Annotated in this window: 45 protein-coding genes and 3 pseudogenes; 33 read left to right on the top strand and 15 right to left on the bottom strand. The window is 73.9% G+C overall.

Annotation, left to right across the window (positions count from 1 at the left end):
- Window positions 1-47 precede the first annotated feature (47 nt).
- Window positions 48-1325 (bottom strand): extracellular solute-binding protein, encoded by a 1278-nt coding sequence (locus ABTY20_RS00240; protein WP_351994747.1) that lies wholly within the window; start codon window positions 1323-1325, stop codon window positions 48-50.
- A 371-nt stretch (window positions 1326-1696) separates the two neighbouring features.
- Between ABTY20_RS00240 and ABTY20_RS00235 the strand changes: the two genes are divergently transcribed.
- From ABTY20_RS00235 to ABTY20_RS00210, 6 genes and pseudogenes are all read left to right on the top strand, one after another.
- The gene (locus tag ABTY20_RS00235) at window positions 1697-2461 is read left to right on the top strand and encodes a GntR family transcriptional regulator (RefSeq protein ID WP_351994746.1); all 765 of its coding nucleotides are present in this window, start codon (window positions 1697-1699) and stop codon (window positions 2459-2461) included.
- Window positions 2462-2778: 317 nt separating this feature from the next.
- Entirely contained in the window at window positions 2779-3804 is a 1026-nt protein-coding gene (locus tag ABTY20_RS00230) for a phytanoyl-CoA dioxygenase family protein (RefSeq protein WP_351994745.1), read from the top strand.
- Window positions 3805-3818: 14 nt separating this feature from the next.
- Complete coding sequence (locus tag ABTY20_RS00225; protein WP_351994744.1) at window positions 3819-5117, top strand: DUF6271 family protein; 1299 nt, start codon at window positions 3819-3821, stop codon at window positions 5115-5117.
- Window positions 5075-6277, top strand: a pseudogene (locus tag ABTY20_RS00220) (type III PLP-dependent enzyme); the annotation flags it as partial. The gene ABTY20_RS00225 and the pseudogene ABTY20_RS00220, both read left to right, overlap by 43 nt.
- A complete protein-coding gene (locus ABTY20_RS00215) occupies window positions 6272-6811 on the top strand; it encodes a GNAT family N-acetyltransferase (protein ID WP_351994910.1) in 540 nt (179 codons plus the stop codon). The pseudogene ABTY20_RS00220 and the gene ABTY20_RS00215, both read left to right, overlap by 6 nt.
- A 5-nt stretch (window positions 6812-6816) precedes the next feature.
- Window positions 6817-8007, top strand: a complete 1191-nt coding sequence (locus ABTY20_RS00210; RefSeq protein ID WP_351994743.1) for an MFS transporter — start codon at window positions 6817-6819, stop codon at window positions 8005-8007.
- 111 nt (window positions 8008-8118) lie between these two features.
- On the opposite strand, the gene ABTY20_RS00205 is transcribed toward ABTY20_RS00210, so the two are convergent.
- Window positions 8119-9195: an NADH:flavin oxidoreductase/NADH oxidase gene (locus ABTY20_RS00205; RefSeq protein ID WP_351994742.1), complete on the bottom strand. Its 1077-nt coding sequence runs from the start codon at window positions 9193-9195 to the stop codon at window positions 8119-8121.
- A gap of 195 nt (window positions 9196-9390) precedes the next feature.
- Here ABTY20_RS00205 and ABTY20_RS00200 point away from each other — a divergent pair, with 195 nt between their 5' ends.
- Window positions 9391-9756 (top strand): ArsR/SmtB family transcription factor, encoded by a 366-nt coding sequence (locus ABTY20_RS00200; protein WP_351994741.1) that lies wholly within the window; start codon window positions 9391-9393, stop codon window positions 9754-9756.
- A gap of 57 nt (window positions 9757-9813) precedes the next feature.
- On the opposite strand, the gene ABTY20_RS00195 is transcribed toward ABTY20_RS00200, so the two are convergent.
- Complete coding sequence (locus ABTY20_RS00195) at window positions 9814-10479, bottom strand: MerR family transcriptional regulator (RefSeq protein ID WP_351994740.1); 666 nt, start codon at window positions 10477-10479, stop codon at window positions 9814-9816.
- Between the two features lie 112 nt (window positions 10480-10591).
- Here ABTY20_RS00195 and ABTY20_RS00190 point away from each other — a divergent pair, with 112 nt between their 5' ends.
- Entirely contained in the window at window positions 10592-12025 is a 1434-nt protein-coding gene (locus ABTY20_RS00190; RefSeq protein ID WP_351994739.1) for an MFS transporter, read from the top strand.
- A 220-nt stretch (window positions 12026-12245) separates the two neighbouring features.
- Here ABTY20_RS00190 and ABTY20_RS00185 read toward each other — a convergent pair whose 3' ends face one another.
- Window positions 12246-12791 carry a GNAT family N-acetyltransferase gene (locus ABTY20_RS00185; RefSeq protein WP_351994738.1) on the bottom strand — a complete coding sequence of 182 codons (546 nt, stop codon included), beginning with the start codon at window positions 12789-12791 and terminating at the stop codon, window positions 12246-12248.
- Window positions 12792-12924: 133 nt separating this feature from the next.
- On the opposite strand from ABTY20_RS00185, the gene ABTY20_RS00180 reads away from it, so the two are divergent.
- From ABTY20_RS00180 to ABTY20_RS00135, 10 genes are read left to right on the top strand one after another with little or no spacing between them, the layout of a single operon-like run.
- Entirely contained in the window at window positions 12925-14181 is a 1257-nt protein-coding gene (locus ABTY20_RS00180; protein WP_351994737.1) for an ATP-grasp domain-containing protein, read from the top strand.
- Window positions 14178-15029, top strand: coding sequence for a Rossmann-like domain-containing protein (locus tag ABTY20_RS00175; protein ID WP_351994736.1), 852 nt, complete (start codon window positions 14178-14180; stop codon window positions 15027-15029). The genes ABTY20_RS00180 and ABTY20_RS00175 overlap by 4 nt, the downstream gene beginning before the upstream one ends.
- The gene (locus ABTY20_RS00170) at window positions 15026-16108 is read left to right on the top strand and encodes a PLP-dependent cysteine synthase family protein (protein WP_351994735.1); all 1083 of its coding nucleotides are present in this window, start codon (window positions 15026-15028) and stop codon (window positions 16106-16108) included. The genes ABTY20_RS00175 and ABTY20_RS00170 overlap by 4 nt, the downstream gene beginning before the upstream one ends.
- Window positions 16105-17154 (top strand): mandelate racemase/muconate lactonizing enzyme family protein, encoded by a 1050-nt coding sequence (locus tag ABTY20_RS00165; RefSeq protein ID WP_351994734.1) that lies wholly within the window; start codon window positions 16105-16107, stop codon window positions 17152-17154. Before ABTY20_RS00170 ends, ABTY20_RS00165 begins: the two co-directional genes overlap by 4 nt.
- Window positions 17151-18434 (top strand): MFS transporter, encoded by a 1284-nt coding sequence (locus ABTY20_RS00160; RefSeq protein WP_351994733.1) that lies wholly within the window; start codon window positions 17151-17153, stop codon window positions 18432-18434. Before ABTY20_RS00165 ends, ABTY20_RS00160 begins: the two co-directional genes overlap by 4 nt.
- A complete protein-coding gene (locus tag ABTY20_RS00155) occupies window positions 18431-19225 on the top strand; it encodes a class I SAM-dependent methyltransferase (RefSeq protein ID WP_351994732.1) in 795 nt (264 codons plus the stop codon). Before ABTY20_RS00160 ends, ABTY20_RS00155 begins: the two co-directional genes overlap by 4 nt.
- Before the next feature lie 10 nt (window positions 19226-19235).
- Window positions 19236-20834 (top strand): ABC transporter substrate-binding protein, encoded by a 1599-nt coding sequence (locus tag ABTY20_RS00150; protein ID WP_351994731.1) that lies wholly within the window; start codon window positions 19236-19238, stop codon window positions 20832-20834.
- A complete protein-coding gene (locus ABTY20_RS00145; RefSeq protein ID WP_351994730.1) occupies window positions 20831-21784 on the top strand; it encodes an ABC transporter permease in 954 nt (317 codons plus the stop codon). Before ABTY20_RS00150 ends, ABTY20_RS00145 begins: the two co-directional genes overlap by 4 nt.
- Window positions 21781-22611, top strand: coding sequence for an ABC transporter permease (locus ABTY20_RS00140; RefSeq protein ID WP_351994729.1), 831 nt, complete (start codon window positions 21781-21783; stop codon window positions 22609-22611). The genes ABTY20_RS00145 and ABTY20_RS00140 overlap by 4 nt, the downstream gene beginning before the upstream one ends.
- A gap of 38 nt (window positions 22612-22649) precedes the next feature.
- Window positions 22650-24380 carry an ABC transporter ATP-binding protein gene (locus ABTY20_RS00135; protein ID WP_351994909.1) on the top strand — a complete coding sequence of 577 codons (1731 nt, stop codon included), beginning with the start codon at window positions 22650-22652 and terminating at the stop codon, window positions 24378-24380.
- A 14-nt stretch (window positions 24381-24394) separates the two neighbouring features.
- On the opposite strand, the pseudogene ABTY20_RS00130 reads toward ABTY20_RS00135, so the two are convergent.
- Together ABTY20_RS00130 and ABTY20_RS00125 are read right to left on the bottom strand one after the other, a co-directional pair.
- Window positions 24395-24538 (bottom strand): annotated as a pseudogene (locus tag ABTY20_RS00130) (AbfB domain-containing protein); the annotation flags it as partial.
- An 801-nt stretch (window positions 24539-25339) separates the two neighbouring features.
- The gene (locus ABTY20_RS00125; RefSeq protein WP_351994728.1) at window positions 25340-25735 is read right to left on the bottom strand and encodes a cupin domain-containing protein; all 396 of its coding nucleotides are present in this window, start codon (window positions 25733-25735) and stop codon (window positions 25340-25342) included.
- Between the two features lie 52 nt (window positions 25736-25787).
- Here ABTY20_RS00125 and ABTY20_RS00120 point away from each other — a divergent pair, with 52 nt between their 5' ends.
- Window positions 25788-26780: a GlxA family transcriptional regulator gene (locus ABTY20_RS00120; RefSeq protein ID WP_351994727.1), complete on the top strand. Its 993-nt coding sequence runs from the start codon at window positions 25788-25790 to the stop codon at window positions 26778-26780.
- A gap of 35 nt (window positions 26781-26815) precedes the next feature.
- On the opposite strand, the pseudogene ABTY20_RS00115 reads toward ABTY20_RS00120, so the two are convergent.
- From ABTY20_RS00115 to ABTY20_RS00085, 7 genes and pseudogenes are all read right to left on the bottom strand, one after another.
- Window positions 26816-26953, bottom strand: a pseudogene (locus ABTY20_RS00115) (site-specific integrase); the annotation flags it as partial.
- 26 nt (window positions 26954-26979) lie between these two features.
- Window positions 26980-27867 carry an urease accessory protein UreD gene (locus ABTY20_RS00110; RefSeq protein WP_351994726.1) on the bottom strand — a complete coding sequence of 296 codons (888 nt, stop codon included), beginning with the start codon at window positions 27865-27867 and terminating at the stop codon, window positions 26980-26982.
- Entirely contained in the window at window positions 27864-28559 is a 696-nt protein-coding gene (gene ureG, locus ABTY20_RS00105; protein ID WP_351994725.1) for an urease accessory protein UreG, read from the bottom strand. The genes ABTY20_RS00110 and ureG overlap by 4 nt, the downstream gene beginning before the upstream one ends.
- Window positions 28560-28590: 31 nt before the next feature.
- The gene (locus ABTY20_RS00100) at window positions 28591-29265 is read right to left on the bottom strand and encodes an urease accessory protein UreF (RefSeq protein WP_351994724.1); all 675 of its coding nucleotides are present in this window, start codon (window positions 29263-29265) and stop codon (window positions 28591-28593) included.
- A gap of 67 nt (window positions 29266-29332) precedes the next feature.
- Entirely contained in the window at window positions 29333-31180 is a 1848-nt protein-coding gene (locus tag ABTY20_RS00095) for an urease subunit alpha (protein WP_351994723.1), read from the bottom strand.
- Entirely contained in the window at window positions 31164-31826 is a 663-nt protein-coding gene (locus ABTY20_RS00090; protein ID WP_351994722.1) for an urease subunit gamma, read from the bottom strand. The genes ABTY20_RS00095 and ABTY20_RS00090 overlap by 17 nt, the downstream gene beginning before the upstream one ends.
- Window positions 31827-32493: 667 nt before the next feature.
- Window positions 32494-33849, bottom strand: a complete 1356-nt coding sequence (locus ABTY20_RS00085) for a Cys-Gln thioester bond-forming surface protein (protein WP_351994908.1) — start codon at window positions 33847-33849, stop codon at window positions 32494-32496.
- Between the two features lie 766 nt (window positions 33850-34615).
- Between ABTY20_RS00085 and ABTY20_RS00080 the strand changes: the two genes are divergently transcribed.
- Window positions 34616-36397 carry a lysyl oxidase family protein gene (locus ABTY20_RS00080; protein ID WP_351994721.1) on the top strand — a complete coding sequence of 594 codons (1782 nt, stop codon included), beginning with the start codon at window positions 34616-34618 and terminating at the stop codon, window positions 36395-36397.
- Between the two features lie 162 nt (window positions 36398-36559).
- Here ABTY20_RS00080 and ABTY20_RS00075 read toward each other — a convergent pair whose 3' ends face one another.
- Window positions 36560-39283 carry an ATP-binding protein gene (locus ABTY20_RS00075; protein ID WP_351994720.1) on the bottom strand — a complete coding sequence of 908 codons (2724 nt, stop codon included), beginning with the start codon at window positions 39281-39283 and terminating at the stop codon, window positions 36560-36562.
- A gap of 123 nt (window positions 39284-39406) precedes the next feature.
- Between ABTY20_RS00075 and ABTY20_RS00070 the strand changes: the two genes are divergently transcribed.
- The 5 genes from ABTY20_RS00070 to ABTY20_RS00050 are packed head-to-tail and all read left to right on the top strand — an operon-like array spanning window position 39407 to window position 42417.
- Complete coding sequence (locus tag ABTY20_RS00070) at window positions 39407-39793, top strand: nuclear transport factor 2 family protein (protein WP_351994719.1); 387 nt, start codon at window positions 39407-39409, stop codon at window positions 39791-39793.
- Complete coding sequence (locus tag ABTY20_RS00065; RefSeq protein ID WP_351994718.1) at window positions 39790-40443, top strand: CatB-related O-acetyltransferase; 654 nt, start codon at window positions 39790-39792, stop codon at window positions 40441-40443. Before ABTY20_RS00070 ends, ABTY20_RS00065 begins: the two co-directional genes overlap by 4 nt.
- Entirely contained in the window at window positions 40440-41357 is a 918-nt protein-coding gene (locus ABTY20_RS00060; protein WP_351994717.1) for a Vgb family protein, read from the top strand. Before ABTY20_RS00065 ends, ABTY20_RS00060 begins: the two co-directional genes overlap by 4 nt.
- Window positions 41348-41728, top strand: a complete 381-nt coding sequence (locus tag ABTY20_RS00055; protein ID WP_351994716.1) for a VOC family protein — start codon at window positions 41348-41350, stop codon at window positions 41726-41728. Before ABTY20_RS00060 ends, ABTY20_RS00055 begins: the two co-directional genes overlap by 10 nt.
- A gap of 23 nt (window positions 41729-41751) precedes the next feature.
- Window positions 41752-42417 (top strand): DUF5701 family protein, encoded by a 666-nt coding sequence (locus ABTY20_RS00050; protein ID WP_351994715.1) that lies wholly within the window; start codon window positions 41752-41754, stop codon window positions 42415-42417.
- 274 nt (window positions 42418-42691) lie between these two features.
- Here the strand turns inward: ABTY20_RS00050 and ABTY20_RS00045 are convergent, their stop codons facing one another.
- A complete protein-coding gene (locus tag ABTY20_RS00045) occupies window positions 42692-43903 on the bottom strand; it encodes an MFS transporter (RefSeq protein ID WP_351994714.1) in 1212 nt (403 codons plus the stop codon).
- A 499-nt stretch (window positions 43904-44402) separates the two neighbouring features.
- On the opposite strand from ABTY20_RS00045, the gene ABTY20_RS00040 reads away from it, so the two are divergent.
- From ABTY20_RS00040 to ABTY20_RS00005, 8 genes are all read left to right on the top strand, one after another.
- On the top strand, window positions 44403-45881 hold the full coding sequence (locus ABTY20_RS00040; RefSeq protein ID WP_351994713.1) for a sugar transferase: 1479 nt from the start codon (window positions 44403-44405) through the stop codon (window positions 45879-45881).
- 73 nt (window positions 45882-45954) lie between these two features.
- Window positions 45955-47280 (top strand): nucleotide sugar dehydrogenase, encoded by a 1326-nt coding sequence (locus tag ABTY20_RS00035; RefSeq protein ID WP_351994712.1) that lies wholly within the window; start codon window positions 45955-45957, stop codon window positions 47278-47280.
- Complete coding sequence (locus tag ABTY20_RS00030; protein WP_351994711.1) at window positions 47270-48529, top strand: glycosyltransferase family 4 protein; 1260 nt, start codon at window positions 47270-47272, stop codon at window positions 48527-48529. Before ABTY20_RS00035 ends, ABTY20_RS00030 begins: the two co-directional genes overlap by 11 nt.
- Window positions 48526-49890 (top strand): YveK family protein, encoded by a 1365-nt coding sequence (locus ABTY20_RS00025; RefSeq protein WP_351994710.1) that lies wholly within the window; start codon window positions 48526-48528, stop codon window positions 49888-49890. The genes ABTY20_RS00030 and ABTY20_RS00025 overlap by 4 nt, the downstream gene beginning before the upstream one ends.
- Window positions 49887-51443: a Wzz/FepE/Etk N-terminal domain-containing protein gene (locus ABTY20_RS00020; RefSeq protein WP_351994709.1), complete on the top strand. Its 1557-nt coding sequence runs from the start codon at window positions 49887-49889 to the stop codon at window positions 51441-51443. The genes ABTY20_RS00025 and ABTY20_RS00020 overlap by 4 nt, the downstream gene beginning before the upstream one ends.
- A gap of 3 nt (window positions 51444-51446) precedes the next feature.
- A complete protein-coding gene (gene asnB, locus ABTY20_RS00015; RefSeq protein ID WP_351994708.1) occupies window positions 51447-53378 on the top strand; it encodes an asparagine synthase (glutamine-hydrolyzing) in 1932 nt (643 codons plus the stop codon).
- 17 nt (window positions 53379-53395) lie between these two features.
- Window positions 53396-55582: a bi-domain-containing oxidoreductase gene (locus ABTY20_RS00010; RefSeq protein ID WP_351994707.1), complete on the top strand. Its 2187-nt coding sequence runs from the start codon at window positions 53396-53398 to the stop codon at window positions 55580-55582.
- The gene (locus ABTY20_RS00005; protein WP_351994706.1) at window positions 55579-57522 is read left to right on the top strand and encodes a heparinase II/III domain-containing protein; all 1944 of its coding nucleotides are present in this window, start codon (window positions 55579-55581) and stop codon (window positions 57520-57522) included. The genes ABTY20_RS00010 and ABTY20_RS00005 overlap by 4 nt, the downstream gene beginning before the upstream one ends.
- Window positions 57523-57671 lie beyond the last annotated feature (149 nt).

Genomic DNA, 57671 nt, shown 5'->3' with positions numbered 1-57671 from the left:
GACCGTCCCCTCGGCCGGTCCCCGCTCCGGTCGGAGCGCGTGCGCTACTACTGCTGCTGCGCCAGGCGCTTGTTGAACTCGCCCTCGACCTGCTTGGCGGCGTCGGCCGGGGACTTGCCGTTCAGCACGGCGGTCAGGTACGTCTTGATCGGGTTGGGGTCGTTCTCGACGGCGGCCCACTCGGGGATCAGCGGCGTGGTGCCGCCGACGGCGGCGGCCGGCGCGGCGGCCTCGGCGGGGGCGTTGCCCTTGAGGTTGCTCTGCAGCGACTCCTTGTTGGGGATGACGCCGTTGGCCTTGGCGAGCGCGCCCTCGAACTCGTCGGAGAGGGCGATCTTCAGGAACTCCTTGGCGAGTTCCTGCCTCTTGCTGCCCGCGGCGACGGCGAGGTTGGAGCCGCCGAGGAAGACGCCCTCGGGCTTGTCGGCCGTGGGACCGGGGATGGTGAAGTAGCCGATCTCCTTCTCGATGTCCGGGTTGGCCTTGATCGCGATGCCGGCTTCCCAGCCCATGCCGATGAACGCGCCGGTCCTGCCCTTGGCGAAGACCTCGCCCTGCTGCGGGGTGGCCTCGTCCTTGTCCTTGGGGGCCTTGGACAGCGCCTGGAACTTCTTGTACGTCTCCGTGGCGGCGGCGACCTTCGGGTCGTCGAGGTTGGAGACGTACGTGTCGCCGTCCTTCTTGACCAGTTCGCCGCCCTCGCCGATCACCAGGCCGACGAAGTGGTACCAGTTCTGGCCGGGCAGGTAGATCGGCTCGGCGTCGGTCTTCTCACCGATCGTCTTGAGCGCGTCGTAGAACTCGTCGCGGGTCTTGGGGGTGTCCTTCAGCCCCGCGTCCGCCCAGACCTTCTTGTTGTAGAGGACGACGCGGTTGGCGAAGAACCAGGGCGCCGCGTACTGCTTGCCCTCGAAGACGGAGGACTCGTTGAGGGACTCGGTCCACTCGCCGCCGATCTCCGCCTTGAGGTCGGCGAGGTCGGCGAGGCCGCCGGTCTTGGCGTAGGCCGGGGTCTGGGTGTTGCCGACCTCGAAGACGTCCGGCGGGTTCTCCTCGGACAGGGCGGTGGTCAGCTTCTGCTGGATGCCGTTCCACTGCTGGACCTCGAACTTGACCTTCGCCTTGGTCTTCTTCTCGAACTCGGCGGCGAGGTCCTTCTGCCACTGGTCCGGCGAGGAGCCGTCCATCACCCACACGGTGAGCGTCTCACCGGCGTAACCGTCCGCGCCGGTCTTCTTGCCGCCGTCACCGTCGTCGCCGCCGCACGCAGCGACGGAGAACAGCATGCCCGCGACCCCGATCGCGGCTATCAGCTTGCGCTTCACGCGCCACCCCTCCTCAGGAATGCCTTGCACACCCACGCCCTCGGCGGTGACCCTCACAACGGCGCAACAGCTCGGCGGGCTGGGGCCCGGCTTCCTCTAAATGGTTTAGACCAGCAAGGGGAGCTTGGCCTAGACCTATGGCCCTGTCAAGGGTCGTGAACTCACGCCTCGGTAACGGGTCCAACGCCCCTGGCAGGGCACAGAACTCCACCCAAAGGGGGACGGGTCGAGGCTTGGACTAGACCAAAGCGAGAACGCACCGTTATAACGGGATCGCCGAGCGTGCGGCGCCGAACCCGGCCGTCCGCCGACGTGCACCGCGGCCGGCACCTGCCGACCGCGCGCCGGACACCGCAGCCGGAAGGGCAGTCATGAGCACGGACGTCAGCAGCGCCCAGGCCGACACGGGAGCGCCGGGCCGCATCGGGCGCGTACCGAAGTACTACCGCATCAAGCAGCGGTTACTGCAGATGACCGACGAACGCGCCCCGGGCGCCCCGATGCCGGCCGAGCGCCTGCTCGCCGTCGAGTTCCGCACCTCCCGCACCACGGTCCGCAAGGCCCTGCAGGAGCTGGTCGGCGAGGGCCGGCTCGACCGCATCCAGGGCAAGGGCACCTTCGTCGCCCGCCCGAAGGTCTACCGGACGCTCCAACTGACCTCGTACACCGAGGACATGCGGGCACAGGGACTCCACCCCACCTCGCAGGTGCTGGACATCGGGTACATCACCGCCGGCGCGGAGCTGGCGGCCCTGCTGGAGGTGGAGCCGGAGGACAGGGTGCTGCGCATCGAGCGGCTGCGCCTGGCCGGCGGGGAGCCCATGGCGATCGAGGCGACCCACCTGCCCGACCGGCGCTTCCCGCGGCTGCGCCGCAACCTGAGCCGTTACACCTCCCTCTACACCACCCTCGCCGAGGTGTACGGCGTACGGCCGGCGGAGGCCGACGAGACCATCGAGACCTGCCCGGCGACACCCCGGGAGGCGGGGCTGCTCGCCACGGACGTGGGCCTGCCGATGCTGCTGCTGTCCCGCCACTCGCGGGACGAGGCGGGAACGCCGGTCGAGTGGGTCCGCTCGGTCTACCGGGGCTCGCGCTACAAGTTCACGGCGACACTGACGCGTCCGGGGCCCTGACCGGGGGGTTCACACTCAACAAGGCTCTGCGGAAACGAAGTTGAGGTGGAGCGCCGAAAGGGCGCTCCTTGACACGCCCCATTGGTCCAGTCCACTATCCCAATGGTCTGAACCAATTGACGGCGCGCCCGGCGCCCTGGGCGACATCGATGTCACACGGGTGGCCCCGGCACGCGCACCGCGGCCTGCCGACGCCCCGCGGACACCGCCGCCGCGGGGTTCCTCCCCGGGGCGAGCCGGGCCGCCGTGGCACCGGCTCTCCGCCGCCCCCTCCTCCGCCCGCACGCCGTGAGTGATCCCGATCTCCGGAGTACCGCATGACGACGCACCACCGTTTCTTACACCGCGCCGCCTCCGAGCGCCCCTACTTCAGCGCCGACGGCGAGACCTACCTCGCCGGGACGCAGCTGCGGCACCTGACCAAGGACCTGCCGCTGCGGGTGCTCTCCGAGGAGCAGTTCGCGTCCTGGCAGGACCACGGCTACGTCGTGGTGCCGGAGGCGATCTCCCCCGACGCGGCCAAGCTGCTGCTGGAGTTCGCCTGGGAGTTCCAGGGCCTGGACCCGCAGCGCCCCGAGACCTGGTACGAGGAGCGCGCCTTCCGCTCGGAGCTGGACCGGGACCTGTTCGTCTACGGCTTCGTCGAGGCGTACCAGCACCAGCTGCTCTGGGACAGCCGGCAGACCCGGCGGGTGTACGACGCCTTCGTGGACGTGTGGGACTGCGAGGAGCTGTGGGTCACCCTGGACCGGCTCAACCTCAACCCGCCCAATGTGAGGAACCGTTCGCGTTCCCTCATCGACCCCACCGACGAGGGGTTCGACATCGAGCTGCACTGGGACGTGGACACCACGGCGAGCGTGCCGCCGCAGCGGGTGCAGGGCATCGTCGCGCTCACCGACACGGAACCCGACCACGGCGGCTTCCAGTGCTCCCCGGAGCTCTTCCGCCGGTTCGACGAGTGGAGGGTCGGGCAGCCCGCCGGCCGGGACCCGATCCGCCCGGGTGCCGACCGCACCGGGTTCCCGGTCGTCCGGCCCTCGCTCAACGCCGGTGACCTGCTGATCTTCAACGGGATGCTGGCGCACGGCGTGGCGCCCAACACCTCGGCCGACGGCGTGCGCGCGGTGCAGTACCTGTCGATGATGCCCGCCCTCGAGGAGCACGAGGAGCTGCGCCGCTCCCGGGTGGAGTCCTGGCGCACGCTCGGCACCCCGGAGTGGAACGCCACCCTGCTCGGCGACGCCGTGAAGCACGAGTCGCTGCGCTACGGCCCCGCCGAACTGGACGGTCTGGGCCGGAAGTTGCTGGGGCTGGACGCCTGGCACGGGCGGACCCGATGAGCGGGGGAGCCCACGTGCGCCGGATATGCCTGAGCCTGCCCACCGACCGGGAGTGCTCCGCGACCATCACCGCCGTCGGCGGGGAGGCCGCGTACGCCGCCCGGCACTTCGACGTCGAGGTGCACCTGCTGATCCTCGACTCCGCCGACGAGCGGACCCGCGAGGCCCACGCCCGGACGGTCGCCGCGCTCCCCGGGGCCGCGGGCGTCGTCGTGCACCACCTCGACGAGGCGGCCCAGCGGGACTTCCTGCGCGGCGCCGTCGACCGGGCCGCGCTCCCGGAGCCGGAGCGGGTCCTCGACCTCATGCTCCCGGACGCGCTCTCCTACGGCGCCTGCACCAACCGGGCGTTCCTCGTCGCGGCGGCGCTGGACTGCCGTTCGCTGCACCGGCGCGACTCCGACTGCGCCTACCAGGTCCTCGACGGCGAGCCCGTGTACCCCGTCCACCACGAGCTGACCTCCCTGGGCAGGCGCGCCGCCGAGGCCGCCGGCGGGGTGACGGAGGCGGCGCTCGACCCCGCGCTCGCCCACCGGCCCGTGTCGATGGTGGGCGCCTCCTTCATCGGGGAGCTCTCCGTCGACATCGGCGGTGTCCGGGAGCTCGACAAGGACGTGTACGAGGAGGTCGTCGCCCTGTGGGCACCCGGCCACTGGTCCGCCGAGCGGAAGCGGGAGCTGGTCGAGGAGTCCTTCAAGGGCGCCGGGACGCTGCCCTTCACCGGCGACCGCTCGACGCTGACGCTGGTCGACCCGATGCACGTCGACATGTCCAACATCGCCTTCGACCGGGACGTGTACGAGCGGCTGCCGCTGCCGCCCGCCACCGCGACCATCGGCAGCGACTACTTCCTCATCCACGCCGTGCACGACGCCGCGCTGCCCGGCGTCCTGCACAACCGGCACGTCGAGAACTTCTACACCGGGGAGCGCCGCACCCACGCCGGCTTCCTGGCGTACCAGAGGCGGTTCGTGAAGTTCCTGCTGTCGATGCTGTACCTGCACTACGTCTACGAGCGGATGGCCGACGCGGGCTCCGCGCTGCTGGACGAGGGCGGACGGCTGGACCCCGCGCCGTTCGCCGCGTTCCTCGCCGAGAGCGTGCGGCTGGACCGTGCGGAGAACGAGCGGCGGCTGGACACGGTCGCGGCGGCGTACGGCCGGCTGGGCGGGAAGTACGCCGAGTTCGCGCGCGGCATGACGGCGGACCGGGAGCGGCTGCTGGACGAGGCCGCGCTGGACACCGAGGACTTCGTGCTGCTGATCGGCGCCTGGGAGTCCCTCGTGCACGCGAGCCGGGGCGCGCTCCGGTGACCGCGGCCCTGCGCGCCGCCCTCGCGGCCGCCACCGAGGACGCGCTCGTCTACGACCTGGACGGGATCGCCGCCCGGTACGACGCGCTGACCGCGGAACTGCCGGGCGTGGACGTGCGGTTCGCGATGAAGGCGTGTCCCGTGGAGGAGGTCCTGGCCCGGCTGGCCGGCCGGGGCGCCGGTTTCGACGCGGCGAGCCCCGGGGAGATCACCCGGGCGCTGGCGACGGGCGTGCCCGCGCACCGGGTCCACTACGGCAACACCGTCAAGTCCGACCGGGACATCGCGCGGGCGTACCGGCTCGGTGTCCGGGACTTCGCCACGGACAGCGTGGAGGACGTGACGGCGCTGGCCGGACACGCCCCCGGCGCACGGGTGTTCTGCCGGCTGGCGACCAGCGGCGAGGGCGCCCTGTGGGGGCTGAGCCGGAAGTTCGGGTGCTCGGCTGACGACGCCGTACGGGTGCTGGAGCGCGCGCGGGACGCGGGGCTGGTCCCCGCCGGTCTCTCGGTGCACGTCGGGTCGCAGCAGATGACCGCCGGGGCGTGGCGGCAGGCCTTCGCGTCCCTCGCCGAGGTGCTCGCGGCGCTGCACGGCCGCGGGATCGTGCCGGACCACGTCAACCTCGGCGGCGGTCTGCCGGCGCTCGGTTACGCCGACCGCCGGGGCGAACGGCTGGACCCGCCGCTGGACAAGATCTTCGCCGTGCTCCGCGAGGGCATGGAGCGGCTGGCGTCCCTCTCCCCCCGTCCCCTGGGTTTCGTCGTCGAGCCGGGCCGCCACCTGGTGGCCGACCACGGCGCGGTCCGGGCGCACGTCTCCCGGCTGACGTCCCGCCGCGGGCCGGACGGGGAGCGGGAGCACTGGCTGTACCTGAGCTGCGGCAAGTTCAACGGGCTGTACGAGATGGACGAGGTGCGCCACCCGCTGGTCTTCCCGTCCCACCCGGACGCGGCCGGCGCGGACCTGGTGCCGGCCGTGGTCGCGGGCCCCACCTGCGACAGCGACGACGCCTACGCCGACGAGCACCGCCGGGTGCGGGTGCCCGGGGCGCTCGCGTCGGGCGATCCGGTCTGGGTGCTGTCGGCGGGCGCGTACGCCGTCAGCTACACCACCGAGGGCTTCAACGGCTTCGACCCGCTCCCCCGCGTCTGCGTGGGTGGTGACGGCCCGGACGTCCGCGTGCGCCCGGTCGCCGAGGACGACTGGCCGCGGATCGCCGCGCTGGAGGCCGGGGCGTACGCGTCGGCCTCGCTGTCCGAGGGCGTGGAGGCGCTCCGCTCGCGGGGCCGGGCCTCCCCGGCGACCTGCTTCGTCCTGGAGACCGGCGGCCGCGTCGCCGGCTACGCGCTCGCCCTGCCCTACCCGCGGCTGCGCTGCCCGGACCTGGCCCGGCCGGAGGAGCGGGCGTACGACTCCCGCAACCTGCACCTGCACGACCTCGTGATCGCGGACGACCTGCGCGGCAGAGGGCTGGGCAGCGGTCTGCTGCGGCACCTCACGGCGGTCGCGCGGCGGTCGTCGTACGAGCGGATCTCCCTGGTCGCCGTCGGCGGGACGGCGGGCTTCTGGGCCGGTCACGGCTACCGGCCCGAGCCGGGGGCCGAGCTCCACGGGGGGTACGGCGAGGGCGCCGTCTACATGTCCCGCCCGGTCCGTCACGACCGCTCCGGCGGTCCGGAAGAGGGGTCCTGACGTCCATGCTGCCCACCCTCGGCGACTTCCGCCGTGACCAACTGGCGGTCGCCCGCCTGTTCTTCTTCCTCGGCTTCCAGTACGCCACCTGGGCCTCCCGGCTGCCCGCCCTCAAGGACCGCTTCGGCCTGGGCGGGACGGAGGTGGGGCTGCTGCTGATGGCCGCCGGCGTCGGGGCGGCGGTCTCCTTCCCCCTGGTCGCCCCGCTGATGCGGCGGCTGGGCGCACGGCGGCTGGCGCTCTGGTCCGGGCTGGGCCTGGTGGCGGTGCTGCCGGTGCTGGCCGCGGCCGGCGGTTATCCGCTCGCCCTGCTGGTGATCTTCGTCGACGGGGTGGCCGTCGGCTGTCTGAACGTCGCCATGAACGCGCAGGGCGCCGCCCTGGAGTCCCACCACGGGCGGGCCGCGATGGCCCAGTTGCACGCGACCTTCAGCGGCGGCTCGCTCGGGGGCGCGCTGCTGGCCTCCGGGGTGAACACCGTGACGCACTCGGTGACCGCGCACTTCGCCGTGGCGGCGGCGCTGGGGGTGCTGCTGCTGGTCGGCTCCCGGCCCCGGGCGCTCACCGACGCCTCCGCCCCTCCCGCCGGGGAGCGGCCGGCGAAGGACGGGGGCAAGGGGCCGAAGGGCCTGACGGGCGCCTCGCGCACGGCGCTGTGGCTGGGCTGCGCGATGGTGTTCGGCACGGTCGTCGAGGGCGCCATGAACGACTGGTCGGCGCTCTACCTGACGGAGGAGACCGGGGCGTCGGGGCGGCTGGCGCCGCTGGGCATCGCCGTCGTCTCGGTGATGATGGTGCTGGCCCGGCTGCTGGGCGACGGCTGGCGCGGCCGGTGGGGCGACGCGCGCGTGGTGCGGGCGGGCAGCACGGTGGCCGGCGCCGGTCTCGCCCTCGCCCTGCTGACCGGCGGCACCTGGCCCGCGCTGGCCGGCTTCGCCTGCGTCGGCCTGGGCATGGCGACGGTGACCCCGTGCCTCTACGTCGCCGCCGCGGCAAAGGGCCCGGGCGCCCTCGCCCTGGTCGCCGCCCTGGGCACCACCGGCCTCCTGGCGGGCCCGGCCGTGATCGGTTTCGTCGCCGGCCGCACGGACCTGACGGCCGGCATGGCGGTGGTCGCGGCGTCCGCCGTGCTGGTGGCGGTGTGCTCGTGGCGGGTCCGCTTCGAGGAGCGGGAGGGCGAGCCGGTGCCCCGCTGAACCACCGGTGCCCCGCCGGACCGGGGAGGGCTCCCGCGCGGGACGTCCGTGCGGGAGCCCTCCGGCGGGCCCACGGGGCGGGCGGCGGGCCGGCGCCCGCCGCCGGGCGGGTCAGGGGCGCCAGCCGTACTGCGGCGGGACGCGCACGTCCCCGGCGAGCGCGCGGGCGGCGCGGCGGGCCCAGGTGGGCTCGCGCAGCAGCTGCCGGCCGATCAGGACCGCGTCGGCCTCGCCGTCGGCGAGGATCTTCTCGGCCTGCTCCGGGTCGGTGATCTCACCCACCGCCGCCACCGGCATCTCCGTCTCGCGCCGCACCCGGGCGGCGAAGGGCACCTGGTAGCCGGGGCCGACCGGGATGGTCACGCCGGCCGCGTTGCCGCCGGTGGAGACGTCCATCAGGTCCACGCCGCGCCCGGTCAGGATCCGGGCGAGGGCGACGGTGTCGTCCGGCGTCCAGCCGTCCTGCTCCAGCCAGTCGGTGGCGGAGACCCGGAAGAACAGCGGGAGCTCCTCGGGCCACACCTCGCGCACGGCGTCCACCACCTCGACGGCCAGGCGGACGCGGTTCTCGAACGGTCCCCCGTAGGAGTCGGTGCGCCTGTTGCTGTGCGGGGAGAGGAAGTTGCCGATCAGGTAGCCGTGCGCGCCGTGGACCTCGACCACCCGGAAGCCGGCCTCCAGGGCCAGCCGGGCCGAGGCGCGGAAGGCGTCGACGACCTCACCGATCTGCTCCACGCCCAGCTCCTCCGGGACGTGCAGGCCGGGGTAGGGCACCGCGCTGGGGCCGACGGGCGTCCAGCCGTGCTCGTCCGGGCCCACCGGGCGGCCGCCCTCCCACGGCCGGCCGGCGGAGGCCTTGCGGCCGGCGTGGGCGAGCTGGATGCCGGGGACGGTGCCCTGCTCCTCGAGGAAGCCGGTGATGCGCTTCAGCGCCCCGGCCTGCTCCTCGTTCCACAGTCCCAGGTCGTGCGGGGAGATGCGGCCCTCGGGGACGACACCGGTGGCCTCCAGGAGGATCAGTCCGGTGCCGCCCGCGGCGCGCGAGGCGTAGTGCTGGAAGTGCCAGTCCGTGGCCACGCCCCGCGCGTCCCCGTCCGGGGCGGCGGAGTACATGCACATCGGGGACATCCACACGCGGTTGGGGACGGTCACGGACCGCAGGGTGTACGGCTCGAACAGGGCGCTCACGGAGATCTCCCGTCGATGGGAAGGAAGGGGGCGGCGGGCACGGCCGCGCACTGCGGCGGGCACGGCCGGCGTTTCGCCTCGTACGGTAACCCTCGTAGTACGTCGCTCGTCAAATTACGAAGGTCCTCGTACAATGAGGAGTTCCCCACGGCCTCCCCCGGAGGCCCTCACCGTCCCTCGTGGAGCCGATCAGCCATGCCCCGCACGCCGCAGGCCGCAAACGGCGCCCGCCCCTCGCCGGGACGGGAGCTGGCCCACCCGGACCGGGACGACATCACCCTCACGGCCGTCCTGCACGCCCTCGCCGACCCGATGCGCCTGCGCGTCGTCCGCGAGCTGGCCGAGGACGGCGGCGAACTGTCCTGCACCGACATCGAGCTGCCGGTCACCAAGTCGACGTGCACCCACCACTACCGGGTGCTGCGCGAGAGCGGCGTGCTGCGCCAGGTCTACCGGGGCACCGCCAAGATGAACCGGCTGCGGCGCGAGGACCTGGACGCCCGCTTCCCCGGCCTGCTCGACACCGTCCTCACCGCCGCGCGCGGCACCCCCGGCTCCTGAGGCGCCGGCGGCCCGGACGTCCGCCCGCGGCGGGGGCCCGGACCCGCCCGGCCTCCGTCACCCCTCCTCCGGGCCGGCCTTGAACAGGCGGGCCGACTTGTCCTCCTGGGCGAGGCGGCGCATGGCCAGCAGGGCCGGTTCCAGGAGGACCGAGACCAGGACCGCGCGTTCGGCCAGTTCCAGTACGCCGGACACGCCGTCCATCTGCCGGATGTCCAGCTCCGAGATGCGGTCCACCAGCCGCGCGTAGGGGAGCAGGGACCGCCAGTCGATGCCCGCGTCCATGCCCGACAGGGCGTCCAGGACCTCACCGAGGCTCCGGATGGCGGCGGTGTCGGAGTACACCTCCCAGCCCATCGCGGCGACCAGTTCGCGCGCGTCGGTGACGCCGCCCGTCTCCTCGCCCGCCTCCCGCCGCTCCCGTTCCCGCGCCTGCTTCTGCCGCCGGGTGGCGGGGCGGGCGTCGGTCACGATGCCGAAGATCTGGTGCAGATCGCCGTCCTGTTCCATGACGGCGCCCAGGATCTCCTTCACCGCCCCCACCGGCAGCCCCCGTACGCCGACCAGCGTGCGGACGAGACGCAGGCGGCGCAGGTGCTCCTCCCCGTAGTCGGCCTGGTTGGCGGCCGTCGCCCGGCCCGGGGGCAGCAGACCGTCCCGCAGGTAGTACTTGATCGTGGGGATGGGCACGCCGCTGCGGCGGCTGAGTTCCGAGATCTTCACAGGGCCTCACTCGCTCACTGGTACTCACTGGATAACAGATAGCGGATCGCACTACTATCCATTGCGGGGTGGGCCGGCCGGCGCACCCCTCCCACCCGACGGGGGTTTTGTCATGATCACTTCCAAAAAGCCGTTATGGTCGGTCATCCTCGCATGCAGTCTGCCGATGTTCATGGTCGCGCTCGACAACCTGGTGGTGACGACCGCGCTGCGGGCCATGGCCGTCGACCTCGACGCGTCCACCGAGGACCTGCAGTGGTTCGTCAACGCCTACGTCCTCAGCTTCGCCTGTCTGCTGCTGACCGGGGCGGCGCTGGGCGACCGGTTCGGCCGGCGCCGGGTCTTCGTGGCCGGCATCGTGGTGTTCACCCTGGCCTCGGCCGGCTGCGGTCTCGCCGACGGCAGCGGACAGCTCATCCTCATGCGGGCGTTGCAGGGGCTGGGCGCGGCGGCCGTGATGCCGCTGTCGCTGACGCTGCTCGCGGAGGAGGTGCCGGACGGGAAGCGCAACCTGGCCCTCGGGCTGTGGTCCGCGGTCAGCGGCACGGCCGTGGCGTTCGGGCCCGTGGTGGGTGGCGCGGTGGTCGACGGCCTGGACTGGCAGTGGATCTTCTGGATCAACGTCCCGGTGTGCCTGGTGGCGGTCCCGCTGGCGCTGTCCGTGCTCCGGGAGAGCTCCCTGGCCGGCACCCGGCTCGACCTGCCCGGCATGCTCCTCGCCACGGCGGGAATCCTCGCGGTCGTCTGGGCGATCGTGAACGGCGGGGAGGAGGGGTGGGGTTCGGGCCCCGTCCGGACGGCGTTCGCCGGCGGAGCCGTCCTGCTGGCCCTGTTCGCGCTGTGGGAGCGCCGGGCGGCCCAGCCGCTGCTCCCACTCTCCTTCTACCGCGAGCGGGCCTTCGTCCTCTCCAACCTGGTCTCCGCGGGCATGTACTTCGGCGTCTTCGGGTCGATCTTCCTGCTGGCACAGTTCTTCCAGGTCGCACCGGTCCGGACCCCGCTGGAGGCCGGTGTGCTCACGCTGGCCTGGACCCTGATGCCGATGTTCGTCGCGCCGGTCGCCGGGGCCCTGACCGACCGGGTGGGCGGCGGACGGCTGATGGCGCTCGGCCTCTTCCTCCAGGCGGCCGGACTGGCCTGGATCAACCTGGTGGCCACGTCGGACACCCCGTACGCGCGCCTGGCCGGCGCCATGGTCGTCGCGGGCGTCGGCATGGGCCTGGTCTTCGCACCGACGGCGGCGGTGGTGCTGGGCGCGGTCGGACCTCGGCACCGCGGGAAGGCCTCCGGCGCCAACAGCACCGTCCGCGAGATCGGGGGCGCCCTCGGCACGGCCGTCCTGAGCAGCGTCTTCATGCGCCACGGCGACGACCGCACCGCCCAGGGATTCGTGGACGGCATGAAGCCCGGCATCTGGATCGGCGTCGCCGTGGTCCTCGCGGGCGCCCTGTGCGCCCTCGCGATCCCCCGCCCCGCCGCCGGCGCGCCGGCCCCCGCGCCCGAGGACCGCGAACCCGAGCGGACCCCCAGCCCGACACTTCCCTGAACCTCGGGCTCCGGGAGCGACACATCGCTCCCGGAGCCCGAGACGCGGGGGATCCGCCGCTGGACGTCCCGGCGGCCACCGACGGCCAGGACCCGTACGACCGACCGGCCGTCCTCGACGGTGCGGACGACGCGGCGATCGCCGACTCCCAGCCTCCACCGGGCGTCGGTCCCCCGCAGCACCCCGACGTCGAACGCGTGGCGCCGCCCGCCCCGTCCGGTCAGAACGGGATCTCGAAGTGGACGGTGGACACGCCCGGGCCGTGTTCGCCGGTGGTGCGGGCGTCGAAGACCTCCTTGGCGATGCCGCGCCAGAAGGCCTCCGCGCCCTCCACCCGCGTGTTGGTGTGGAGGTAGAGGCAGTCGTAGCCGGGGGTGCGCGCGACGAAGTCGCGGGCCGCCCCGACCAGGGTGCGCGCCAGGCCCCGGCGCCGGTGTTCCGGGCGGACGTAGACGCGGGCCAGCTGGGCGGTGGTGCCGGACGGGTAGCGCTCGGCCAGCCAGCGGGGGTGCGGCGGGTGGGCCGGGCCCGTCGAGTGCACGCCGGTGGTGGCGACCACCTCGCCGTCGTGGAGGGCCACCAGCAGGACGTGGCGGGGGTCGTCGAGGTACGTGCCCTTCAGGTCCGTGACGTCCCGGTGCCAGCGGGGCACGTAGCCGTAGCCGAACTCCCTGTAGAACGTGTCGAGCATGACGGCGCGGGCGCCGTCGGTGTCCGCGGGGGTCGCGGGGCGCACGGTGTATCCGGCGGGCGCGGTCCGGCTCATCGGCGAGTCCTTCCGTATCGGGGGCTTCACGATACCTGACAATGAAAATGATTACCGATATCGTGTGGACCCGTCACGGCCCCGCCGTCGGGGCCGTGTCGTAGCCGTACGCGACGACACGAAAAGGGGAACCGTGGCTCATCTGCTGGTGGTCGAGAGCTGGGTCGGATCGATGAGCAGGCTGCTGCCGCGGGCGATCCGGGAGGGCGGACACGAGTTCACCTTCCTCACCCGCGACCTGCACCACTACCTGCGCCCGGCGCCCGAGGGCACGGCCCACCCGCTGCTCGGGGCACGCAACGTGATCACCGCGGACACCAACGACACCGAGGCCCTGCCCTCCGAAGTGGAGCGGCTGCACGCCGCGCTGGGCTTCGACGGGGTGATCACGTCGTGCGACTACTACCTGCCGGTGGTGGCGCGCACGGCCGCCCGGCTCGGGCTGCCCGGACCGGCTCCCGAGGCGGTCGAGGCCGCCTGCCGCAAGGACGCCACCCGCCGGGTGCTGGCCGGGGCCGGCGTGCCCGGACCGCGGTTCGCGGTGCACGAGGAGTGGGACGGACTCGCCCGGGCGGCGCGGGGGATCGGCTACCCGCTGGTGGTCAAGCCCGTCGACCTGTGCGCCGGCATGTACGTGCGGCGGGTGGACGACGAGGAGCAGCTCGCCGCCGCCGTCAAGGCGCTGGCCGGCTTCCCGGTCAACGCCCGCGGGCAGCGGCGGGTGCCCGCCGTGCTGCTCGAAGAGCTGCTGGACGGCCCTGAGGTGAGCGTCGAGACGGTGTCGCACGCGGGCGCGGTGCACGTCGTCGGCGTGACCGACAAGAGCGTCGGCGGGGCGCCCGCGTTCATCGAGACCGGCCACATGTTCCCCGCCGCCCTGCCCGCCGCGGACGCCGAGGCCGCCGGACGGACCGCGCTCGCCGCGCTCGAGGCGCTCGGGCTGACGGACGGCGTGGTGGCGCACACCGAGATCAAGCTGACCCCGGCCGGGCCGCGCGTGGTCGAGGTCAACCCGCGGCCCGCCGGGAACCGCATCACCGAGCTGGTACGGCACGTCACCGGCCTCGACCTCGCCGCCGCCTTCGTGGACGTCTGCCTGGGCCGCGCCCCCGACCTGCGGCGCACGGAGACCGGGCTGCGCAGCGCCGCCGTCGGCTTCCTCGTGCCGGGGACCACGGGCACGCTCGAGGCGCTGGACGGCGGCCGGGTGCGGACCGCGCCGGACGTGCTGGAGGTGGACCTCGCCGAGCCGGGACGGCGGGTGAGGACGGCGGTCAGCAACAACGAGTACCTGGGGCACGTGATGGCGGGTGACCCGGTCGGCACCGGCGCCCGCGCCCGGGTCGAGTCGCTGCTCGACGAGGTGCGGTCCGGGCTGGTGATCCGATGAGCCCCGACGCCCCGGCGTCCGCCGGCACGGCGACGGCGTACGGCGAACTCCTCGCCCTGGCCCGCACCGGCGCACTCGGCCCGGACCCGGCCGGACTGCGGATCTCCGTGGCCTTCACCACCCGGCAGGCCGTGCGGCACGAGGGACGCGGCACCGGCTACCGCAACGAGGTGCTCAGCCTGCGCCTGGCCGAGGCCGTCGGCAGCTGCGCGGTCGAACCCGGCGCGCTGCCCGACGGCGCGGTGGAGGACTGCGTCGGCGCGGACGTGGCCCGGCTGCTGGCGCATCCGCTGCCGCCGGTGCGGGTCGCCGCGCTCGACGCGTACCTGATGCACCTCACCCCGCACACCCCGGAGAACGGGGCGCGGCCCGTCGCCCTGCCGGCCGGGACGTCACTGGAGAAGTCCCGGGTCCGGGCCGAGGCCGTCGCCGGACTGCTCGTGCTGCCGCCCGGGGCGACGGTGCTCGTGGTCGGCGTGGTCAACTCCCTCCTGGAGGCCCTGCGTTCACGAGGACTGCGCTACGTCCCGTGCGACCTCAAGGGCGGTGTCACCGAGTGGGGCGAGCCGGTCGTCACCGACGCGCTCGCCGCGGCCGGCCGGTGCGACGCGCTGCTGGTGTCCGGGATGACCCTGGGCAACGGGACCTTCGAACCGCTGCGGGAGCACGCGCTGCGGCGGGACAAGCAGCTGGTGGTGTTCGCCCAGACCGGCAGCGCCGTGCTCCCGCGCCTCCTGGGACACGGGGTGAGCGCGGTGTGCGCGGAGCCGTACCCCTTCTTCTGGCTGGACGGCGGCCCCGGCACCGTCCACCGCTACCGCGCCGGCCGTCCGGGAGGCGCCCGGTGACCACCACCGCCGCCGTACGGCCCGCCGCCCGCCCGGAACTGCTCACCCTGCTCGGTCGCACCCCTCTCGTCCGCATCACCGCCGACCTGCCCGGTCCGCACCCCGGCTTCTGGGCCAAGCTCGAAGGGCTCGCCGCGGGCGGGATGAAGGCGCGGGCCGCCGTGTCGATGCTCAGGGGCGCCCGCGAGCGCGGTGAGCTGCGGCCCGGCGCCCCGGTGGTGGAGTCCACCTCCGGCACCCTCGGCATCGGGCTCGCCTTCGCCGGACAGGCCCTCGGGCATCCCGTCGTCCTGGTCGGCGACAGCGAACTGGAGGCGTCCATGCGGCAGTTATTGCGCTCGTACGGGGTGCGGCTGGAGATCGTGGACCGGCCCGCGCCCCGGGGCGGCTGGCAGGCCGCACGCCTCGCCCGGCTGCGCGCGCTGCTCGCCGTGCTGCCCGGCGCCTACTGGCCCGACCAGTACAACAACCCGGACAACACGGCCGGTTACGCCTCGCTGGCCGCCGAACTCGCCGAGCGGCTGGACCACGTGGACGTCCTGGTGTGCAGTGTGGGCACCGGCGGGCACAGCGCCGGCGTCATCGGGCCGCTGCGCCGGCACTGGCCCGCGCTGCGGCTGATCGGCGTCGACTCCACCGGCTCCACCATCTTCGGCCAGCCCGCCCGGCCCCGGCTGATGCGCGGCCTCGGCAGCAGCATCCATCCGCGCAACGTCGCCTACGACGCCTTCGACGAGGTGCACTGGGTGGGCCCCGCCGAGGCCGTGGACAGCTGTCGCCGGCTGGCCCGGGGCAGTTTCGTCAGCGGCGGCTGGAGCACCGGCGCGGTCGCCCGCGTCGCCGCCTGGGCGGCCCGGGTCCACCCCGGCGCGGTCGTCGCCACCGTCTTCCCCGACGGGCCGCACCGCTACCTCTCCACCGTCTACGACGACGACTTCACCACCGCCCACGGCGTCGACCCGGCCGCCGCGGCCATCCGTCCCGTGGAGATCCCGCACCCCTACGCGGCCGAGGCCACCGGCTGGACGCGGTGCACCCGCGTCACCGACCCGCTCACGCGCCCGCGGGAGAACAGGTGAGGACCGGCCTGCGCACCGTGCGCCTGGAACTCACCGAACCGCTGCGGATATCCCGTTCGACGATGTCCGCCCGTGACGCCGTGTGGCTGGGCGTCGAGCACGAGGGCGTGACCGGTCACGGCGAGGCCGTCAGCAGCGTCTACTACCGGCTCGACGCCGAGGCCCTCGGGCGCCACCTCGCCGCCGCGGGTGCGCGGCTGGCCCGCTTCCCCGACCCCGAGACCGCCCTGGAGGCCCTGCGCACGGGCGAGCCGTCGGCCGACGGCACTCCCCCGGCGGTGACCGCCGCCGTCGACGCGGCCCTGCTGGACCTCGTCGGCAAGCGCGCGGGCAGGCCCGTCCACCGGCTGCTGGGCGCCGCGGACGCCCCGGTCGCGGCCACCGCCCGCACCCTCGGCATCACCTCCCCCGCACACGCGGCGGCGCAGGCCCGCTCCCTCGCGGCGCGCGGCTTCGAGGTGCTCAAGGTGAAGGCGGGGGCGGCCGACCCCGAGGAGGACGTCGAGCGCGTACGGGCCGTCCGGGACGCCGCGCCGGGCGCGCGGCTGCTGCTCGACCCCAACGGCGCCTGGACCGCGCGGCAGGCGCGGGCGCTGCTGCCCCGGTTCGCCGCACTCGGCGTCGAGGCCGTCGAACAGCCCCTCGCCCCCGGTGACCCGGAGGCCCTGGCGGCGCTGGCCGAGCGGTCACCGCTGCCGGTCGTCGCCGACGAGGACGCCGTGGACCTTCAGGACGTGCGCCGCCTGGCCGGGCGCGTCCACGGCGTCAACGTCAAGCTCGCCAAGTGCGGCGGGGTGCACGCGGCCCTGCGCGTCGCCGAGCTGGTCGAGGGCAGCGGCACGGAGCTGATGCTGGGCTGCCTGGCCGCCAGCACGCTGGGGCTGGCGCCCGCCGTGCACCTCGCCGACCGGGCCCGCTGGGCCGACCTGGACGGGCACCTGCTGCTCGCCCACGACCCGTGGACCGGCATCGGCGGCGAGGACGGCCGGGTGCGGGCGAGCGGCCGGCCGGGGCTGGGCGTCGAGCCGCGGGACGGGGCGCCGTGAAGACCTGGCACGAGATACGCCGCTTCCCGCCCGCCGTCCGGCTCCTGCTGGTCAACCAGCTCGGCGTCAACACCGGCTTCTACCTCCTCGTCCCCTACCTCGCCACCCACCTCACCGAGAACCTGGGCCTGTCGGCCGCCGTCGTCGGCGTCGTCCTCGGGGTCAGGAACCTCAGCCAGCAGGGCCTGTTCGTCGTCGGCGGCTCCGCCTCCGACCGGCTCGGCGCGCGGGGCGTCATCATCGCCGGCTGCGCCCTGCGCACCGCGGGCTTCGCACTGTTCGCGCTCGGCGACCACTTGGCCGTCCTGCTCGCCGCGTCCGTCCTCAGCGGGTTCGCGGGCGCGCTGTTCAACCCCGCCGTCCGCGCCTACCTCGCTCAGGAGGCCGAGGAGCGCAGGGCCGAGGCGTTCGCCCTGTTCAACGTGTTCGCCACCACCGGGGCGCTGATCGGGCCGCTGCTGGGCGGCGCGCTGCTGCTGGTGGACTTCCGTACGTCGGCGCTGACCGCCGCCGGGATCTTCGCGGTCCTGACGGTCGCGCAGGCCCTGGTGCTGCCCGCCCGGCGGGTCGAGCCGAGCGGGGGCGGGGTGCTCGCCGACTGGCGGGAGGTGCTCGGCAACCGCGCCTTCCTGGCCTTCGCGCTCGCCATGGCCGGCCTGTTCACCCTGGAGAGCCAGCTGTACCTGCTGCTGCCCGACGGGGCACGGCGGGCCACCGGCTGGGACGGGGCCGCCGGTCTCGTCTTCGTCGTCGGCGCCGTCGCGGGCCTCCTGCTCCAGCTGCGCCTGACCCGCGCGCTGGAGCGGTGCGGGGACCGGGCCCGCTGGATCGCGGTGGGGCTGGGGCTCATGGCGCTGGCCTTCCTGCCGCCCGCCCTGGCCACCACGGCGTCCGGCGGCCCGGACGGCGCGGCCGGCGCGGCGCTGCGGGTGCTGCCCGTGCTGGCGGGCGCCCTGCTGCTGTACCTCGGGGTGATGGTCGCCCAGCCGTTCGTGATGGACCTGGTCCCCACCTTCGGCCGCCCCGGACTGACCGGCACCCACTTCGGGATCTTCTACGTCGTCTCGGGCGTCGCCGCCGCGGTCGGCAACGCGGTCGTCGGCTGGGCGATGGACACCGGACGGGACGGCGGTGCCGCGTGGCTGCCGTGGGCGTGCTGCGCGCTGGCCGGGCTCGCCTCCGCGCTCGGCGTCGTACGGCTGCGCCGGCGGGGATCGCTGCCCGCGCCGCCGGAACAGCCCGCCGTACCCGCTCCCGCCCGAGGAAGGACCCCGGCATGACGGACAACCTGCTCACCGACAACCCCGCGCTCTACGAGGCCCGCTTCCCCGACCCCGGCCGGCTGGCCGGACGCTGGGCGGAGGACTGCCTGCGCCGGCACGGGGCGGGGAAGCGGGTGCTGGACATGGGCTGCGGCACCGGACGCGACGCCGCGTGGCTGTGCGACGCAGGCCGCGAGGTGACCGGCGCGGACCTCTCCGAGGCGATGCTCGCGCACGCCCGCGACCACCATCCGGGACCCGCGTACGTCCGTGCCGACCTGTACGGATTCGACCTGGGGCACGGGGTGTTCGACGCCGTGGTGTGCCTGGACAGCGCCCTGCTGTACTGCCACACCAACGATCAGCTCGACGGCTTCCTGTCCTCCTGCCGCCGCGCCCTGGCACCGGGCGGCCTGCTCGTCGCGGAGATGCGCAACGGCGCGTACTTCCTCGGCCGCACCGACCTGCTCGATGCGCCCAAGGCCGACGAGTTCACCTGGCAGGGCACCGTCCACCGGTCCGTCACCACCCTCACGGTGGACCGTACGGACCAACTGCTGCGCCGCCGGCGCGTATGGACCGCGGACGACGGGTCGGCACCCGTCGAGCAGCGGTCCGCGTGGCGGCTGCTGTTCCCGCAGGAGCTGCGCCACCTGCTGACCGCGCACGGCTACGAGGTCCTGGAACTCCACGACGGACCGGGCCCGCGCACCGAGCCGCCCTGGCAGGAGGGCCTGCTCCCCGGCCGCACCACCGACGCCGACCGGCTGCACGTGGTGGCCCGCCCCACCGGCACGACCACACACTGAGGAACCCCACATGCACGACGATGCGACCCGCTCCCTCCCCTTCCCGGCGCTGCGCCGCCGCGGCTTCCTCGCCGCGACCGGACTCGGCGCGACCGGACTCGGCGCGCTCACCCTGGCCGGCTGCGGCAGCGGTTCCGGTTCCGACTTCGACGAGGGCTCGGGCGACGGCTCGCCGAAGAAGGGCGGCCGGCTGCGCGCCGCGTTCGCGGGCGGTGGCGCGAGCGAGACCCTCGACCCGCACCTCGCCAACCTGTTCGCCGACGCCGCCCGCGCCAAGGCCCTGTTCGACAAGCTCGCCGACTACGGCGCCGACCTGTCCGCACAGCCCCGCCTCGCCGAGAAGTGGGAGCCGAACAGGACGCTGGACCGCTGGCGGATCACCCTGCGCGAGGCCACCTTCCACGACGGCAGCCCGGTCACCGCGAAGGACGTCCTCCACAGCTACCGCCGTATCGCCGACCCGGAGCAGGCGTTCCGCGCCAAGGCGTCCCTGGAGCCCATCGACCTCGACGCCAGTCGCGCCACCGGCGCGCGCTCCGTCGAGTTCGTGCTCAAGCGGCCCACGGCGGAATTCCCCAACGTGCTCGCCGCGTTCGGCGCGTACATCGTGCCCGAGCACGCCACCGGGTTCGACAGGGAGCCGATCGGTTCCGGCCCGTTCCGCTTCGTGTCGTTCACGCCCGGCCGCTCGGCGGTCTTCCGCCGCTACGACGACTACTGGGAGGGCGCCCCGCACCTCGACGAGATCGAGTTCGTCGTGGCGAACGAGGAGTCGGCCCGGGTCAACGCGCTGCTCGGCGGGCAGGTCGAGTACGCCCACGAGCTCAATCCCACCACCGCCCGCGCCCACGAGGACAAGGGGCGGATCGAGATCGTGCGGCTGCGGGGCAGCACGATGCAGGCGTTCTGCATGAAGACCGACCGGCCGCCCTTCGACGACGAACGGGTGCGCCGGGCGTTCTTCCTCATCGCCGACCGCCAAGAACTCGTCGACGGCGCGCTGTCCGGCGCGGGCGAGGTCGGCAACGACCTGTTCGGCAAGGGCTACGAGTACTACGCCGACGGCCTGCCCCAGCGCGAGCAGGACCTCGACAAGGCCCGCGCGCTGCTGAAGCAGGCCGGCGCCGAGGACCTGAGGGTCACCCTGGACACCTCCGCCGTCGCCGCCGGGTTCACCGAGGCCGCGAGCATCTTCCGCGACCAGGCGAAGAAGGCCGGGGTCACCGTCGAGGTGAGGATGGGCAGCAAGGACTCCTACTGGAGCGACATCCTCGACAACGGCGCCCTGTGCTGCTACCGCTCCGGCGCCATGCCCATCGAGGCGCACATCTCCCAGCGGCTGCTCACCGACTCCACCACCAACGCCACCAAGTGGCGGCACGAGGACTTCGACGCGCTGTACCGGCAGGCCCAGTCCACCCGCGACGAGGCGGAACGCGCCGCCGTCTACGCACGCATGCAGCGCCGCCTGTACGGCGAGGGCGGCTTCCTCATCTGGGGGTTCGCCGACTGGATCATCGCAACCGCGCGCAACGTCAAGGGCGTCGACACGAAGGCGCCGGCCAACACCCTCGACTGGGCCCGCTTCGACACGGTGTGGCTCGGGTGAGCGGACTGCGCTCCTTCGTCGCCCGGCGGCTGCTCCTCGGCGGCGTGCAGACCGTGGCCGTGGTGCTGCTGGTCTTCGCGCTCACCGAGGCGCTGCCGGGCGACGCCGCGGTCGCCCTCGCCGGGGACCAGCCCGACCCGGCCCGCATCGCGGCGATCCGGGAGGCGATGGAGCTGGACCGACCGGCCTGGGAACGGCTGGCCGACTGGGCGGCGGGGCTGCTCCACGGCGACCTCGGCACCTCGCTGGTCTCCGGCCGTCCGGTGCGCCAGTACCTCGCCGACGGCTTCGGGCCCACCCTGCTGCTGGCCTCGCTCACCGTGGTGCTGCTGGTGCCGGCCGGGTTCGGACTCGGGGTGCTGGCCGCCCGGCACGCGGGCCGGCCGGTGGACCGGCTGATCAGTTCCGTGACGCTCGCCGTGTACGCCGTCCCCGAGTTCGCCCTCGGTGTGCTGCTGGTGACCGTGTTCGCCCTGCGGCTCGGCTGGCTGCCGCCGACCGCCGTCGGCTACGGCACCGACCTGCTCGCCCACCCGGCCGCACTGGTCCTGCCCGTACTGGTGCTGCTGTCGAGGCCCGTGTGCTCACTGGTACGGCTGGTGCGCGCGGGCATGATCGACGCGCTCGCCTCCCCGTACGTGGCGCAGGCCCGCCGCTACGGCGTGTCCGGCGCCCGCGTCCGGTACACCCACGCGCTGCCGAACGCGCTGGCCCCCGCCGCCCAGCAACTCGCCCGCACCGTCGACTGGCTGCTGTGCGGGGTCATCGTCGTGGAGGCCCTGTTCGTGATCCCCGGACTCGGCACGGTTCTGCTGGGCGCCGTCGCCGAACGCGACGTGCCCGTCGTCCAGGGGCTGGCGGTGGTGTTCGGCGTCCTGACCGTCGTCCTGAACCTGGGCGCCGACCTGGTCGCCCACCGGCTCGCGCCCCGGGCGGGGGTGGCCGCGTGAGGAGTCCGCGTACGGGCCGCTTCGCGCTCGGCCTCACCCTCGTCGCCGTACCGCTCGTCCTCGCCCTGCTCGGGCCGGTGTTCGCGGGTGAACCGGGGCCGCGGGCCGCGTCCTTCACGCTGGGCGCGGGGCACTGGCTCGGCACCGACTTCGTGGGCCGGGACGTCTGGCGGCAGGTGCTGCACGGGGGGCGGCCGGTGGTGCTGACCGCGCTCGCCGCGACCGCCCTGGCCTACCTGGTCGCCCTTCCCGTCGGTCTGGTCAGTGCGCTCACCCGGCACCGCCGGCTGGAGGAGCTGCTGATGCGGCCCCTGGACGTGCTGCTCGCCGTGCCGTCGCTGCTGCTGATCCTGCTGGCGGCCACGGTGTTCTCGCCGGGCGCGGTCGGTCTCGCCCTGCTGGTCGCCCTGGCCCACGTGCCCGACGCGGCCCGGCTGGTGCGCGCCGCCGCCGCCGGGGCCGCCGCCCGGCCCGCGGTCGAGGCGCTGCGCATGCAGGGCGAGACGTGGTGGCGGATGGCCGTCGGCTATGTCGGCCGCTCCATGCTGCGCACCCTGGCCGCCGACGCCGGCACCCGGCTGACCGGCGTGCTCTACCTGGTCGCCACGGCCGCGTTCCTCGGTGTCGGCGTGGCTCCCGACGCCGCCGACTGGGCGGTCATGGTCGACCGCAACCGCACCGGCCTGTTCGTCCAGCCGTGGGCCGTGGTCGTCCCCGCCCTGCTGATCGTCGCGCTGACGACGGGGACGAACCTCCTCTTCGACGCCGCGCTGGACGAGGGCGGGCGCCGGGGCCCGCGCCGGACGGAGAAGGAAGCACACCCGTGAAGCACGAGTACGAGAAGGACACCGGCGGAGACACCGGCGTGAGCACCGGCGGGGATGCCGGCGTGGACACCGGCGGGGATCCCGTGGCCGAGATCCGCGGCCTGCGCGTCGTCGTCGACGGCCGGGCGATCGTCGACGGGGTGGACCTGCGGGTGCTGCCCGGCAGGGTGACGGCGCTGATCGGCGCGTCCGGCAGCGGCAAGACCACCACCGGTCTGGCCCTGCTCGGCGAGTACCCGGCGGGCGCCCGCGTCACCGGCGACGTACGGGTGGCGGACGGCGGCCTCGTCGGCTACGTGCCCCAGCACCCGGCGGCGGCGCTCAACCCCGCCCGCCGGGTCTCCGCGCTGCTGACCGACATCGCCCGCGCCCAGGTGCGTCACCTGCCGCCGCGGCAGCGCCGGGCGACGGCCCGCGAGCGTGTTCTGCGGGCGTTGACCGATGCCCACCTGCCTGACGCAGGAACCCTGTTGCGGCGTCATCCGCACCAGCTCTCCGGCGGCCAGCAGCAACGCGTCGTCCTCGCCCAGGCGTTGCTGCTGGGGGCGCGCGTCGTCGTGGCCGACGAGCCCACCACCGGGCAGGACGCCCTGACCAAGAGCCGTATCGTCGAGCGGTTCAGGGCCGTCGCGGCCCACGGCATCGCGGTGGTGCTGCTCAGCCACGACCTGGACGTGGTGCGCGCGCTCGCCGACGAGGTGGTGGTCCTGCGGGCGGGCCGGGTCGTCGAGTCGGGCCCGGCCCGGCGGATCCTGCTCTCGCCCCGGCACGAGGGGACCCGCGAACTGTTCGGCGAACAGGTGGAGCCGCCGGACCCGGACGAGCCGGCCGGGCGGCCGGGACCGCGCGTACACGGGCTGCCCCACGCACGGACAGAGGTACCGGATCCGGAGGAGCCGACCGGACGGCCAAAGGCGCCGGCACGTGGACCGCTCGGCCGGCCTACGGAGTCGCGGGGCCCGGACGACCGCACCGTCCGCACCGAGCGGCCCGTGCTGCGGGTGCGGGGGCTGACCGCCCGGCACCGCGACGGTGCCCGCGGCACGGCGGTCGTCCTGCGCGCCGCCGCACTCGACCTGTACCCGAGCCGGTCGCTCGCCGTCGTCGGCCGGTCCGGCAGCGGCAAGACCACCCTCGCCCGCTGCCTCGCCGGCCTCCACCGGGACCACGACGGCGAGATCCTCCTGGACGGCACGCCGCTGCCGCGCAGCCTGCGCGACCGCACGCGCGCCCAGCTCGCGGCCGTGCAGTACGTCTTCCAGGACGCGCACGCCGCCTTCGACGAGCACCGCCCCGTCGTACGGCAGGTCGCCCGCACCGCGGTCCGGCTGCGCGGCACCGACCCGGACACGGCCACCCGGGAGGCGCTGACCACCCTGGCCGGCCTCGGGCTCCCGGAGGAGCTGGCGCACCGGCACCCCGGCCGGCTCTCCGGCGGCGAACTCCAGCGCGCCGCCCTCGCCCGCGCCCTGCTCGCCCGCCCCCGCGTCCTGGTCTGCGACGAGATCACCTCCGGCCTCGACACGGTCACCCGCCGGGGCATCCTCGACGTGCTCACCGCTCTGGTCCGCGACCGCGACCGGCTCTCCCTCGTCCTGATCACCCACGACCTGGACACGGCCGCCCTGGCCCACCGCATCGCCGTACTGGACGCCGGCGCACTCGTCGAACAGGGGCCGGCCCACCAGATCCTGACCGCGCCGAGCCACCCGTTCACCGCGTCCCTCGTGCACACGACGACCCGCCTGGCGGCGAGGACGGCCACGTGACGCTCGGCGTGGGATCAATGGCCCACCGAGAAGGTGGCGTCGGCGCGGTCCGTGGCGGTGCCGGCCGGGACGACGCGCAGGGCATAGCCGGAGTGGCGGATGTAACGGGTGGGGTGGTCGTGGGAGCGGAAGGAGGACCAGGAGGCGTCCGCCAGGCCGACGACCACTGGATCAGCGCACCGCTTCGAGGGCAGGACGCCGCCTTGGAGCGGCTTCGCGTTGACCGGCAGCTCGAAGAGGCCCTGGCCCACGGGCCCGACCCACTGCATCTCGCGGAGGTCTTCGGGCTCGACGAGAAGACCGCGATGCGCTGCGCGGACTCCGCACGATCTCTGCTGGGGCAGGCCGCTGAACAGCATCTTCGATGAAATCTGGCCGATCCGGACGCGCCGTGAAGGGAATCATGGACGAGTGACGTCGACTGAAGCAGCAGCAATCACTCTCCAGGACCATGCCGGCCTCTGGAGCATGGGGGAAATCCGCGTGAGCGATGTCGTGAATGCCGCCTGCGATCGCTCGTCGCCGGACTCGACACCCCCGGCCTTCGTATCCTCGCCGCCTGCACGCGCGCCGAGGCGGACTACGACGTCCACCACCTGCTTCCCGCAGCACTCGACGAACTCGGCCTCACCTTCTATCCGGTCGCCGGCGAGGCCGGTCAGGAAGCCGCCGCCCGAGCCCTCGCACGCCGCATGCTCGCAGGAGAGCTCACGCCTCGGGAGTTCGCCTTCCGGACGCGCGGGGGCTGGCGACGCTGTTGGCCACCACGGGGTACCTCACCTCGCGGGCGGTGGACGACGCGCTGGACCTGCTGGAGGCCCTGATCGCGACGAAGCTGCCGGCCAGGGCGACACCGTCGAGGATTGAGTCCCGCGCCGCTCTCGCCGGGCAGTCGGCGAACGCAACTGACCCGGCGGCAGGCGGACGCCATGGGCAGTGGCGTTCCGAAGCCTGTCGGGTCAGGTGCTGAGTGCGTGTCCGGTTGTTGAGTCGACGTGCTCCGGGATCTCGTCATGGCGATCGCCCACGGTCGGTGTCCCGGTGGGCTCGAACATGAGGATTGCGGCGTCGGACGGAGCGTACGGCTTGTGCTCTGTGCCTCGGGGGACGGTGAAGACCGCCCCCTGTGGGAGCAGGACCGTGCGCTCCCCGTCGGGCTCGCGGAGGGAGATGCGCAGCTCGCCGTCGAGTACCAGGAAGAACTCGTCGGTGTCCTCGTGTACATGCCAGATGTGTTCGCCCTCGACCTTGGCGATGCGGACGTCATAGTCGTTGACGCGCGTGACTATGCGAGGGCTCCACACGGCGTCGAAGGAGGCCAGAGCCTTGCTGAGGGGGATGGGTTCGCTGCTCATGTGCTCATCCTGAGCCGCTTCGCTTGACCACCGTGAGTGCTAGGAATCGCACATGACGAAAGAATCCTCGCACGCAGCTCACGCGGCGGGCGTACACCGGGTCGTCGTGATCGTGGACGAGAACTCGAACCCCTTCGAGCTCGGCTGCGCGACCGAGGTCTTCGGTCTGCGCAGACCGGAGATCGGCCGTGATCTCTACGACTTCAGGCTCTGCTCCCCCGAGCCCCACACCCTGATGCGAGACGGGTTCTTCACGCTCACGGGAGTCGCCGACCTGGAAGCGGCCGACGCGGCGGACACCTTGATCGTCCCCAACCGCCCGGACATCGAAGTGCCCCGCCGTCCCGCCGTGCTCGATGCCGTCCGCCGGGCACACGCCCGAGGTGCGCGCCTGGTCGGCTTCTGCAGCGGCGCCTTCACACTGGCCGAGGCTGGAGTCCTCGACGGGCGCCGGGCCACCGCGCACTGGCAATGGGCGGATTCCTTCCGGGCCCGCTTCCCCTCCGTCCAGCTCGAAGCAGACGTGCTGTTCGTGGACGACGGTGACATCCTCACCGCGGCAGGCAGTGCAGCTGCGCTCGATCTCGGGCTGCATGTGGTCCGCCGCGACTACGGCGCGGAGGTCGCCAACTCCGTGAGCCGACGGCTGGTCTTCGCGGCGCACCGGGACGGCGGGCAGCGGCAGTTCGTGGAGCGCCCCATGCCCGACCTGCCGGACGAGTCCTTGGCGCCTGTTCTGGCCTGGGCCCAGGAACGGCTGGACTCACCGCTCACCGTGTCCGGCCTTGCGGCGCGTGCGGCGGTCAGTCCGGCGACGCTGCATCGCCGTTTCCAGGCACAACTGGGCACGACGCCGCTGGCGTGGCTGACGGGTGAACGGCTTGCTCTGGCGTGCCGGTTGATCGAGCGAGGTGAGTCCCGCTTCGAGGTAGTCGCGCGACGCAGCGGGCTCGGCACCGCTGCACATCTGCGCACGCTGATGCGCCGCGAGACCGGCATCACACCGTCGGCGTACAAGCGCCGGTTCGGGCCGGAGGCGAACTGACGGCGGGCATGCCCCGCCGACGCACCACGTGTGCCTCATCGTCTGCTGTCGCCAGGGGCGAGCAGGCTTGTCAGCTCCGAGACCGCCTCGGGAGAGGGCTTGAAGTAGCGGCGGACGCTCTCCGGCTTCTCGTGCCGGGACTTCGCCATCGGCATCAGCAGGGAGGCACCCTGCTCGGTTCACGGAGCCGGCGGCCGGCTCACTCGTCTGAACCTCCGGTCCCCCGCACCGGCCCGGTGCTCGCGGAGCCGGTTCCCGTGGGCGACGCCGTCGCGTCGGAGACGTGGGCGAGCGCGGTGTCGAGGAGGTCGCGGAGCCGGGTCGGGGTCGGTGCGACGGCCGTGGCCAGCAGCGCCGTGCCGTCGGCGAGGGGCGCCAGTACGCAGTGGCCCCGTTCCGGGTCGCCGAGGAGGACGGGCTCCGGGAGCGGCACCGGTTCGGGGTCGACGAGGAGGAGCTGTCCGGTCGCCCGGTGGCCGCCCAGTACGGCGGGGCCGTCCCACGCCGGGGCCGGGGCCCCGTAGACGGTGTGCTGGTCGAGGACCGGGCGGCCGTCGCGCCGTACGGTCAGGCGGGTGGACAGGTGGCCCGAGGGTTCGGCGGTACGTCCGAGGAGTTGTTCCTCGCGCAGGAGGAGCCGGGAGGTTCCGGCGAGGTCCACCTCGTACGTCTGGTGCAGGGTGCTGCCCCGCGCGCTGATCAGCGGCTGGGGCAGCCAGTGCAGCGACGCGTGTTCGCCGACGGTGAGCCGTACGTCGTAGGTGGCGGGGTCCGTGGTGGGGCCGCGCAGGGCGATGGTGGCGGCGGACGCGGTCACCTCCAGCCGGGTGCGCGCCTCGGCGGTGACGTCGAGCGCGAGCCTGTCCCCGCCGAGCGGTGCGCTCATCGCGCCGAGCACGCGGACCCGTGCCCGCTCCCCGCGGGGCCGCAGCCGGCGCAGGTGGAAGGGGCCGTCGCTGTGCAGGAGGGGGAGTGTCGTGGTGCGGCCGTTGTGGACGGCCCTCAGCCGGGCGGTGGCGCGGACGCCGGCGGGGTGGGCACGGGTCGTCGGCGCGTCCCCGACCGGGACCCGGGCGGCGGCCGTCACCCGGTGGCTCCGGCGCGCCAGGCGGCGATGCGCTCGGTGACCCAGTCGGTGACCGGGCGGATGCCGTCGGCCTCGGTCAGGCTGGTGAAGGCGTACGGCAGGTCCCCCCGCTGCCTGCGGGTGTCGGCCCTCATGGTGTCCAGGTCGGCCCCCACGTACGGCGCCAGGTCGGTCTTGTTGACCACGAGGAGGTCGGCGGTGGTGATGCCGGGGCCGCCCTTGCGGGGGATGTCGTCGCCGCTGGCCACGTCGATGACGAAGACCTGGGTGTCGACGAGCCCGCGGGAGAAGGTCGCGGTGAGGTTGTCCCCGCCGGACTCGATGAGGATCAGGTCCAGCGGGTGCAGGGTCTGTTCGAGGTGCTCGACCGCTTCGAGGTTGGCGGAGATGTCGTCGCGGATGGCGGTGTGCGGGCAGGCGCCGGTCTCCACGGCGGTGATGCGCTCCGGTGGCAGTACGGCCTCGCGGCGCAGGAAGGCGGCGTCCTCCTGGGTGTAGATGTCGTTGGTGACCACGGCGAGGGACAGCCGGTCCCGCAGGGTGCGGCACAGCGCCGCCACGGTCGCGGTCTTGCCCGAGCCGACCGGTCCGCCGAAGCCGATCCGCAGGGCGCGACGGCTGCCGTCCGGGCGCCGGTGGTCGGCGCTGTGGGTGTGGCGGTGCGGCAGGGTCACGGGAGGGTCCAGGTGCACGGGGGCTCCAGGTCGGTGTGGTGGAGGCGGGTCAGGAGGCGAAGAGGCGGACGGACCGGGCGGCGTGCTGCTCGCCGGTGATGTCCAGCAGCGGGGCGGACGCGGCGGGCAGGACGCTGACGCCCTCGGCGGCCACGCGCCGCGCCGCGCCGGCCGCGGCACCGGCGACGGTGTCGCACTCGTCGGCGAGCCGCGCCAGGATCGCGGTGGCCTCGAACGGGTCGAGGCTCAGCAGGCGTACCGCCGCGGTCGCCGGGCCGCCGACGCTCTCGTAGGCGGCGGCGTGGGCGGCGTCGAGCGGGGTGAGTCCGGCGGCGCGGGCCGTGACGCCGAGGACGACCGGCTGGTGGGCGCCCTGGGGGCGGTGGTGGGCGAGGTGGTCGAGTTCGGCGCTGGGCCAGGTGGCGCGGGCGGCGCGCATCAGTTGCCGGCCGAGGCGGCGGGCGACGCGGCGCAGGGCCGGTGCGGGGGTGCGGGTGTCGGCGGCCTCGTCCAGGGCGAGGGCGTCGTGTCCGGTGGCGGCCGCGGCGGCGAGACCGGCGGCGGTCAGTCCGGCGGTGTGCAGCCGCCCGCGGCAGAACGCCTCCAGACCGGCCGTGTCGTGGACGCTTCCGGAGGTGACGGCGGCCTCCATCCCGCCGGAGTGGGCGTGCCCGCCGGCGGGGAAACGGCCGTCGGCCAGGAGGAGCAGGGCGGTGCGGCTCATGGGGGGGCGGGCCCGCCTTTCGGGATTCGGGTTCCGGGTTCCGGGTTCCGGATGAGGGCCGGGGAGGTCAGAACAGGAAGTACCGCTGCGCCAGGGGGAGTTCGGTCGCGTAGTTCCGTCCGACCTCCTGTCCGTCGACGCTGGTGCGGACGTCGGAGGTGGTGGCGCCGCCGATGGTGACGTCGAAGGTGTCGGGGTCGACGCCGATCTCCGGAAGCCCGTTGTTGTGCACCATGTCGGCCTTGGTGACGCCCCGGGTGGAGCGGATCGCGCGCAGCGGCTTGAGCAGTCCGGTCCGGGAGAGGTCGCCGCCGAGGGCGGCCTCGGCGACGAAGTTGAAGGAGTTCGCCGCCGGGGCGCGGCCCTGGGAGCCCCAGACCGGGCGCGGCAGATAGGGCTGCGGGGTGGGGATGGAGGCGTTGGCGTCGCCGATCTGCGCGTAGGCGATCTGGCCGCCCTTGATGACCATGTGGGGTTTCACGCCGAAGAACTTCGGCTCCCACAGGACCAGGTCGGCGAGTTTGCCGTCCTCGACGGAGCCGACCTCGTGGTCGACGCCGTGGGTGATGGCGGGGTTGATGGTGTACTTGGCGATGTAGCGCCGGGCCCGGAAGTTGTCCGCGTCGGCGTCGTCCTCGCGCAGATGTCCGTAGCGGGACTTCATGACGTGCGCGGTCTGCCAGGTCCGCAGGATCATCTCGCCGATGCGTCCCATGGCCTGGGCGTCGGAGGACATCATCGAGATGGCGCCCATGTCGTGCAGCAGGTCCTCGGCGGCCATGGTGGAGGGCCGGATCCGGGAGTCGGCGAACGCCATGTCCGCCTCGACCTCCGGGTTGAGGTGGTGGCAGACGATCATCATGTCGACGTGTTCCTTCACGGTGTTGACCGTGAAGGGCCGGGTGGGGTTGGTCGACGCGGGCAGGACGTTCGGCTTGCTCGCGAGGCTGATCATGTCGGGGGCGTGTCCGCCGCCGGCGCCCTCGATGTGGAAGATGTGCAGGCCGCGGTAGTCGGTGGTGTCCTTGGTCCGGCGGTTCTTCTTGGTCGCGGCGAAGGTGTGGTGCACGAAACCGGACTCGTTGAGGGAGTCGGCGTGCAGGGCGACCTGGACCCCGGTCTCCTCGCACACGTTCAGGGCGGCGTCGATCACGGCCGGGGTCGCGCCCCAGTCCTCGTGGATCTTGAAGCCGAGGGCGCCGGCCTTGACCTGGTCGTGCAGCGCGTCCTCGGAGACGGTGCTGCCCTTGGCGAGCAGGCCGATGTTGACCGGGAAGGCGTCGAGCGCCTCGAACGTCCGCTGGATGTGCCACTTGCCGGGCGTCACGGTGGTGGCCGTACTGCCCTCGGCAGGGCCGGTGCCGCCGCCGATCAGGGTGGTCACGCCCGACGCGAGGGCCTCGTGGATCTGGCCGGGGCACAGGAAGTGCACGTGCGTGTCGACGCCGCCGGCGGTCAGGATGCGCCCCTGGCCGGAGATCACCTCCGTCTCGGGCCCCACGACGAAGGCCGACGCGCGCGGGTCGGGGTTGTCGGGCGGTGTCATGGTCTCCGGGTTGTACGCCTTGCCGATCGCCTGGATCCGGCCGTCGCGCAGTCCGACGTCGGCCTTGACCACGCCCCAGTGGTCCAGGATCAGCGCCCCGGTGATCACCGTGTCCACCGGCTTGCGCTCGTCCCTGCGCGGGATGTGCGACTGCCCCATGGACTCGCGGATCACCTTGCCGCCGCCGAAGACCATCTCGTCGCCGCTGCGGCCCGGCCCGCCGCTCCAGTCCGCCTCGATCCTCAGCCGGAGGTTGGTGTCGGCGAGCCGGATCCGGTCGTCGGTGGTGGGCCCGTACAGGTCGGCGTAGCGGGAGCGCGTCAGCGGCTCCCAGGGCTCGGCGTTCTCGTTCTCAGTCCTGTCGGGCATCGAGGTGCTTCTCCTCTTCGCTCTTGTCGGCCTGGAGTCCCTGGACGATCCGCTCCCCCGCGATGGGCACCAGCATCACGGTGCGCGCGTCGCCGGGCTCGAACCGTTCGGAGGTGCCGGAGGCGATGTGCAGCCGCATCCCGTGGGCGTCCTCACGGGTGAAGTCCAGGCCCTCGTTGGCCTCGGCGAAGTGGAAGTGGGAGCCCACCTGGATCGGACGGTCCGCGGGGTTGGACACCTCCAACGGCACGGGTGTGGCGCCCACGTTGAACGCGATCCGGTACTCGTCCTCGTCCGGCAGCAGCTCCCGCTTCCCCGGGTGGACGTCCACCTCGGTGTCCGCCTCGTCGAACGGGTCGTGGAGGGTGACCAGCTTCGTGCCGTCCGGGAACGTCGCCTCGACCTGGACGTTGGTGATCATCTCCGGTACGCCGTCCATGACCTCGTCGCGCCGCAGCACGTGGCGTCCGGACTCCATCACCGAGTCGACCGTCGCCCCGGCCCGCGCCTCCTCGTAGACGTGCGCCGTCAACAGCGCCATGACCTCCGGGTAGTTCAGCAGCAGCCCGCGCTCACGGCGCCGCCGGGCGACGTCCGCCGCCACATGGACCAGCAGGCGCTCCTGCTCGTGCGGAGTCAGATGCACGCCGTCCCCCTCTCCTGTTCCGTCGCTCCACGGCGGCGTCCGCCGCAGGGCGATCCTCGGAGAGCGCAGGCCGCGAGAGGGGAAAAACGACCTTATCGCGCCTGATGGGATGAACCGGGAGCACAGGTCGCACAGGGGCGCAGCCGCGGAGCCGCCGCCCGCCCCGCACCCGTGCGGGGAACGCCCCTGTCCGGCGGCGGGGCGCGTGTACGAGCCGTGGGTGCGGCCGCGTGGTTCCTGGAGGAGGGCCACCGGGGTGGCCGGGCCCCGGGCGGCGGGGAACACGGCGGTCCGGTCGCCCGTGCCGGGGCCGGCCGGCCCCCGCTCCGGTCGGGGTGACGCCGGAGGCGGCCGGAAGTGCCGGGAGCCGCCCGGGGCTCCGAGGGCGAGTGCCGGGACGGACGGCACCGGGACCGTCCCGTGCCCGGTACGGCTGCGGGCCGGTTCCCCCGACGCGGAAACGTGGTCCCCGCCGGGCCCGGCGGCACGACGCCGAGGGGAGCGGACCTCCCGGCGGAACGGTCCGTCGGCGGCGTGCCGCCGGCGTGTCGCCGGGAGATTCGCTCCCCTCGTGGCTCCAGGACCTGGGTCCGGGAGCGGTCCGGCGGACTCGCCGGCACCGTCGCGGGACGCGTGCGCCGGGTCCGTCCACCGGATCAGCGGCCGGTCACTCCCCGGCGGCCGCCTTCTTCCTGCGCAGGAAGAACAGCGCCGCGCCGCCCGCGGCCACGAGGGCCACCGCGACACCGGCGATCACCGGCGTCGCGCTGGAGCCGCCGGTGTTGGCGAGGTCGCCCTCACCACCGGTCGTGTCCTCGGAGGAGCCGCCGGCCGGGCTGGGGGCCGAGGACGGGGTGTCACCGTCGGTGCCCGGCGTCTCGGTCCCCGGGGCCGGGGTGCCCTGGGTCTTGCAGTCCAGGACGCCCTGGAAGCGCTCCGAGAAGCCGTTCGGGCCCTCGATGGTGAAGTCGTACGCCGCGTCCTCCTCGACCGGGACGGTCACCGTCTTGGAACCGCCCGGCTCGACGGTGTGCTCGGTGCCCGCGAGTTCGAAGGTGAACGGGGCGTCGCCCTCGTTGCTCGCCGTGACGTCGACGCCGCCCTCGGCGCAGTTCTTCTCCGCCGTGACCGAGGGGATGGCGCCCTTCGTGGCCCAGTTCGCGGTCGCGTCGGCCGTGACCGCGGACTCGCTGGAGCCGGCGAGGATCTGCGTCTGGCTCTTGCTGGGGCTGGCGAACGCGCGGCCCACCGGGATCTCGGTGGTCGCCCGGACCGACAGCGAGGCCGCCCCGTCGGCCGCCCCCTCGGGGACGTCGAAGTACAGCTCGGCGCCGTCACTGGCGGACGTGACGGCCTTGCCGTCCTTGTCGGTCACCTTGACACCGGCCCCGGCGGCGTCGGCGGACGCGGCGACGGAGACCTGACCGGCGTCGGTGCGCACGGTCACCGGGCCGAGCTTGCCGCCGGCCTTGCCGGAGACCGCGTTGGGCTCCAGGGTGAGGGAGGTCTTCGGCTCCCGGAGGTTCTGGGCCTGGGCCTCGAGCCAGTCGGCGAGCTTCTCGGCCTGCGCGTCGCGGGCCTCGACCTTCGCCCCGTCCGAGAAGCGCCAGATGGCCACCTGGGTGCCGGCCGCCGCGGTCTTGGCGGTCAGCCCGTCGGCGCCCGACTTCTGGGAGAGCGCCGCCAGGTCGCCGACCTGCGGGTACGAGTTCTGCAGGATCCAGAGGATCTTGCCCGCGTTCTCGTTGGCGCCGAGCGAGGTCTGGGCCCAGGGGGTCTCCAGGTACGTCGCCTTGTTCTGGGTCGGGTTGTGGATGTCGATGCAGTACGACTGCAGACGGCCGCTGCCCTCGACGTTCATCTCGAACAGGCCGGCGGCGATGTCCTTGGTCTTGCCGTCGCCGAGGTCCAGACGAGCCGAGTCGTACGTCTTCAGCCCGTCGAGAGTGGCGACCGCACCCCCCTGGTGGTGGACGTCGCCCTCGTCGGCGGCGGCGTTGCCCGCACCGGCGAGCAGGCCCATGGTCAGCAGGCCGGCCGTGGCCGCCCCTGCGGCGACACGTCGTGCGGTGGTGCGTCGCCCGGTCGCGGCGAACGCGGAATGAAGAGCAAACACAGATTTCCCCTCCGGCGGGACCCGCAACGGGACACGCGAGATGTGTTCACACGTGATGCGTGGTGGAAGAGTCACGCCAGTCGTCTCAAGTGCTGGAACAGCACACGGAGATCCTAGGGAGGGAAGCGTTTCGAGTCCTCGTTCCCGACGCCGCACGGCCGTTCCGAATCGGAACCGTTACTTCCCGCGACCGGAGTGTCCCCATCCATCCATTCTTCACAACTCGCTTGGGAGGTCTGCACACTTACCGTCCGGTAGAGGCCGACGGCCGCGTCCCGTCCTCACGGCGGCGTCACCGCGCCGGGCACCCGGGCGAGCGCGGCGTCGAGGAGGCCGCGGAGCAGGGTCGGGGTCCGCCCCTGGCCGACGGCCCGGGTGACCGTGCCGTGCCCGAGCCCGCGGTGAAGGGCAGGGGTGCGGCGCCCAGTTCTTCGGCGAGCAACGCGGTGGCCACGCGGCAGCACTCCAGTGCCCCGCCCCGCAGTCCCGGCCAAGTCCGCCGGCTGGTGAGCGCCTTTCGGACAAACTGAAGGCGATCCGGGTGAGCAGAGACAACCCGGAGGGTGCCCGGCGACCTCTCATGATCCGAACAACGCGATCTCGCAAGCCAGTTGGGGTTGCGCTGCTCGTCCACATCCCATGACGCACTCGGAAGCCGGAAGCACGAGGACTGATGACCAGACTCCCAAAGGGCCGCCCCAACCGCCTGACCCGCCCCTCCATCGCCGTCGCCGTCGCCATCGCCGCGACCGCGGGCGCCGTCGCCGCCGCGCCCGACGCGAAGTCCGAGGAGCCGACGCCGAAGCTCAGCCTGATCGCCGCCTCCACCTCCGTGACGCTCGACTCGTGGAGGGAGGACCCCGGGGTCTATCTCGACCTCGGGACGTACCTCACCTCCGAGAACGGCGCCTTCGAGCTCAAGGTGACCCGGAAGTCCTACAAGGACCCGGTCGTCGCCCAGCAGATCCTCCGGAACGGGAAGAAGACCCGGACCAGGACGCTCCCCGCCGGGGTCGTCAACGACTTCGCCGGACTGCCGGACTTCACGCAGATCACCCTCACCGACGCGGCCGGCTCGACGGTGCTGGAGAAGACCGAGGCGTTCTGTCCCAACAACGCCTCGGGGCGGGTCCGGCCGGACGCCCCCGCCAACTCGAAGTATCCGGAGAGCTGTCCGACGAACCCCTTCACCCTCGGTTCGGTATGGGGCGTCGAGAACGGCTGGGCGTCCAACACCTACTCGGGGCACTACACCGATGTGGTCCAGCTGGACGCCGGCACCTACACCGCCGAGATCAACGTGGCCGAGAAGTATCGTGATCTCTTCGGCATCGCCGACAAGCCGCAGACCGTCAAGGTGATCGTCCGCGAGCGCAGTTGGGAGGACGAGGAGAGTGCCGGCGGCCGCAGCCCGGCGAGGACCACCGCCTCCGGGCACAGCGCCCACGCGCAGCACGACGCCCACGCGCACCACGGGGCGGCCGCGCAGCACGACGCCCACGCGCAGCACGGGGCCGCCGCGGACACCCCGGCCCCCGGCCCCGTGACGAGCGGCGCCGGCCCCTCGTACAACGCCGGCCACGGACCCTACCCGTCGGCTCCGCCCGCCCTGCCGTGGGCGCTGAAGAGGAAGTCCCTGGAACGGCGGGCCCTCACCACCGCCGAGGTCGGTGACGGTCCCGGGCAGACCGACGGTTCGCGGCAGGCACCGGGCGCCCGGCCCAACGCGAAGCGGCCCACCGGCAAGGCGTCCGTTCCCGACGTGCCGAAGCCCGACCTGCGCTCGCTGCCCGCGTACGGCATCACCGTCAGCGACGGCTACGAGGAGGTGCCCGGCAAGGACTACCTCGCCTTCAGCGCCAACGTGTGGAACGCGGGCCCGGCCAAGCTCGTCGTGGACGGCTTCCGCTCCCCGGGCAAGGAGGTGATGGACGCCTACCAGTACTTCTACGACGCCGACGGCAAGCAGGTCGGATACACCCCGACCGGCGGCATGGAATGGGACCCGCGTCCCGGCCACGAGCACTGGCACTTCCTGGACTTCGCCAGTTACCGGCTGCTGACGGCCGACCAGAAGGAAACGGTGCGCAGCGGCAAGGAGGCGTTCTGCCTGGCCAACACCGACGCCGTCGACTACACGGTGAAGAACGCCAACTGGCACCCGGACAACACGGACCTGTCCACCGCGTGCGGTCAGGAGAACTCCATCTCCGTCCGCGAGGTGCTCGACGTCGGCTCCGGTGACACCTACACCCAGGACCTGCCCGGCCAGTCCTTCGACATCACGGACCTGCCGAACGGCACGTACTACATCCAGGTCCTCGCCAACCCGGAGAACCGGCTCAAGGAGACCGACCACAGCAACAACAGCGCGCTGCGGAAGGTGGTCCTGGGCGGCGAGAAGGGCGCCCGTACGGTGACGGTCCCCCCGCACGACCTGGTGGACGCCAACTGACCCACCCGTGGCGGCCGGGGCCGCTCCGGAGACGAACCGGGGCGGCCCCGGCCCGCCGGAACCGCCCGGGGACCCCGTTCGCCCGCGAGGGTCGACGGAGGGACCCGGCGACGGAGTCGGGGAGGGCTGCGCCGGAGGACGATGCCGGGACCGGGGGCGGCGTCACGGTGCGGCATCGGCGAGTGCGAGGGCGGCGAGTTCGGTTCGTGCGGTGACCCCGAGTTTGGGGAACGCCTTGTAGAGGTGGTACCCGACGGTGCGCGGGCTGAGGAACAGCTGCGCGGCGATGTCCCGGTTGGACAGGCCGCGTGCGGCCAGCCGGATGATCTTCCGTTCCTGCGCGGTGAGCACGGACAGTGCTCCGCCCGCGGCCTCGGGACCGGGTGTGGTTCCGCCGGTCGCGTCGAGCTCGGCGCGGGCCCGCTCCGCCCAGGGCGCGGCGCCGAGCCTCCGGAAGGTCTCGAACGCGTCGCGGAGCTGGCTCCTGGCCTCGGACCTGCGGCGCGTGCGGCGCAGCCATTCGCCGTAGAGGAGGGCGGTTCGCGCGCGTTCGAACTGACGGTCGTCGGGGTGCAGCCGCAACGCGGCCCGGTACAGCTCCGCGGCGTCCGCCTCCGGCGCGAGCAGTGCGCGGCAGCGTTGGACGTGCGCGTCGATCCATGGTTGCGCGGCGTCGTGTGCCCAGTCCGTGAGCCGTGCGAGCGGCTCGTGGGCGTCGACCGGCCGGCCGAGCCGCACCGTCGCCTCGACCAGGTCGGGAATGCTGCGCAGGCCGGGGAGCTGATGTCTCACCGGTCCGGTGTGCAGGGCGGCCAGGCGGGTGCGGGCGGACTCCCATCGGGCGTGGCCGAGGTCGAGCAGGGCCAGTGCCCAGTGCGCCCAGGACATGCCGGGCGGGACCGCGCCGGGCTCCGGGGCGGCGAGCGCGTCGTCGGCGAAGGCGTGGCAGCGTCGCTCGTCGCCCGCCACCGCGGCCAGGTGGGCCAGCACGCCGCTGATCTCGGCGGTCCACTGCCGGTGCCCGAGCTCCCTGGCGATGCCCAGCGCCTCGGTCGCCTCGTCCCAGGCGTCGGTGTGACGGCCGAGGAAGGTCGACGCCCGGGCGACGCACGCCAGCACGGGCGGCGTCCGTCCGATCCATCCGCGGTCGCGGCACTGGGCGAGGAGCTCGCCGGCCACCCGATGTGCCTCGGTGTCCCGGCCGACGGCCTGGAGGCTGGTCGCTCCGACCAGGATCGTGTCGTGCGGGCCGCCGAATCCGGTCCGTTCGGCGGCCGCGACGCGTCGCGCGAGGGTCCCGGGGTCCCGGTCCCCCTGACCGATCGCGGACCGCACCGTCCAGGTCAGCAGGCGAACCACGTGGGTGAGCGGGTCGTCGGGCGGCAACGGCAGGGCGTCCAGCCGGTGCGCGGTGTCCGCGATCTCGTCCTTCCCGAGGTACCAGGCGGCGTGCACCGCGTCGAGCATCATGCGGGCGGCCGTCGCCGGGTCGTCGGCCCGGGTCAGCTCGGCCGCCTCGGTCAGCAACCGGCGGGCCGTGCGGAGCAATCCGTGGTGGAACGCCGCGGCGGCGCGGACCCTGATGGCGCGCACGGTCAGGGCCGGGTCGTCGGTGCCCGCGGCACCGTGCCGGGCGAGCTCCACCATGCGGTCGATGTCACCTTCCTCGGCTATCGCTTCCGCCGCCAGCACGAGTCGGCGGGCCCGGTCCGTGCCGGACTCCGTCAGCTCCGCGGCCCGTTCGTAGGCCGCCGCCGCGGCGGCGTATCCGCTTCGCTCGACGGCCCGTCGGGCGGTGCCCTCCAGTTCCGCGGCCACCTGCTCGTCGGGGCCGGTGGCCACCACGGCGTGGTGCCAGGCGCGCCGGTCGGCGTCCTCCGGCCGGTGGAGGGCTTCGGCGAGGGCCGTGTGCACCACGAGACGGAGACTGACCGGCGCCGCCTGGTAGACGGCCGACCGCACGAGGGGGTGGCGGAAGCGCACGGTGCGGTTGTCCACCTGGAGCAGCCCCGCCGTTTCCGCGGGCACCAGATCCGTGGGGCGGCAGCCGAGAGGGGCGGCCGCGCGCAGGACGACGTCGCGGTCACCGGTGTCCTCGGCGGCCGCGACGAGCAGCAGGCGCCGGCTCGGCTCGGGCAGCCGTCGTGCCCGGTCGAGGAACGCCGCCTGCACCGCGTCGGTCATGGGCAGGTCCCGGCCGGCGGCGACCGGCCGGCCGGTGGCGAGGGCGACCGGCAGTTCGAGGAGGGCGAGCGGATTGCCCTGTGCCGCGGCCAGGACCCGGTACCGGTCGGCGGGGGACAGCGTGGCGGCGTGCTCGGCCAGGAGGCCTGCGGCGGCGGGCGCGTCGAGCCCCGTCAGCGGCAGGTGGGCGAGTCCGGGGGCCTCGAAGCCGGTCCGGGCGGTGATGATCAGCGCCGTGCCCTCGGCGTCGAGCCGCCGCGCGGCGAACAGCAGGGCCTCGGCGGACGCCCGGTCCAGCCACTGCGCGTCGTCGACGAGGCACAGGAGGGGCCCGCCGTCGGCGAACTCGGCGAGGAGGGAGAGGACGGCGAGGCCGACCAGCATGCGGTCGCCCGGTTCGGCCGGGGCGAGGCCGAAGGCCCCGCGCAGGGCGCGCGCCTGCGGTGCCGGGAGGGCGTCGGTCCGGTCGAGCGCGGGCCGCAGCAGCAGGTGCAGGCCGGCGAACGGCAGGTGGGCCTCGGACTCGATCGCGGTGGCGCGCACGACCCGTAAGCCGTCGGCCGCCGACGCCACGTACTCCAGCAACGCGGTCTTGCCCGTGCCCGGCTCCCCGGTGATGAGCAGACAACCGCTGCGGCCGGTCCGGCAGTCCGCCAGCAGGCGGTCGATGACCGATATCTCTTCACTCCGTCCGTGCAACACCTGGTGAGGGTACTTAAACCGACCGGGAATCCCGGGCCGGATTACCGGGGCGTGACGGATTCCGCCCCCGGCCCCCGGCCCTAGCGTGGTGGAACCGAACACGGCGGCGGAGGGAGATCGACCATGTCCGGCTTCGACGAGCTGGCCAGGCGGTACCTGGCGAGCTGGAACGAGCACGACCCGGCCAGGCGCCGGGCGCTCGTCGACGAGCTCTGGACCGATGACGCCGGTTACACCGATCCGATCGTGGCGGTCGAGGGCCGCAACGCCATCGAGGACGTGATCGCCACGGCCCAGCGGCAGTTCCCCGGCCTGGTGTACCGGCCGGCCGGGAAGGCCGACGGCCACCACGGCGTGGCACGCCTCGCCTGGGAACTGGCGCCGCCCGGCGGCCCCGCGGTGATCGCCGGACTCGCCGTCATGGTCACCGAGCGGACCCGCCTGCGCCGCGTGTACGGATTCCTCGACCCCGTCCTCACGGACACCACCGCACCAGGAGCCGGAAGTTGACACCTGATCCCATGACCCTCCACCCGCTGCCGGCACACGACCGGGTGGTCTTCCTCAAACCGCTGGTCGACTCACCGAAGATCGTGGTGGGCGAGTACACCTACTACGACGATCCCGAAGGCGCCACCGGCTTCGAGCACCGCAACGTGCTCTACGCCTACGGCCCGGAGCGACTGGTCATCGGCAGGTACTGCGCCATCGCCATGGGCACCCGGTTCCTGATGGCCGGCGCCGACCATCCGGCGATGGGCGTGTCCACCTTCCCGTTCACCATGTTCGGCGGCGAGTGGACCGAGCGGACCCTCGACATCGTCACCGGCATGCCGAGCCGGGGCGACACCGTGGTCGGCAACGACGTCTGGTTCGGCCACGGGGTCACCGTCATGCCCGGCGTGCGCATCGGTGACGGCGCCGTCGTCGCCGCCGGGGCGGTGGTCACCGCGGACGTCCCGCCCTACACGGTCGTCGGCGGCAACCCGGCCCGCCCGATCCGGCAGCGGTTCGACGACGCCGACGTCGACCTGCTCCTGCGGGCCGCCTGGTGGGACTGGCCGGTGGAGCTGGTCACCGAACACGCCCGCACCCTCATGGCCGGCACCCCGGCCGACATCGCCCGCATCGCCGCCGACCACGGACCGGGGACCGCATGACGTCCGTGTCGATCGAGGAGCACCCCGTGGGCGGCGGCGGCCCGTACTCCCTCACCACCGGCCCGGACGGCGCGCTGTGGTACACCCTGGTCCACGGCGGCCGGATCGGCCGGCTGGCGCCCGGCGCCGAACCGGTGAGCCACCGGCTGGACCCGGACTGCGGGCCGACGGTCATCACCACGGGGCCGGACGGCGCCCTGTGGTTCACCGAGTACCGGGCGCACCGCATCGGCCGGATCACCCCCGACGGCACGGTCACCGAATTCCCTCTGCCCACCGCGGAGTGCGGGCCGTTCGGCATCGCGGCGGGGCCCGACGGGGCGCTGTGGTTCACCGAGACCACCGCCGACCGCGTCGGCCGCGTCACCACCGCCGGCGAGGTCACCGAGTTCCCGCTCCCGGTCACCGGCGCGTTCCCGTCCGCCATCACCGCGGGGCCGGACGGCGGGATGTGGTTCACCCTGAACCGGGCCGACGCGATCGGCCGGATCGGCACCGACGGCACGGTCACCGTCCACCCGCTGCCCACCCCGGGCTCCGCACCGGTCGGCATCGCCCTCGGCCCCGACGGCGCCCTCTGGTACGTCGCCATCGCCGCCGGCCACATCGGCCGCGTCACCACCGGTGGCGAGGTCAGGGAGTTCCCGCTGCCCGACCGCGCCGGCCGGCCGCACGCCATCACTCCGGGCACCGACGGCTCCCTGTGGTTCACGGAGTGGGGCGGCAACCGCGTCGGCTCGATCACCACCGAGGGCGTGATCGAGGTGCACGACCTGCCCGCACCCGGCTCGGAGCCGCACGGCATCGCCCTCGGCCCCGACGGTGCCCTGTGGACGGCACTGGAGACCGGCGCCCTCGCCCGCATCGCCCCGAAGCCGCTGCCCCCCCGACCCAGGAGAGAACCTTGTCCGTGACGTTCAACCACACGATCATCCCCGCCAGGGACCGCGAGGAGTCGGCCCGGTTCTTCCGTGAGCTGTTCGAACTCCCCGAGGCTCCGTCGTGGGGTCCGTTCACCAACGTCCAGCTCGACGAGGGCGTGCTGCTGCAGTTCGCCGAGCTGCCCGGCGTCGACCGGATCCAGATGCACCACTACGCGTTCCTGGTCGACGACGACCTGTTCGACCGGGCCCACGCCCGCCTCCGGGCGGACGGCACCGAGCACTGGGCGGATCCTCGGATGACACGGCCCGGCGAGACCAACACCGAACACGGCGGCCGCGGTGTCTACTTCAGCGACCCCGCCGGCCACGCCATCGAAATGATCACCAAGCCCTACCTATGACCAGGACCACCCGAAAGGACCCCATGACACACACCACCGTCGACCCCGGCGCCGAGTTCGACCGGCAGGTCCGCAACCTCGTGGAACGGGACTGGCCGACGATGGCCCGCCTGACCCGGGAGCACTTCACCGCCCTGGTCGCGCCCCTGCGCGATCTCGTCACCGACATCGGACACGGCACATGGGCGCCGGACACCGGGCGCGTCCCCTTCCTGCTCGTGATCGCCCGGGAAGTCGCCCCGATCGAGCAGACGATGAAGCGCACCACCCTCCACGGAAAGACCGGGCCCGGCTTCGTGGACCGGTCCTTTGAGCCCGGCGCCCTCGAGCGGTTCGTCGCCGTCAAGGAGACCGGCCTCGCCGACGAGCGCGCCTACCTGCTGTTCGACGTCGAGCGCGGAGAGGAGTTCTGCGGTGCCGTACCCGGCGACGCCCTGGGCACCATCGCCGCCAGGGGCCGCACCCCGCTCACCATCGAGGAGGGGATCGCGCTGATCACCCACTTCCCCGAGATCCTGGTCAAGAACAAGTGCTTCTCCCTGGGCGGTTCACGCTCCGGCGACCGCCGCGTCCCGGCGATCTGGATCAGCCGGCACGCTCCGAAACTGGGCTGGTGCTGGGAGGGCAACCCGCACACATGGCTCGGCATGGCCTCGGCCGGCTCCCGCCGCGCCGCCACGGAGCGGTAGCTCGGCCGAGTCCTCCTCACCGACCGGAGCCACGGGCCACGAACGCCATGTGCTGGATGTTCCCGGCCCTGTTCCAGGTCGAGTGGTTGCCCGGGGCCCCGGCGTCCCGGGCCCGGTCGTACAGCCACTCCTCCCCCGCGCCGTCCCGCGGGTGCGCTGCGCGCCGCTCCTCTGCGGTGAAGCGCGCGCTCCACCCGGTGGCGCAGGCGGGACGCGCCCCGAAGGTGCGGCTCCGGTCGTCGTCGGTCCCGTGCGCCCGGAGCCGGCCCGGCGTTCAGCGCCGCCGGAGCCGCAGCACTCCGGCGAACAGGACGACGAGGAGTCCGGCGAGGGGCACCACGAGCAGGCCCGTGCGCAGGCCGGCCTCGTCGGCGACGAGTCCGACGACGGGCGGGGAGCACAGGAAGCCCAGCCGCATGAGCCAGGAGACGATCGTGAGTCCCGATCCGGGCTTGAGGCCGGGCAGTTCGTCGGCCTCGTGCATCGCCGCGGGAACCAGGGTCGCCACGCCGAATCCCGCGGCGGCGAAGCCGAGGACCGTCCCCGGCACCGTGGGGACGGCCAGCGCCAAGCCCATGCCGGCCGCGACGACGATCCCGCCGGCGCGGGCCACCCGCCGCTGGCCGAACCGGTCCACCAGCCGGTCGCCGATCAGGCGGCCGACGAACTGTGCGCCCACCAGGGCGATGAACCCGCAGGCGGCCACCGTCACCGGTGCGTCCAGGGAGTCGGCGAGGTACAGCGCGGCCCAGGAGTTGCCCGCGTCCTCGACGAGGGTGCCGGCGGTGGCGATGAGGACGAGGGCGGCCAGCACGTACGCCGTGCGCCTGGAGCCCGTGGTGGTCCGCCCCTGGTGCGGGTCGCCGTCCGCGGCGCCCTCCCCCTCCTCGGCCGGCCCGGTGTCGGGTCCGGGCAGGCAGTGGCGCAGGGCGACGCAGGCGGCGGTCCCGAACAGCACGCCCGAGACGAGCAGGTGCTGCCCCCGGGACAGGTCCAGGGCGATCGCGCCGGCCGCCATGGCCCCTCCGGCGACGGCGCCGATGGACCAGATGGCGTGGAAGGAGTTGATGATGCTGCGCCCGTAGCGGCGCTGCACCCGCAGTCCGTGGGCGTTCTGCCCGACGTCCGTGACGGCGTCCATGGCGCCGGCCAGGAACAGCGCCGCCGCGAACACGGCCACCGAACCGGCCAGGCCCGCGGTGAGGACTCCCGCGCCGGTCAGCAGGGTGCCGATCACCGCGACCCGCGCCGAGCCGAGGCGGCGGACGAGCACCCCCGCCGCCAGGCCGGCGACCATGGCGCCCGTCGGGAACGCCGCGACGGCCAGTCCGTAGGCGGCGTTCCCGATGCCGAGATCGTCCTTGATCTGCGGATACCGCGGCAGCAGGTTGGCGAACAGGGCGCCGTTGGTGAGGAACAGCACGGCCACGGCCACCCGGGCCCGCCGGTCGGCCCGGGTGGGCTGCTGCAGTACGTCGACAGTCATGCGGTGGAGCCTACAGAGCGGAGCGTACGGTCGTACACTCGCCCTCCCCGGGACCGGCCCGGCGCCGTGGACCGGCCCGGCGGTCACCGGCCGGGGAATCCGGCTCCGCGGCTGAACACAAATTCCACACAACCCCTCTTCATAACGGCTCCGATGGTCTAGATTGACCTTGCTTCAGCTGTTCGGACACGAGGCGACCATTAATGATCTTTAAGTCCGGCGCCACGGAAAGCGAATGATCGCATTCCGGTGCCGGGCGTGGGGATGATCAATTCCCGGGGCCGGGAGGGGCCGGGGTGCGGGGAGCACCCCGGATTTCCGCTCCCGCCCGGGTGGGTCGTTCAACCGGTTCCGCACCAGTGGGGCTGTCGTGCGCGGGAGGCGGGGGCCTTCCGCGGGGGAGGAACGGCGCGGCATGGCGCGGGGGGCGGGGGTCCTCCGCGGGTGGAGAAACGGTGTCAGGGGAACACGTCGAACCACTGGGGACCTGGGGGGTTCTGTGCGGCAAGGGGGATTAGTCAGCCCGTTTCCGTCGGCGCGCGGGCGTCTGGCGGACGGGGGGACGGGCCGGCCCGCGATCGACTGGGAGCAGCGGTACCGCCGTACCGTGATCACCGGCGATACCGTGACCACCGCCTTCGTGGTGGCGGCGATCGGTAATTTCTTCGGGGCCCGGGACGCGGCCAACTGGCACGAGAAGTGGGGGATTCTCGCATTCGGCACCTGGTTGTTGGTGCTGGGGGCACTCGCGGTGAGCCGGTCGTGGGCTCCGGTGGTTCTCGGCCAGGGAGCCGAGGAATTCCGCCGGCTCGGACGCTCGCTGTTCGCGGCGACCGTCGTCCTGGCGCTCGGCGGAATAGCCCTCACCTCGCGCAACATCAAACTCTGGATCTTCGTCGCGATTCCCGCGATCGCGCTCGTCACCATGACCACGCGGTATCTGCTCCGCCTCCGGCTGCACAAGCAGCGGCAGGACGGCTGGTGCCTGAGACCGGTGCTCGCCGCCGGGAGCCCGGACACGGTGCGCGACCTGATCGCCCGGACCCGCAAGTTCCCGCACCTCGGCTGGCGGGTGGACGCGGTGTGCACGACGGGCGGTGCCGGGGTCGACGGCGACCGGCTGGACGGAGTGCCGGTCGTCGGCCGGCTGGCGGACGTCGCGGGCCACGTCCGCCGCGACGGCTACCGCGTCGTCGCGGTCACCCCGGACCCGCACTGGTCACCGGACCGGCTGCAGCGGCTGGCCTGGAACCTCGAGGGCAGTGACGCCGAGATGGTCGTGGCCCCCGTGCTGATGGAGGTGGCCGGACCGCGGCTGCACATCGACGCGGTGCTCGGGATCCCGCTGCTGCGGGTCAGCATGCCGGCCTTCACCGGGGGCCGCCGGGTGGTCAAGGGAATCGTCGACCGGCTGGGCGCGGCGGTCCTGCTGGTGCTGTTCGCGCCGCTGATGGCGGGCGTCGCGCTGCTCGTGACGACGACCAGCCGGGGCGGGGCGTTCTACCGCCAGCGCAGGGTCGGCAAGGACGGCCGCGAGTTCACCATCCTCAAGTTCCGCACCATGGTCGCCGGGGCCGACCGGATCCGTGCCGAGCTGGCCGACCGCAACGAGGGCGCCGGCCTGCTGTTCAAGCTCCGCCGGGATCCGCGGGTGACCCGGGTGGGAGCGGTGCTGCGCCGGTACTCGATCGACGAGCTCCCGCAGCTGTTCAACGTGCTCACCGGATCGATGTCGCTCGTCGGCCCGCGGCCCCCGTTGCCGGAGGAGTGCGCCGCGTACGGCCCCGACATCCGGCGGCGGCTGCTGGTCAAGCCCGGACTCACCGGCCTGTGGCAGATCAGCGGGCGCAGCGACCTGCCGTGGGAGGAGGCGGTCCGCCTCGACCTGCGGTACGTGGAGGACTGGTCGCTCGCCCTGGACACGGTGATCCTGTGGAAGACGCTGCGTGCGGTGATCCACGGGCAGGGGGCCTACTGATGCGCGGCGGCCGTGGACCGGCCGGCGCGCGGACCGCAGGCCGCGAGGGCCTGCCTGGGGGGAGGAACGGGTCATGAGAGTCAGCGTTTTCGGGCTCGGCTACGTGGGCTGCGTGTCGGCCGCGTGCCTGGCCAGCATGGGCCACGAGGTCATCGGGGTGGACGTCAGCCGGGTGAAGGTCGACCTGGTCAACGACGGCAGGGCCCCGGTGGTCGAGGAACGGATCGGCGAGCTCGTCGCCGAGGTCGTGCGGACCGGGGCGTTACGCGCCACCGACGACGTCCGCGAGGCGGTCGCGAACAGCGAGGTCTCGCTGGTCTGCGTGGGCACGCCGTCGGAGCCCAACGGCAGCCTGTGCACCACCTACCTGGAGCGGGTCACCGAGCAGATCGGCACCGCGCTGGCGGACCGTCGTGGGCGCGGCGGGCGGCACACCGTGGTGTTCCGCAGCACCATGCTCCCGGGCACCTGCCTGAACCTGCTGGTGCCGATCCTGGAGAAGTGCGTCGGCGGCACGGCCGGGGTGGACGTCGGGGTCGCGGTCAACCCGGAGTTCCTGCGCGAGAGCACGAGCGTGCGGGACTTCTTCGACCCGCCCAAGACCGTCATCGGCGAGCTCGACCCGGCGAGCGGCGACGTGGTGGCGGCGCTCTACGACGGTCTGCCCGGCGAGGTGTTCCGGGTGCCGGTCCCGACGGCGGAGGCGATCAAGTACGCGGACAACGCGTTCCACGGCCTCAAGATCGGCTTCGCGAACGAGCTGGGCGCCATATGCCAGGCGCTCGGGGTGGACTCGCACCAGGTGATGGACGTGTTCCTGGCCGACCGCAAGCTGAACATCAGCCCCGCCTACCTGCGGCCCGGCTTCGCCTTCGGCGGCTCCTGCCTGCCCAAGGACCTGCGCAGTCTGGTCCACGCGGCGCACCGGGCCGACGTCTCGGTGCCCATCCTCTCCCACGTGCTGCCCTCCAACTCCGACCACCTGCAGCGCGCGGTGGAACTGGTCGAGCGCACCGGCAAGCGCCGGGTGGGGCTGTTCGGGCTGTCCTTCAAACCCGGCACCGACGACCTGCGCGAGAGCCCGCTGGTCGAGCTGGCGGAGCGGCTCTTCGGCAAGGGGTACGACCTGCGGATCCACGACGCCAACGTGAACCTGTCCCGGCTGCTCGGCGCGAACCGCGAGTACATCGAGACCCGGCTGCCGCACCTCGCGCACCTGCTCGCGGACTCCGTCGACGAGGTGCTCGAACACGCCGAGGTGTGCCTGGTCGGGACCCGGGACCCGGCCGTGCTGGCGGCGCTGCCCCACGGCGACGGCCCGGTGATCGTCGATCTCGTCCGCCTCCCCGACGCCGAGGCGCGCCGGGCCGAACCGGGGTACGTGGGTCTTGCCTGGTGACACGTCGTTCAGGGACACGGCCGGCGGCCGGCCGGGCCGGCGCGCGCTGGTCCTGGTGGAGAACCTGTCGGTGCCGTTCGACCGGCGGGTGTGGCAGGAGTGCACCACGCTGCGCGACGCGGGCTGGGAGGTGCACGTCGTCTGCCCCCGCGGGACCAGGCGGGACACGGAGCCGGAGGCGGTGATCGACGGGGTGCGGATCCACCGCTACCCGTTGCGCGCGGCCACCGGAGGGCCGGCCGGCTACCTGCGGGAGTACGGATCGGCGCTGTGGCACACGGTCCGGCTGGCCCGGAAGGTCGGCCCGGTCGACGTGGTCCACGCCTGCAACCCGCCCGACCTGCTGTTCCTGCCGGCCCTGTGGATGAAGCGGCGCGGTGCCCGGTTCGTCTTCGACCAGCACGACCTGGTGCCCGAGCTGTACCTCTCCCGGTTCGGCCGCGGGAAGGACCTGCTCTACCGCGCCGTGTGCGCGCTGGAACGGATGACCTACCGGGCCGCGGACGTCGTGCTCGCCACGAACGAGAGCTACCGGGAGGTCGCGGTGCGCCGCGGCGGCCGGCGGCCGGAGGACGTCTTCGTGGTGCGCAGCGCGCCCGACACCGACCGGTTCCACCCCGTGCCGCCCGAGCCGGAGCTGAAGCGCGGCAAGCCCCACCTGCTGTGCTACCTCGGCGTCATGGGACCGCAGGACGGCGTCGACTACGCCCTGCGGGCGCTGGCGAAGCTGCGCGACGAGTTCGGGCGGACCGACTGGCACGCGGTGTTCGTCGGCGCCGGCGACACCTTCGACGCGATGGTGGAGCTGGCGGAGCGGCTCGGGCTCTCGGAGCAGGTGCAGTTCACCGGGCGCGTCCCCGACGCCGACCTGGTGCGCTACCTCTCCACCGCGGACGTGTGCCTCTCCCCCGACCCGCGCAACCCGCTCAACGACGTGTCGACCATGAACAAGGTCCTGGAGTACATGGTGATGGGCCGGCCCGTCGTCTCGTTCGACCTGAAGGAGGCACGGGTCTCCGCCGGTGACGCCGCCCTCTACGCGCCCGCGAACGACGAGTCCGCGTTCGCGGGGCTCGTCGCGCTGCTGCTGGACGATCCGGAGCGGCGGGCCCGGATGGGCAGGACCGGCCAGGAGCGGATCGGCGGGCCGCTCTCCTGGCGGAACTCGCAGGAGTCGCTGCTCGCCGCCTACGCCGCCGCCTGCCGTGACCGCGTCCCGTACCGGGCAGGGAAGAGGCCGCGTCGTTGAGCGAGGACACGATACGCCTGGCCACGATCGGGCGGATGATCCGCCGGCGCCTGCGGCTGCTCACCGTCCTGGCCGTGGTCGGCGCGCTCGTCGGCTACGGCCTCTCCCTGCTGTTCCCGCCGCGCTACACGACGTCGGCGTCGGTCCTGCTGCCGGGGGCGTGGGAGGAGCGCGAACTGCTGACCCAGACGGAGATCGCGACCAGTTCGGTGGTGGTCGACCGGGCGGCCGCCGCGCTCGGCTGGAAGGGGGTCGACGGCGGTGAGCTGCGGGACCGGGTGACCGCCCGGGCCGCCGACGGGAACATCATCGAGATCTCGGGCACGGCCGACACCCCGGAGCGCGCGCAGCAACTCTCCGACCAGGTGGTCGAGGAGTTCGTCGCCTTCGTCGCGCGGATCACCGGCGACGGCAGCGACTCCGAGGCGACGCGGCCCGAGGAACTGCGGCAGATGGTGGTGCGGACCAGCCGCCGCATCACCGAACTGGCCGACGCCGCCGATCCCGGGCGGTCCGTGGAGAGCGTGCAGACCCGCACCGAGCTCGCGAAGCTGCGCACCGCGCTGCAGGAGGCCGTCACCGAGCTGGAGCGGGCCGACCCGGCCGCCGGCAAGGCCCGCATGGTCGTCATGGGACCGGCCGCCCGGCCGGCCGGCGAGGCGCCGCCGACGCGGGCGCAGCTCGTCGCCGGCGGGGCGCTGCTGTTCTTCCTGCTCGCGGTCGTCGGCCAGCTCGCCGCCGCGCGGATGAGCCGCCGGCTGCGCACCGAACCGGAGATCACCGCGGCGCTGGGCTCGCCGCTGCTGGGCGCCGTCGACGTACCCGACGACGAGGCCGCGCACCGGCCGGAGGAGCGTGATCGGCGGGCCCGGATCCGCCGGCTCCTCGGCGTCGACGTCCGGTGGGACGTGCCCGCCCCGCGGACGTCCGGCGACGAGGCCGGCCGGCGGATCCGCTACCGGCGGGTGTGCGCCCGCCTCCGGGGCCGGTCGGCGGTCCCCCGGCGGCTGCTGGTCGTCGTCCCGGACGGCGACGGGACCGCCCGCCGGGCCGCCGGACGGCTCGTCGCCGAGGCCGGGGGCGATCCGCTGCTGCGGGTGGTGGAGGTGGCGGTGGCCCGGCCGACGGTGCCGGACCGCGACCACGAGTCCGGCGCCCTGGTCGTGGTCAGCGCGGGCGGCTGGACCGCGGGAGAGCTGGCCGGCGTCGCCGAGGCGTGCGCGGACGCCGGACACGAACTCGTCGGCGTGGTCCTCGCCGGACGGGTCCGCACCCGTCCGAAGCGGTCCGCCGGCCGCCCCCTGGACGCGGCCGCGCCCAGGGTCGCGGTGAGCCACGACGCGACGGGAGGGACGGGGTGACGACGCGTACCACGCCGGAGCCGCCGGCCGCCGCTCCGCTGCTGGACCTGCAGGTGCTGGTGGTGGCGGTGCGCAGACGGCGCCGCCTCTGGTGCTCCGCGGCGCTGCTGGGGCTGCTCGTCGGCGCGGCGGTGGCGGTCCTGATGCCGCCGCCGCCGACCGCGGTGACCAAGGTGCTGGTCGCGCACCAGCAGGACCAGCCGAACGACCCCGGGACGCTGATCCGCACCGACGCCGCGCTGCTGCACACCACGCGGATCGCCGACAAGGCGCTGAAGGCCCTCGGGTCCACGGAGAGGCCGGAGGACTTCATGGGGGACTACGAGGGGACCGGTCTGACCAACAACCTGCTGCAGATCACCGCGACGGGTGACAGCGACGCGGAGGCGGTGGCCCGCGCCGAGGCGCTGGCCGACGCGTTCGTCGCGGACCACGTGCGGCGGATACGGGAGGCCGCGGACGCCGAGTCCACGACCCTGCTCGAACAACGCGACCGCATGCGGGACGAACTCGCCGAGGTCAACAAGGCGATCGAGGAGGGCGCCCCGAGCAGCGACCCGAAGGCGGCGGCGGACCTGGAGTCGCTCTTCGCCCGCCGGGCCGAACTCACCTCGCGGATCACCGACTTCGGCGAGCGCGCCGCGGAGGCGCGCATCGGCACGCCCCAGCTCGTCGCCGGCACGCAGATCGTGGACGCCCCGCGCCTGGTGCGGCACTCCCTGCCCCGGACCGCCGTCACCGACGCCGCGATCGGACTCGTCCTCGGGCTCGCCCTCGGGCTCGCGGTGGCCGCGGTCGGCGCGGTGGTGGCGGACCGCCCCGTGCTGCGCCGGGACATCGCGGCCCACCTCGGCGCCTCGGTCGTCGCGGAGCTGCCCCGCCGGCCGGCCCGGCTCTGGCGGCGCCGGCGGGTCGAAGCGGCCCGCGCCCGGCTCACCGCGTCCCTGGCGCGCACCGTGCGCGGCTCCGCGGAACCGCTGTCGCTGCTGGAACTGGGCTGTGCGCGCAGCGCGAGCACGATCGCCCTGGACCTCGCCGGGGAACTGGCGGCCCAGGGGCCCGTGGTCGTCGTCGACGGTCTGCCCGGCCCGCAGCTCGCCGGGCGCCGCCCGGAGCCGGGGGGCCCCACCGTGGTCGGCGCCGGGGAGCGGGCCGCGGACGGACCGCCCCAGGAGCGCCGGATCGGCGTCGGTTCGGTCGCGCCCGGCACGGCGTGGGCCGACCTCCCGCACCTCGGCACGCGGACCGTGCTCGTCGTGCGCGCCGGGCACGGCAGCACGGCGTGGCTGCACACCGTGGCGCGGCAGCTCGCGGAGCAGCGCGTCGCGGTGACCGGTGTGGTGCTGATCGACCCCGATCCGCGCGACCGGACCGACGGCACGCTGTGGGACGGGGCGCCCACCGCGCCGCGCGGCCACGGCGAGCGGCCGGCCCGGCGCAACGGCGGGGGTGTCTCCCACGCCGTCCAGGCAGTGGGGGAGGACCGGCCGCGGACGGAGCGGCCGCCGATGTGGGCGGCCCGGGTCCCGGACAGTGACCAGGAGGCGCGGTAGGACATGTGTGGCATCGCAGGCACGTACCGGTGGGCGGACGGGAAGGCCGTGACCGACCGGCTCACCGAGGTCCTCGCCCACCGCGGTCCGGACGGGGCGGGCCGGTACGGCCACCCCGTCGGTGACGGCGAGGTGCAGCTCGGGCACCGCCGGCTGGCCATCATCGACCCGTCCGGGACGGGCGCCCAGCCGATGGTCTCCGGGGGCCTCGCCCTGACCTACAACGGCGAGCTGTACAACGCGCCCGAGCTGCGCGCCGAGCTGGCGGCCGCCGGGGTGCGCTTTTGCGGCACCTCCGACACCGAGGTGCTCCTCGAGGCCTGGCGGCGCTGGGGCACGGACTGCCTGCCCCGGCTGCGCGGCATGTTCGCCTTCGGGGTCTTCGACGAGCGGACCGGTGAACTGGTGCTGGTCCGCGACCAGTTGGGCATCAAGCCGCTGTTCCTGCTGCGGCGCGGCGAGGGCCTGGTGTTCGCCTCCGAGCTCAAGGCGCTCGCCGCGGTGACCGGCGGATCGCTGGAGGTGGACCACGCGGCGCTGGTGGCCTCGCTGCTCTACTACTGGGTGCCGGACTCGCGGTGCGCGCTGCGCGGGGCGGAGAAGCTGCCGCCGGGGAGCTGGCTGCGGTGCCGGCCCGACGGCCGGGTGGAGCGCGGCCGGTTCTGGAACCTGAGGGAGGTCGCCGCCGAGGGGCGGGAGCGGGCCCTGAGCGGCGAGCGGCCGGACCTCGCCGCCGTGATCGAGGAGTCCACCCGGCGCCACCTGCTCTCCGACGTCCCCGTGGCGACCTTCCTCTCCGGCGGCCTGGACTCCAGCTACCTGACCGCGCTGGCGGCCCGCGACCGGCCCGGGATCCCCGCCTACACGATCGGGTTCCGCGCCGAGGACGCGAAGTTCGAGGCGATGCCGGACGACCTGCGCTACGCCCGGCAGGTGGCCGGGCGGTTCGGCGTCGACCTGCGGGAGATCGAGATCGCCCCGGACGTCCTCGACCTGCTGCCGCGGATGACGTACCACCTGGACGAGCCGATCGGCGACCCCGCCGCGATCAACACCTTCCTGATCTGCTCGGCGGCCCGGGAGGCCGGGGTCAAGGTGATGCTCTCGGGGATGGGCGCCGACGAGCTGTTCGCCGGGTACCGCAAGCACCTGGCCAACCTGCTCGCGCTGCGCTACCAGCGCGTCCCGCGGCCGCTGCGGCGCGGGGTGTCCGCGGCGGTGGACCGGCTGCCGGTCGCCACGAGCCGCCGGGGGTACCGGTCGGTGCGCTTCGCCAAGCGGTTCCTCTCCTTCGCCGACCTGCCGGAGGAGACCGCGTTCCGGCGCAGCTACACCATGTACGACCGGGACGAGCTGCTCGCGCTGATCGACCCGGACCTGGCCCCGGCGGTCGACGACGTGCTGACCGAGCACGCGGACACCTACCGGGACAACGACCTCGACGACTTCGTCAACCGCATGTGCCTGGGCGACGCCCGGATGTTCCTGCCGGGCCTGAACCTCGCCTACACGGACCGCTCCAGCATGGCCGCGTCGACCGAGGTGCGGGTGCCGTACGTGGACGTCGAGGTGGTGAGGGCGGCGTTCGCCGTGCCCGGCGACCGCAAGATCGTCGGACGGCAGGGCAAGGCCGTCCTCAAGGAGGCGGCCGTCTCGGTCCTGCCGCGGGAGATCGTGTACCGGCCCAAGGGCCTGTTCAGCGCCCCGCTGCGGGCCTGGATGAGCCGGGACCTGGCGCCGCTGGTGCGCGAGGTGGTCAACGACGGCGAGCTCGTCCGTTCCGGGTTCCTGCGCCGCGACGCGCTGCGGCGGCTCGCCGCCGAGGACGCCGCCGGGCAGCGGGACTTCTCCAAGCATCTGTGGCACGTGCTGACCCTCGAGTACTGGTACCGCGGCGTGACCTCCGGGTCCGGCCGGAACCTTCCGACGGCGTAGAGAACAAGAGGACTTCGGTGAAACAGGTCGTACAGAACTACAAGAGCGGCGAGCTGGCCCTGCTCGACGTGCCGGTGCCGGGGTGCAAGCCGGGCGGTGTGCTGGTCCGCAGCGCCTACTCGCTGATCTCCACCGGGACCGAGCTGATGAAGGTGTCCGAGGCCGGCATGTCGCTGGTGGGCAAGGCCCGCTCCCGCCCCGACCAGGTGGCCAAGGTCGTGCAGAGCGTGGCCGTCAACGGGGTGCCCGCCACCTACCGCAAGGTGATGGGCAAGCTGGACTCCTACACGCCGCTGGGCTACTCGCTGTGCGGGGTGGTCGAGCAGGTCGGCGCCGGGATCGACGACGTGAAGGCCGGCGACCTCGTGGCCTGCGCCGGCAACGAGCACGCGCTGCACGCCGAGCTGAACTGGGTGCCGAAGAACCTCTACGTCCCGGTGCCGGACGGCCTGGCGCCGCGGCACGCGGCCTTCGGCACCGTCGGGTCGATCGCGCTGCAGGGCGTCCGCCAGGGCGAGCCGCAGCTCGGCGAGGTGGCGCTGGTCGTCGGTCTCGGGCTGATCGGGCAGCTGGTGGTGCAGCTCCTCACCGCCTCGGGGGTCCGCGTGGTCGGGGCCGACCCCGACCCGGTGCGCTGCGGGCTCGCCGAGCGGCTGGGCGCGGCGGCCTGCGGCGATCCCGGCTCCGCGGCCGTGGAGGGCGCCGTCGCCGAACTCACCGGCGGACACGGCGTGGACCAGGTGTACCTGGCGGCGGGCGGCGGCAGCAACCAGCCCGTCGAACTGGCCGCCCGCCTCAGCCGGGACCGGGGCCGGGTCGTCGACATCGGCAAGTGCCGTCTGGACCTGCCGTGGAACGCGTACTACGAGAAGGAGCTCGACGTCCGGTTCTCCCGCAGCTACGGCCCCGGGCGCTACGACCCGGAGTACGAGCTTCAGGGGCGGGACTACCCGATCGGCTACGTGCGCTGGACCGAGCGCCGCAACCTGGCGTGCTTCCTCGACCTCGTCGCCCGCGGCCGGGTCGACGTGGAGCCCCTGGTCTCCCACGTCGCCGACTTCGAGGACGCCGTCGAGACGTACCGGAGCCTGAAGGACGGCGGACTGAAGGCCGTGGCCGTGCTGTTCCGGTACCCCGGGCAGGAGGTCGAAGCGGAGGCGCCGGTGGTGTCCGTGCCCGCCGTGGACGTGAGGCGGAGCCCGGTGCGGGCCGCCGGGACGCCGGTGCGCCTGGCGTTCGTCGGCGCGGGCGCCTACGCGTCGTCGATGCTGCTGCCGCACCTGGCGCGGCGCGAGGGCGTCGAGCTGTCGACGGTCGTCACCACGACGGCGCTGTCCGGTGCCAACGCGCAGCACAAGTTCGGCTTCGGCAGGGCGACCACCGACCTCGACGCGGTGCTCGGCGACGCGTCCGTCGACGCGGTGTTCGTGGTCACCCGGCACAGCTCGCACGCCGAGCTGACCCGGAAGGCGCTGCTGGCCGGCAAGGCGGTGTTCGTGGAGAAGCCGCTGGCGCTCACGGAGGACGAGCTGGCCGGGGTGCTCGCGGCGGTGGAGGAGTCCGGCAACGACCGGCTCCAGGTGGGCTTCAACCGCCGGTTCGCGCCGCTGCTGCAGGAGGCCAGGAAGCGGTTCGGTGCCCGGACCGGTCCGGCGAGCCTGCGCTACCTGGTCAACGCGGGCCGCCTCGACCACGGGAGCTGGTACCTCCGGCAGGACACCGAGGGCTCGCGGTTCGCCGGTGAGGGCGGGCACTTCATCGACACGGCGAGCTGGCTGCTGGAGGCCGACCCGGTCTCGGTGTACGCGGTCGCCCCGTCCGGCGACGAGGACCTCCAGGTCGTCCTGTGCTACCCGGACGGATCCACCGCCACGATCAGCTACGTCACCACCGGGTCGGCCGGGTTCCCCAAGGAGACGCTGGACCTCATCGCGGACGGCAAGGTGCTGCGGCTCGACGACTTCGTCCGCGCCTCGGTGTTCACGGACGGAGGGGCCGGCCGCAGGCGGTGGGTCAGTTCGCGGCTGCCCAGGGCCCGGGACAAGGGGCAGAACGCCGAGCTGGCCGCGTTCGTCAGGGCCGTGCGGACCGGCGGGCCGATGCCGGTGCCGCTGGAGTCGCTGGTCGCCACCACGGCGGCCACCCTCGCCGTGCGGACGGGCCTGGCCGCCGGCGCGCCGGTGACGCTCGCGGGGGCGCGATGAGCATGGGCCCGGGCTGGTACCTGCGGCGGCTGTCCCGGATGGGACCGCGGGAGGTCGGCGGCCGGGCGGTCGACGCGGTGCGCAGACGGCGGTGGCGCTCGGTGCCGCCGCCGGACGGCCCGGACGTGACCGGCGCCCGGTTCACCGCCGTACTGCCCGCGGGTGCGATCGCCGCGGTGCCGCCGGACGCCGCGAAGCGCCTCGTCGCCGACGCGGACCGGCTGATGGCCGGACGCGCCGGGTTCTTCGGGGTGGAGCGCCACGACCTGGTCGACCCGGACTGGTGGTACGACCCGAGGACCGGGCGCCGGGCCCCGGCGGGTCACGCCTTCGACGTGCCGTACCGGGACGAGGGGGCGGTCGGGGACATCAAGCAGATCTGGGAGCCGTCCCGGCACCAGTACCTCACCCGGCTCGCCGCCGCCTACGCGCTCACCGGCGACGAGCGGTACGCCGAGCGGGTGGGCGGGCACCTGCGCTCGTGGTGGGCGGCCAACCCGCCGCTGCTCGGGGTGCACTGGGTCAGCGGCATCGAGCTGGGGATCCGGCTGCTGTCCTGGGTGTGGATCCGCCGGCTGCTCGACGGCTGGCCGGGCGCGGCCGCCCTGTTCGAGGAGAACCCGGTGGCTCTGAACCAGATCTGGCACCACCAGCGCTGGCTGGCCGCCTTCCCCAGCCGGGGCTCCTCGGCGAACAACCACGTGATCGCCGAGGCCGCCGGGCAGTCCGCCGCGGCCTGCGCGTTCGACTGGTTCCCCGCCTCGGCGCGCTGGCGGGCCGAGGCGCTGCGCTCGCTGGAGCGGCAGCTGCGCGGCAACACCTTCGGCTCCGGCCTCAACCGCGAACTGGCCACCGAGTACCACGGGCTGGTGCTGGAGCTCGGCCTGGCGGCGGTGGCCGAGGCGGACGCCGCCGGCGTGCCGGTGCCCGCGACCGTCCGGCTGGTGCTGCTGCGGATGACCGACGCGCTCGCGGCCGTCGTGGACGACCGGCTGCGGCCGCCGCGCCAGGGGGACGCGGACGACGGGCACGGTCTGGTCCTGGACGGCGCGGGCACCGACCGCTGGGGCTCGCTGCTGGCCACCGGGGAGGCCGTGTTCGGCCGGCTCGACTGGTGGCCGACGGTGACCGGCACCGATGTGCGTACCCCGCTGCTGGCCGCGCTCGTCCGGCCCGGCGCGCCGGCCGTCCCCCGCCCGGCGCGCCGGCCGGCCCACTTCGCCGACGCGGGGCTCACCGTCCTGCGCGGTCCCGGCGGGATCTGGTGCCGCTGCGACGGCGGTCCGCACGGCTTCCTGTCCATCGCCGCGCACGCCCACGCGGACGCGCTGTCCGTGGAGGTCCGGCACGACGGGGTCGACGTGCTCGCCGACCCGGGGACGTACTGCTACCACGGGCAGCCCGAGTGGCGGCGGTACTTCCGGTCCACCCTCGGCCACAACACCCTGGAGCTGGACGGCGCCGACCAGTCCGTCTCCGGCGGCCCGTTCCTGTGGACCCGGCACGCCCGCAGCCGCGTCCTGGCCGTGGACACCTCCGGCGAGGTGGCCCGCTGGTGCGCCGAGCACGACGGCTACCGGGGTTCCGTGCACCGCCGCCGGGTGGAGCTGACGGCCGCACGCCGGGAGCTGCGGGTGGTCGACGAGGTGCGCGGGCCGCGCCGGAAGGTCCGGCTGGCGTTCCACCTCGGCCCGGCGGTCACCGCGGACCTGACGGGGCACCGGGCCCGGCTCACCTGGACCCGGGACGGCGAGGACCGCTCGGCGGTGCTCGAGCTGCCCGGGCAGCTGTCCTGGCGGGCGCACCGCGGCGAGAGCGACCCGCCGCTGGGCTGGTACTCCGCCGGCTTCGGCCGCAGGGAACCCGCCACCACGCTGATCGGCACCGGCTTCACCGACGGCGCGCGGGGGTTCGTCACCGTGCTCGGGTTCCAGGACTAGGGGGGAGGACACGTGGGGAGCAGGTGGCGGCGCCGGGCGCTGCCGGCGGCACCGCTGGCGCTGGTCCTGCTGGCGGCGACCGGCTGCGAGGACGCGGCGGACGCGCGGCCGGAGCCGACCGCCGCGCCGGCCGCGCCCGTGGCCCGGGT

Source organism: Streptomyces sp. NPDC126497 (genome assembly GCF_040302425.1).
Taxonomy (GTDB): domain Bacteria; phylum Actinomycetota; class Actinomycetes; order Streptomycetales; family Streptomycetaceae; genus Streptomyces.
Note: the sequence above shows the minus strand (reverse complement) of the source record. Positions and strands in the feature narration are given on the sequence as shown.

What these genes read in the sequence shown, in the direction of transcription:
- ABTY20_RS00235 (WP_351994746.1), top strand. Translation starts at nt 1,697, where the DNA reads ATGAGCACGGACGTCAGCAGCGCCCAGGCCGACACGGGAGCGCCGGGC.
- ABTY20_RS00230 (WP_351994745.1), top strand. Translation starts at nt 2,779, where the DNA reads ATGACGACGCACCACCGTTTCTTACACCGCGCCGCCTCCGAGCGCCCC.
- ABTY20_RS00210 (WP_351994743.1), top strand. Translation starts at nt 6,817, where the DNA reads ATGCTGCCCACCCTCGGCGACTTCCGCCGTGACCAACTGGCGGTCGCC.
- ABTY20_RS00200 (WP_351994741.1), top strand. Translation starts at nt 9,391, where the DNA reads ATGCCCCGCACGCCGCAGGCCGCAAACGGCGCCCGCCCCTCGCCGGGA.
- ABTY20_RS00190 (WP_351994739.1), top strand. Translation starts at nt 10,592, where the DNA reads ATGATCACTTCCAAAAAGCCGTTATGGTCGGTCATCCTCGCATGCAGT.
- ABTY20_RS00185 (WP_351994738.1), bottom strand. Translation starts at nt 12,791, where the DNA reads ATGAGCCGGACCGCGCCCGCCGGATACACCGTGCGCCCCGCGACCCCC.
- ABTY20_RS00175 (WP_351994736.1), top strand. Translation starts at nt 14,178, where the DNA reads ATGAGCCCCGACGCCCCGGCGTCCGCCGGCACGGCGACGGCGTACGGC.
- ABTY20_RS00155 (WP_351994732.1), top strand. Translation starts at nt 18,431, where the DNA reads ATGACGGACAACCTGCTCACCGACAACCCCGCGCTCTACGAGGCCCGC.
- ABTY20_RS00150 (WP_351994731.1), top strand. Translation starts at nt 19,236, where the DNA reads ATGCACGACGATGCGACCCGCTCCCTCCCCTTCCCGGCGCTGCGCCGC.
- ABTY20_RS00125 (WP_351994728.1), bottom strand. Translation starts at nt 25,735, where the DNA reads ATGAGCAGCGAACCCATCCCCCTCAGCAAGGCTCTGGCCTCCTTCGAC.
- ABTY20_RS00120 (WP_351994727.1), top strand. Translation starts at nt 25,788, where the DNA reads ATGACGAAAGAATCCTCGCACGCAGCTCACGCGGCGGGCGTACACCGG.
- ABTY20_RS00100 (WP_351994724.1), bottom strand. Translation starts at nt 29,265, where the DNA reads ATGAGCCGCACCGCCCTGCTCCTCCTGGCCGACGGCCGTTTCCCCGCC.
- ABTY20_RS00095 (WP_351994723.1), bottom strand. Translation starts at nt 31,180, where the DNA reads ATGCCCGACAGGACTGAGAACGAGAACGCCGAGCCCTGGGAGCCGCTG.
- ABTY20_RS00085 (WP_351994908.1), bottom strand. Translation starts at nt 33,849, where the DNA reads ATGGGCCTGCTCGCCGGTGCGGGCAACGCCGCCGCCGACGAGGGCGAC.
- ABTY20_RS00080 (WP_351994721.1), top strand. Translation starts at nt 34,616, where the DNA reads ATGACCAGACTCCCAAAGGGCCGCCCCAACCGCCTGACCCGCCCCTCC.
- ABTY20_RS00070 (WP_351994719.1), top strand. Translation starts at nt 39,407, where the DNA reads ATGTCCGGCTTCGACGAGCTGGCCAGGCGGTACCTGGCGAGCTGGAAC.
- ABTY20_RS00060 (WP_351994717.1), top strand. Translation starts at nt 40,440, where the DNA reads ATGACGTCCGTGTCGATCGAGGAGCACCCCGTGGGCGGCGGCGGCCCG.
- ABTY20_RS00050 (WP_351994715.1), top strand. Translation starts at nt 41,752, where the DNA reads ATGACACACACCACCGTCGACCCCGGCGCCGAGTTCGACCGGCAGGTC.
- ABTY20_RS00045 (WP_351994714.1), bottom strand. Translation starts at nt 43,903, where the DNA reads ATGACTGTCGACGTACTGCAGCAGCCCACCCGGGCCGACCGGCGGGCC.
- ABTY20_RS00035 (WP_351994712.1), top strand. Translation starts at nt 45,955, where the DNA reads ATGAGAGTCAGCGTTTTCGGGCTCGGCTACGTGGGCTGCGTGTCGGCC.
- asnB (WP_351994708.1), top strand. Translation starts at nt 51,447, where the DNA reads ATGTGTGGCATCGCAGGCACGTACCGGTGGGCGGACGGGAAGGCCGTG.
- ABTY20_RS00005 (WP_351994706.1), top strand. Translation starts at nt 55,579, where the DNA reads ATGAGCATGGGCCCGGGCTGGTACCTGCGGCGGCTGTCCCGGATGGGA.